At 68.3% G+C, this 48,221-nt stretch carries 42 protein-coding genes (1 of these 42 running past the window's edge); 18 read left to right on the forward strand and 24 right to left on the reverse strand.

Features of this window, described 5'->3' with window-relative positions; all coding sequences use genetic code 11:
* Both N5D30_RS16450 and N5D30_RS16455 read right to left on the reverse strand, forming a co-directional pair.
* Positions 1-1,683 carry the 5' portion of a sulfatase-like hydrolase/transferase gene (locus N5D30_RS16450; RefSeq protein WP_279909801.1) on the reverse strand. Its footprint begins 33 nt before the window's first position, so only the first 1,683 of its 1,716 coding nucleotides appear in the window; its start codon is at positions 1,681-1,683; the stop codon falls past the left edge of the window.
* A 61-nt stretch (positions 1,684-1,744) separates the two neighbouring features.
* On the reverse strand, positions 1,745-3,529 hold the full coding sequence (locus N5D30_RS16455; RefSeq protein WP_279909802.1) for an alkyl sulfatase dimerization domain-containing protein: 1,785 nt from the start codon (positions 3,527-3,529) through the stop codon (positions 1,745-1,747).
* A 98-nt stretch (positions 3,530-3,627) separates the two neighbouring features.
* Here N5D30_RS16455 and N5D30_RS16460 point away from each other — a divergent pair, with 98 nt between their 5' ends.
* The gene (locus tag N5D30_RS16460) at positions 3,628-4,569 is read left to right on the forward strand and encodes a LysR family transcriptional regulator (protein ID WP_279909803.1); all 942 of its coding nucleotides are present in this window, start codon (positions 3,628-3,630) and stop codon (positions 4,567-4,569) included.
* A 17-nt stretch (positions 4,570-4,586) separates the two neighbouring features.
* On the opposite strand, the gene N5D30_RS16465 is transcribed toward N5D30_RS16460, so the two are convergent.
* From N5D30_RS16465 to N5D30_RS16480, 4 genes are all read right to left on the reverse strand, one after another.
* A complete protein-coding gene (locus tag N5D30_RS16465) occupies positions 4,587-5,966 on the reverse strand; it encodes an ATP-binding protein (protein ID WP_279909804.1) in 1,380 nt (459 codons plus the stop codon).
* Positions 5,963-6,640, reverse strand: a complete 678-nt coding sequence (locus N5D30_RS16470; RefSeq protein WP_279904579.1) for a response regulator — start codon at positions 6,638-6,640, stop codon at positions 5,963-5,965. Before N5D30_RS16470 ends, N5D30_RS16465 begins: the two co-directional genes overlap by 4 nt.
* Positions 6,641-6,699: 59 nt before the next feature.
* On the reverse strand, positions 6,700-7,305 hold the full coding sequence (locus N5D30_RS16475; protein ID WP_279909805.1) for an outer membrane beta-barrel protein: 606 nt from the start codon (positions 7,303-7,305) through the stop codon (positions 6,700-6,702).
* A 244-nt stretch (positions 7,306-7,549) separates the two neighbouring features.
* On the reverse strand, positions 7,550-7,729 hold the full coding sequence (locus N5D30_RS16480) for a hypothetical protein (RefSeq protein WP_220813773.1): 180 nt from the start codon (positions 7,727-7,729) through the stop codon (positions 7,550-7,552).
* A gap of 311 nt (positions 7,730-8,040) precedes the next feature.
* Here N5D30_RS16480 and N5D30_RS16485 point away from each other — a divergent pair, with 311 nt between their 5' ends.
* The 3 genes from N5D30_RS16485 to egtD all read left to right on the forward strand — a co-directional run bounded on the left by N5D30_RS16485 (position 8,041) and on the right by egtD (position 10,984).
* Complete coding sequence (locus tag N5D30_RS16485) at positions 8,041-8,601, forward strand: NAD(P)H-dependent oxidoreductase (protein WP_279909807.1); 561 nt, start codon at positions 8,041-8,043, stop codon at positions 8,599-8,601.
* Positions 8,602-8,734: 133 nt separating this feature from the next.
* Entirely contained in the window at positions 8,735-10,018 is a 1,284-nt protein-coding gene (egtB, locus tag N5D30_RS16490) for an ergothioneine biosynthesis protein EgtB (RefSeq protein WP_279909808.1), read from the forward strand.
* A 3-nt stretch (positions 10,019-10,021) separates the two neighbouring features.
* Positions 10,022-10,984: an L-histidine N(alpha)-methyltransferase gene (gene egtD, locus N5D30_RS16495; protein ID WP_279909809.1), complete on the forward strand. Its 963-nt coding sequence runs from the start codon at positions 10,022-10,024 to the stop codon at positions 10,982-10,984.
* A gap of 108 nt (positions 10,985-11,092) precedes the next feature.
* On the opposite strand, the gene N5D30_RS16500 is transcribed toward egtD, so the two are convergent.
* From N5D30_RS16500 to thiI, 4 genes are all read right to left on the reverse strand, one after another.
* Entirely contained in the window at positions 11,093-11,395 is a 303-nt protein-coding gene (locus tag N5D30_RS16500; RefSeq protein ID WP_279909834.1) for a hypothetical protein, read from the reverse strand.
* 18 nt (positions 11,396-11,413) lie between these two features.
* Positions 11,414-12,754, reverse strand: a complete 1,341-nt coding sequence (gene creD, locus N5D30_RS16505) for a cell envelope integrity protein CreD (RefSeq protein ID WP_279909810.1) — start codon at positions 12,752-12,754, stop codon at positions 11,414-11,416.
* 168 nt (positions 12,755-12,922) lie between these two features.
* A complete protein-coding gene (gene typA, locus N5D30_RS16510; protein ID WP_220813768.1) occupies positions 12,923-14,740 on the reverse strand; it encodes a translational GTPase TypA in 1,818 nt (605 codons plus the stop codon).
* 123 nt (positions 14,741-14,863) lie between these two features.
* Positions 14,864-16,321, reverse strand: a complete 1,458-nt coding sequence (thiI, locus tag N5D30_RS16515; RefSeq protein WP_279909811.1) for a tRNA uracil 4-sulfurtransferase ThiI — start codon at positions 16,319-16,321, stop codon at positions 14,864-14,866.
* A 332-nt stretch (positions 16,322-16,653) separates the two neighbouring features.
* On the opposite strand from thiI, the gene glnA reads away from it, so the two are divergent.
* The 8 genes from glnA (at position 16,654) to N5D30_RS16555 (ending at position 26,764) form a co-directional block, all read left to right on the forward strand.
* Positions 16,654-18,057, forward strand: coding sequence for a glutamate--ammonia ligase (gene glnA / locus N5D30_RS16520; RefSeq protein ID WP_220813766.1), 1,404 nt, complete (start codon positions 16,654-16,656; stop codon positions 18,055-18,057).
* Positions 18,058-18,329: 272 nt separating this feature from the next.
* The gene (locus N5D30_RS16525; protein WP_220813765.1) at positions 18,330-18,737 is read left to right on the forward strand and encodes a hypothetical protein; all 408 of its coding nucleotides are present in this window, start codon (positions 18,330-18,332) and stop codon (positions 18,735-18,737) included.
* A gap of 299 nt (positions 18,738-19,036) precedes the next feature.
* On the forward strand, positions 19,037-19,570 hold the full coding sequence (locus tag N5D30_RS16530) for a DUF4124 domain-containing protein (RefSeq protein ID WP_279909812.1): 534 nt from the start codon (positions 19,037-19,039) through the stop codon (positions 19,568-19,570).
* A gap of 7 nt (positions 19,571-19,577) precedes the next feature.
* A complete protein-coding gene (locus tag N5D30_RS16535; protein WP_279909813.1) occupies positions 19,578-20,201 on the forward strand; it encodes a DUF4124 domain-containing protein in 624 nt (207 codons plus the stop codon).
* A 192-nt stretch (positions 20,202-20,393) separates the two neighbouring features.
* The gene (glnL, locus tag N5D30_RS16540) at positions 20,394-21,479 is read left to right on the forward strand and encodes a nitrogen regulation protein NR(II) (protein WP_220813762.1); all 1,086 of its coding nucleotides are present in this window, start codon (positions 20,394-20,396) and stop codon (positions 21,477-21,479) included.
* Positions 21,476-22,909, forward strand: coding sequence for a nitrogen regulation protein NR(I) (gene ntrC / locus N5D30_RS16545; protein WP_220813761.1), 1,434 nt, complete (start codon positions 21,476-21,478; stop codon positions 22,907-22,909). Before glnL ends, ntrC begins: the two co-directional genes overlap by 4 nt.
* Before the next feature lie 282 nt (positions 22,910-23,191).
* Positions 23,192-25,381 carry a YccS family putative transporter gene (yccS, locus tag N5D30_RS16550; protein ID WP_279909814.1) on the forward strand — a complete coding sequence of 730 codons (2,190 nt, stop codon included), beginning with the start codon at positions 23,192-23,194 and terminating at the stop codon, positions 25,379-25,381.
* A 198-nt stretch (positions 25,382-25,579) separates the two neighbouring features.
* Positions 25,580-26,764 (forward strand): NAD(P)/FAD-dependent oxidoreductase, encoded by a 1,185-nt coding sequence (locus N5D30_RS16555; protein ID WP_279909815.1) that lies wholly within the window; start codon positions 25,580-25,582, stop codon positions 26,762-26,764.
* Between the two features lie 341 nt (positions 26,765-27,105).
* On the opposite strand, the gene N5D30_RS16560 is transcribed toward N5D30_RS16555, so the two are convergent.
* Positions 27,106-27,978, reverse strand: coding sequence for a type 1 glutamine amidotransferase domain-containing protein (locus N5D30_RS16560; RefSeq protein WP_279909817.1), 873 nt, complete (start codon positions 27,976-27,978; stop codon positions 27,106-27,108).
* A 172-nt stretch (positions 27,979-28,150) separates the two neighbouring features.
* On the opposite strand from N5D30_RS16560, the gene N5D30_RS16565 reads away from it, so the two are divergent.
* From N5D30_RS16565 to N5D30_RS16580, 4 genes are all read left to right on the forward strand, one after another.
* Entirely contained in the window at positions 28,151-28,603 is a 453-nt protein-coding gene (locus N5D30_RS16565) for a GNAT family N-acetyltransferase (RefSeq protein WP_279909818.1), read from the forward strand.
* 38 nt (positions 28,604-28,641) lie between these two features.
* Positions 28,642-29,589: a DMT family transporter gene (locus N5D30_RS16570; protein WP_220813756.1), complete on the forward strand. Its 948-nt coding sequence runs from the start codon at positions 28,642-28,644 to the stop codon at positions 29,587-29,589.
* Between the two features lie 87 nt (positions 29,590-29,676).
* Entirely contained in the window at positions 29,677-30,495 is an 819-nt protein-coding gene (locus N5D30_RS16575; protein WP_279909819.1) for a hypothetical protein, read from the forward strand.
* Positions 30,496-30,549: 54 nt separating this feature from the next.
* Complete coding sequence (locus N5D30_RS16580) at positions 30,550-31,020, forward strand: transcription elongation factor GreAB (protein WP_279909820.1); 471 nt, start codon at positions 30,550-30,552, stop codon at positions 31,018-31,020.
* A gap of 6 nt (positions 31,021-31,026) precedes the next feature.
* Here N5D30_RS16580 and N5D30_RS16585 read toward each other — a convergent pair whose 3' ends face one another.
* The 3 genes from N5D30_RS16585 to N5D30_RS16595 form a co-directional block, all read right to left on the reverse strand.
* Complete coding sequence (locus N5D30_RS16585) at positions 31,027-32,076, reverse strand: cyclic nucleotide-binding domain-containing protein (protein WP_279909821.1); 1,050 nt, start codon at positions 32,074-32,076, stop codon at positions 31,027-31,029.
* Positions 32,077-32,282: 206 nt separating this feature from the next.
* Positions 32,283-32,780: a M48 family metallopeptidase gene (locus N5D30_RS16590; RefSeq protein WP_220813752.1), complete on the reverse strand. Its 498-nt coding sequence runs from the start codon at positions 32,778-32,780 to the stop codon at positions 32,283-32,285.
* A gap of 54 nt (positions 32,781-32,834) precedes the next feature.
* A complete protein-coding gene (locus tag N5D30_RS16595) occupies positions 32,835-34,832 on the reverse strand; it encodes a methyl-accepting chemotaxis protein (RefSeq protein ID WP_220813751.1) in 1,998 nt (665 codons plus the stop codon).
* Between the two features lie 343 nt (positions 34,833-35,175).
* Here N5D30_RS16595 and N5D30_RS16600 point away from each other — a divergent pair, with 343 nt between their 5' ends.
* Complete coding sequence (locus N5D30_RS16600) at positions 35,176-35,589, forward strand: hypothetical protein (RefSeq protein ID WP_279909822.1); 414 nt, start codon at positions 35,176-35,178, stop codon at positions 35,587-35,589.
* Here N5D30_RS16600 and N5D30_RS16605 read toward each other — a convergent pair.
* The 10 genes from N5D30_RS16605 to creC form a co-directional block, all read right to left on the reverse strand.
* Positions 35,586-36,026 carry a hypothetical protein gene (locus N5D30_RS16605; RefSeq protein WP_279909823.1) on the reverse strand — a complete coding sequence of 147 codons (441 nt, stop codon included), beginning with the start codon at positions 36,024-36,026 and terminating at the stop codon, positions 35,586-35,588. The genes N5D30_RS16600 and N5D30_RS16605 overlap by 4 nt on opposite strands.
* Before the next feature lie 62 nt (positions 36,027-36,088).
* A complete protein-coding gene (gene fba / locus N5D30_RS16610) occupies positions 36,089-37,153 on the reverse strand; it encodes a class II fructose-bisphosphate aldolase (RefSeq protein WP_279904603.1) in 1,065 nt (354 codons plus the stop codon).
* 186 nt (positions 37,154-37,339) lie between these two features.
* Positions 37,340-37,648 (reverse strand): MliC family protein, encoded by a 309-nt coding sequence (locus tag N5D30_RS16615; protein ID WP_279909824.1) that lies wholly within the window; start codon positions 37,646-37,648, stop codon positions 37,340-37,342.
* Positions 37,649-37,661: 13 nt separating this feature from the next.
* On the reverse strand, positions 37,662-37,856 hold the full coding sequence (locus N5D30_RS16620; RefSeq protein ID WP_220813746.1) for a hypothetical protein: 195 nt from the start codon (positions 37,854-37,856) through the stop codon (positions 37,662-37,664).
* A gap of 71 nt (positions 37,857-37,927) precedes the next feature.
* On the reverse strand, positions 37,928-39,088 hold the full coding sequence (locus tag N5D30_RS16625) for a phosphoglycerate kinase (RefSeq protein WP_279909825.1): 1,161 nt from the start codon (positions 39,086-39,088) through the stop codon (positions 37,928-37,930).
* Positions 39,085-40,155 (reverse strand): erythrose-4-phosphate dehydrogenase, encoded by a 1,071-nt coding sequence (epd, locus tag N5D30_RS16630; protein WP_279909826.1) that lies wholly within the window; start codon positions 40,153-40,155, stop codon positions 39,085-39,087. The genes N5D30_RS16625 and epd overlap by 4 nt, the downstream gene beginning before the upstream one ends.
* A gap of 106 nt (positions 40,156-40,261) precedes the next feature.
* Positions 40,262-42,262: a transketolase gene (gene tkt / locus N5D30_RS16635; RefSeq protein WP_279909827.1), complete on the reverse strand. Its 2,001-nt coding sequence runs from the start codon at positions 42,260-42,262 to the stop codon at positions 40,262-40,264.
* 103 nt (positions 42,263-42,365) lie between these two features.
* Entirely contained in the window at positions 42,366-42,800 is a 435-nt protein-coding gene (locus N5D30_RS16640) for a CBS domain-containing protein (RefSeq protein WP_220813742.1), read from the reverse strand.
* 125 nt (positions 42,801-42,925) lie between these two features.
* Positions 42,926-43,204, reverse strand: a complete 279-nt coding sequence (locus N5D30_RS16645) for a hypothetical protein (protein WP_279909828.1) — start codon at positions 43,202-43,204, stop codon at positions 42,926-42,928.
* Between the two features lie 64 nt (positions 43,205-43,268).
* On the reverse strand, positions 43,269-44,693 hold the full coding sequence (gene creC, locus N5D30_RS16650; protein WP_279909829.1) for a two-component system sensor histidine kinase CreC: 1,425 nt from the start codon (positions 44,691-44,693) through the stop codon (positions 43,269-43,271).
* Positions 44,694-44,943: 250 nt separating this feature from the next.
* Here creC and N5D30_RS16655 point away from each other — a divergent pair.
* Positions 44,944-48,221, forward strand: a 3,278-nt coding sequence (locus tag N5D30_RS16655) for an AAA family ATPase (protein WP_279909830.1), incomplete at its 3' end; no start/stop codon positions are given.

Raw genomic sequence — 48,221 nt, forward strand, 5'->3', positions numbered from 1 at the left:
GCGGCCGTCGTCGACGCCGATCTCCAGGGCGACCAGCGCGTCGACCCGGGCGCTCAGCCGCTCGATCAGTTCGCGGTGTGCCTGCGGCTCGGCGGCGAGGTTGTGCAGTTCGTTCGGGTCGGCCTGGGTGTCGTACAGCTCCAGGTCGTTGCGCGCCAGCAGGTCGTCGAAGCCAGCCGGCGTGTGGTGGTCGGACGGCGCGAAGTAGCGGGCGAACTTGTAGCGGCCGTCGTGGATGCCGCGGAACAGCGCGCGGTTGTCCAGCGACGGGCCGAGCTGCCCCTGGCGCAGGGATTCGCGCAGGATCGCCCAGGGCGTGACCTGGTCGGCATGGCGCATCACCGACTCGGTGAATTCCGGGTCGAGGTACATGACCACGCCGTAGTCGAACAGATGGCCGCGTTCGTCCCGGGTCGAGCGCCGGTCCGCACCGCCGAGGCTGTCCGCCAGGCTGACGCCGGCCAGCTGCGGGTAGCGCTCGGCGCGGGTCACGGAGTCCACCCCGGCGAGTTCCAGCACGGTCGGCGCGATGTCGACGGTCGAGCCCAGCGCCTCGCTGGTGAAGCCCTGGCGCACGTCCGGGTGGCGCACGATGAAGTTGACCCGGGTGTTCTCCCGGTACATGTGCGGTCCCTTCTGCCGCAACTGGTGGGCGCCGGCCATCTCGCCGTGGTCGGCGGTGAGGATGACGATGGTGTCGTCGGCCAGGCCGCTGTCCTCCAGCGCCAGCAGCACCTGCTCGATGGACTGGTCGACGTCGCGCACGCAGTTCAGGTAGTAGCTCTGCAGGCCCTTCCAGGCCTCTTCGTCCTTGGGGTCGAGGTGGCCGTACACGCGGTTGCACAGCTCCACATCGGCGCGCTGGGCCCAGGGTTTGCGGCTCAGGTCCTCGCTGTAGAAGCTGCGCGGCAGGGGCAGGTCCCAGCGCGTCTGGTACAGCCCTGTGGTCGGCCCCGGGTCGATCGGGCCGAGGAAGTTGCGGCGCAGGCGCGACTGCTCCTGCTTCGCGCCGGAGCTGTAGAACATGATGTCGTGCGGGTTGACGAAGTTGACCGCGAGGAACCAGGGCGCCTCGTCGTCGCGGTGCTGGTGCAGCCAGCCGACGGTATCGCTGGCGGTGACCTTGTCGAAGATGAAGCCGGTCATCAGCGAGCCGTGGGGGTCGCCGTTGAGGTTGTAGTCGGCGAAGCCGAACGGCAGCAGGGCGTCGCGGGTGCTCTCGACCACGCCGTAGGTGAGGTTGCCCGGCTGCTCGATGTGCGACAGGTGCCACTTGCCCTTGTAGGCGGTGTGGTAGCCCTGCTCGCGCAGCATGTGGCCTAGGGTGGGCAGCCCGGGCGACAGCTCGCGAAACGGCGGCAGGCCGATGTTGGCGGTGATCCCCGTGCGCTGGGTGTGCTGCCCGGTGAACAGCACCGAGCGCGACGGCGAGCAGGGCGTGGTGTTGACGTGGAAGTTGCCCAGGCTGGCCGCGCCGCGCAGCAGCCGCTCGTGGCCGGGCAGCGGCAGCGCGCTGGGCAGGTCGCGGTGGGCCTGCTGCTGGTCGGTGACGATCAGCAGGATGTTCGGCTTGCGGCCGGCCGGGCGCACCCTGGCCGGCGCCGCCTGCTGCCCGAGGACGGGGGAGGCAACGCCCGCGGCGGTCAGGGCGGCGGCCTTCTTCAACAGCTCGCGACGTTGCATGGCGCGATCCTCCGGTGGCCCACGGGTGGTGCGACGCGCCGCCCAGGCGCGCCGCGGGACATCAGCGCACGGTCAGGGCGATCGGCGCTTCGGCGAAGTCGAAGCAGCCGAGGAAGGTCTTGATGTCGAGCAGGTTGCCGTCGACCTTCACGTCCCCCAGCAGCGCGCCCTTGAGCAGGCCGTTCTCGCCGCTGATCACGGTGTCCAGGTAGGTTTTGTCGAGGGTCAGGCGCAGCGCTGTGTCGGCGTCGATGCCCCGGCGCAGCTGGGCCACTCCGCGACGTACGTCCAGGCTCCATTCCTCGCCGATGTCGGGGAAGGCGAAGCCCAGGGTCAGCTCCACGTCGGCACTCTTCTCCGGGTCGATGCGGGTCACCCAGTTCTGCAGGAAGATGCGCGCCGGCAGGTTCTTCAGCATGTCGCTGGAGAGGAAGGCGCTGCGCACGCGGCGACCCAGCTCCTCGGCGCCGCCATCGTCTAGCTTGCCTTCCAGCTCCATGGCGCTCATCAGGTACCAGTTGCGCCAGTTGATGTTCATGCTGGCGTAGCCGAGCTTGCGGAAGCTGCGCGCCTTGATGTCGCGCGCCAGCTTGTCGCCGTGGTCGACGCGGATGGCGTAGCCGGACAGTTCCGCGGCCCACTGGTAGTCGCCCTTGATGTAGGCCTCGCCGGCGGCCAGCAGGACCTTCTCGCGGCCGCCCATGAGCGCGATCAGGCGCTCGGCCTTGTCCTTCGGCGGAATCGGGTCGAGGTCCACCGGGTCGCCCTGGAACCAGCCCAGGTAGCCCTGGTAGATCTGCCGCACACTGTGCTTCACGGTGCCGTAGTACTCGCGCAGGTAGGGCGTGTAGCCGGCCAGGTGGGGCGGCAGCTGGACCTTCTCTACCAGCTCGTCGGGGGTCAGGCCCTTGTTCATCCAGCGCACGGTCTGGTCGTGGATGTAGGCGATGGCGTCGCGGGTCATGCGCAGCACTTCTTCGACCTTGTCCTTGCCGCTCACCGGCTGGCCGTGCAGCGGCACCATGTAGTCGGCCTGGAAGGCGCGCAGCTTGTCGAGGCTGTCCACCCACACCACCGGGTCGCGGAACTTGGTGCCGCGCAGGGTGTGGATGTTCGGCAGGGTCGGCCCCTGGGTGACCTCGGCGCTGATCAGCACGCGGTTGTCCGGCAGGTACAGGACGATCTCATCCGGCGCCTCGCTGGGCACGTGGAGGAACTGCACCGGCAGGCCGGCGATGGTGGTGTCGAGCTTGTCCTTGAAGGTGATGGTCGGCGCGATGAAGGTCGAGGCGCCCTCATGGGCCAGCGGGCCGAGGCCGGCGTTCATCTGTTGCTTGTCGCTGTCCGGCAGCGCGGCGCCGAAGCTGTAGCCCGAGCGCATGGAGAGGATCGGCCCGACCAGCGCGCCCTGGGCGACGACGTTGTCGAGCAGGCTTTCCTGGGCGTAGATCTGCACCTCGCCGCTCTTCACCTGCTCCTCGCTGACGAAGCCCTTCACGCCGTTGATGTGGTCCGGGTGGAAGTGGGTATAGACGATGGCCTTGATCGGCTTATCGCTGATCTTGCGGAACTCGGCGAGCACCTTGCGCGACTGCTCGGCCGACTCGCCGGTGTCGACGATGATCAGCCCTTCCGGCGCCTCGATCATCACGCTGTTGGCGAGGTTCCAGCCCACCGCCGACCAGACGTTGTCGGCGATCGGGTAGACCTTTTCGCTGAAGTGCCGGGTGTGCTCGGCCAGCTCGGCGTTGATCGAGGGCTCGATGTGCTCGGTGGGCAGCTCGGCGCTGGCGGTGAAAGGCAGGGTCGCGGCCAGCAGCAGGCCACTGAATCGGCTGAATGACATGGGGGTTGGCTCGTTGTTGTTTGTCCCGCTAGGCAGACTGGCGAAAGCGAGCCAATAATTCCAATGCATTTCATTCGCCAATTCGATGCGAGACACGCATGAACGACCTGCGCCAACTCCGTCACTTCGTCGCCCTCGCCGACCATGGCCACTTCGCCCGCGCCGCCGAGGCCGTGCATCTCAGCCAGCCGGCCCTGAGCCGCAGCATCCAGGCGCTGGAAAGCGGCCTCGGCTGCACCCTGGCGGACCGCCACAGCCGCGGCATCAGCCTGACGGCCCACGGTCGCCTGGTGCTCGAACACGCCCGCCGCCTGCTGGCCGGCAGCCACGCCCTGCACAACGCGGTGAGCCAGCTCGGCAACCTCGCCAGCGGCGAACTGCGCCTGGGCGCCGGCCCCTACCCCGCCGCGCGGCTCGTGCCCCAGGCCATCGGCCGCTTCGCCGAGCACTACCCGAAGGTGCGCGTGCAGTTGCAGATCGACAACTGGCAGCAGCTGCGCACGCGCCTGCTCGACGACGAACTGGAGCTGTTCGTCGCCGATATCCGTGAACTCCAAGGTGATCCCCAGCTGTGCATCGAGGCGCTGCGCAGCCATCCCGGCGTGCTGTTCTGCCGTCCGCAACACCCGCTGTGCGGGCACGGCGGGCCGCTGCGGCTGGACGACCTGCGCGGCTACGCCCTGGCCGGCACCCAGCTGCCGCAGGCGGTGGCGGAGAATCTCGAACCCCTGGGCGGCGAGCAGGCGATGAGCATCCAGTGCGACAACTTCATGGTGCTCAAGGAGCTGGTGTCGAGTAGCGACGTGCTGAGCATGGCGCCCTGGGACGTGGTCGCCAGCGATGTGCAGGCCGGGCGTCTGGCGATCCTCACCCTGAGCGGCGTGCCATACCTGGCCAGCTCGGCCTATGGCATCGTCAGCCGCAGCGGGCACAGCCTGTCGCCAGGCGCCGAGCAGCTGCAGCAGATCATCCGCGAGCAAGACAGCGAACACCTGATGCCTTCGCTACCTATTCCCGATGCCAGCGCCAACGAACCATAGAGCGCGAAGGAGCCAGCTCAACTGCGCGGCAGGCGCACGCGGAATGCCGCGCCACCCAGGTTGGAGTCCTCCAGCAGCAGCTCGCCGCCGAAGCTTTCGATGATGTCCTTGACCACCGCGGTACCGATGCCCTGCCCTTCATGCTGGGTATCCAGGCGCTCGCCACGCTGCAGGATGCGCGCACGCTGGTCGACCGGCACACCGGGGCCGTCGTCCTCGACGCTCAGCTCGCAGTAGCCGGCCTGCACGATGGCGCTGACGCGGACGGTGCCCAGGCACAGGCGGTAGGCGTTCTCCAGCAGGTTGCCGAGCAGTTCGAGCAATGCGCCCTGCTCGATGGGCACCTCGAACTGCACATCGAACACCCGCTCGACGCGCACGCGCTTGTCGCGATAGACCTTGTCCAGCGCCTCGCAGAGGATGTCGAGCAAGGGCGCCAGGCGGGCACGGTGGCGCACCAGGCCGCTCTTGCGCAGGCTGGCACGCTGCAACTGGTAGCCGATCTGCTGGCTCATGCGCTCGATCTGCCGTTGCAGGATCTGCGCCTGCTCCGGGTTGGCGCTGCGCCCCGCGAGGTTTTCGCTGACACCCTGCAATACCGAGAGCGGAGTCTTCAGGCTGTGCGCCAGGTCATCCAGCGAGTGCCGGTAGCGCTCACGCTGCCGCCGCTCGCTTTCCAGCAGGTGGTTCAGCGAGCCGGTCAGGCGCAACAGCTCGCGCGGGTGTTCTTCACTGAGCGCCTCACGCTCGCCCGCCTCGACCTGATCCAGCTCGGCGGTAAGCCGGCGCAAGCCGCGAAAGCCCCAGGTCAGGCCGAACCAGAGCAGGCCGAGCAGCACCAGCAGGGCTACCGTCAGCCACAGGTAGAGCTGCCGCATGAAGCCATCGTGCATAGCCTGGTAGTCACTCACCGGCTGCATGGTGATCACGCTGTAGGCGGCCGCCTGGCCCCGCAGCAGGTCGATCTCCACGTCGTAGACGAAGAACTCCCGGCCGCTTTGCGCCCGCGCCCGCGAGAAGTCATGGCGGCCACCCTCGTAGCGTGGTGTGTAATGCACGTTCTCGGCGCGGGATGAATGCGACTGCCAGACCAGCGTGCCTTCGCTGTCGTAGATGAAACCGAGCTGGCGCGTCTCGAGGTTGTCGAATTCCTCGTCCGGCAGTTTGTCCGGCATCGTCAGCCGGCCATCGACGATGCGCGCGGCGGAAATCAGCGTGCTGGCATCGGACGCCAGGCGCTTCTCGATGGATTGTTCTAGGGCGAAGACGAACGCTCGCTGCAGCACCGGCAGCAGCGCCAGCATGAACAGCACGGCCAGCGCCGCAGCGCCGAGCATCAGCCGCAGGCGCAGGGAAAACCCGGCGCGGCGCCGAACCCGCGTCACGCGCTCGCTCATCGGCAGCGCTCGACGAACAGGTAGCCCTGGCCGCGCACGGTCTCGATCGGCTTGAAGCCGTTGTCGCCCTCCAGCTTGCGCCGCAGGCGACCAACCAGCACTTCGATCACGTTGGGATCGCGCTCTTCGTCATCGGGGTAGAGCTGCTCCATCAGCCGTTCCTTGGCCACCACCTGCTGATGGTGGCGCATGAGGTATTCGAGGATGCGGTATTCGTAGGCGGTCAGCGCCATGGGCATGCCGTCCAGCTGAGCCTGCTTGCGGTTCAGATCCAGGTTGAGCGGGCCGGCCTCGATGGTCGACTGGACGAAGCCCGAGGAGCGGCGCAGCAGCGCGTTCAGGCGCGCTTCGAGTTCTTCGAACTGAAAGGGCTTGACCACGTAATCATCGGCGCCGGCGGCCAGGCCTTCGACCTTGTCCTGCCAGTTGCCGCGCGCCGTGAGAATGAGGATGGGAAAGGTCTTGTCCTGGCTGCGCAACTGGCGGATCAGGTCCAGGCCATTCATGCCCGGCAACCCGAGGTCGATCACCGCCAGGTCGTGGCTGTATTCCTGCGCCCGGTAGAGCGCCTCTTCGGCATTCGGCACCGCGTCCACCACATGGCCTTGCTCTCCCAGTCGCGTGTAGAGGTGATGACGCAACAGCGCCTCGTCTTCCACTACCAGCAATTTCATCAGGCGCTGTCTCCTGTGGGAGCTGGGCCGAAGCCCAGCGGGTGGGGAACGTGCAGGTTTTAGAACGCGTAGTTGGCGCCCAGGTATGCCTGCGAGGTGCTGTGCAGGTCCAGCGAACCCAGCTTGCCGGCGCCATGCGGGGACATCTCGGTGCTGGCGTTGGTACGCAGGTAACGATAACCCGCTTCAACCGATGCGTTCTTGTTCAGTTGCTGGAGAATACCGGCCTGCAGGCCCGCGGCATAACCGATGTCGCTGTCGCGGCTCAGGCCACGGCTGTCCTGCTCCAGCTTGACCAGACCGAGGGTGGCGCCGCCGAACAGCTTGGTGTTGTTGTCGCCCAGGGGCAGGAACAGGTCATAGCTGCCGAGCAGGTTCTGCTGGCGCAGCTTGTAGCCGCTATCGCTGTCCGAGACGTTCTCGTAGGTCGCGTAGTAGCGGCCGTTTTCCTGCACCTGGCCGGCGCGGATGCCCCAGGTGCCGGTCTTGTGAATGACTTTGTCGAGCGATGGATTGCCCAGGCTCTGGTTCAGAGCAGAAGACTTCTGGATGTTGTTGTTGGTCTGGCCCCAGGTCAGACCGACGAAGTTGTCGGCAGCCTGGGCGGTGACGGCAGCCAGGGTCAGGCCGCTGGCCAGGACGATACGGTTCAGGGTGGCTTTCATGGCGTGTTCCTCTTGGAGCGGTTTGGATGTGTGAAGCACGGGAGCCATCCTCCCGCAGCGCCACTGAACCGTTCCTGAACCCTTCCTGAACCTGCGCTGAACGAGCGGTGATGAGCACGACGCCAGGCGCCGCAGGGTTTGCATCACGCACGCGCGACAACACCAGCCACCGGCATTGCGCAGGCAGCCGACATCCGACTGCAGACGCTCGAGCAGGAGAGCCTGCAGTCGGTAGACGGGGGAATCAGTGGTGGGGGCGCTTCCCGTCGTGCGCGCGCTGGCGCAACTGAGCGGTCAGCGTGTCGATGGCCGCCAGGGCCTGCTGAATGTGCGCGTGGATCTGGCCTTCACTGGCTTTGCGGCGCGGGGCGCGCTCTTCGGCTTCCAGTTGGTAACGCGGATCGAACAGATTGAACGTATCCATTGCTGATTTCCTCACAAAGTACGGCCGCTGCGGTATGCAACGGCATGGTAGGCAGTGACGGGCATCGGGGATTGTTCTTGTTCGGCCAGCGTGCCGCCGGTTGATGACACTCGTGCAGAACACAGACAGCTGCACGGGGCCGGCGGTTTCAGCCGCCTGCGATCAATTTCCGCCGGTACGCGGCGCGGGTCAACACGACGCAATGTCGCAGCGGCGGAACGGGCGTGCCAGAGCGGCGCGATCGACGAAGCGCACTATAGTTTCCAGTCCGGGTCTTCTTTCCGTTCGTCCACTCACTTCACGGAGTCACCATGAGCAAGGTATTCAATGTCGCGGTTCTCGTCGGCAGCCTCCGCAAGGCCTCGATCAACCGCAAGCTGGCCCTGGCCCTGGCCGAGCTGGCGCCGCCGTCGCTGAAGCTGCAGATCGTCGAGATCGGCGACCTGCCGCTGTACAACGAGGACATCGACGTCAACCCGCCGCCCGCGTCCTATACCGCCTTCCGCGACCAGCTGCGGGGCGCCGACGCGGTGCTGTTCGTCACCCCCGAGTACAACCGCTCGGTGCCGGCGCCGATGAAGAACGCCATCGACGTGGGTTCGCGGCCCTATGGCCAGAGCGTGTTCAGCGGCAAGCCGGCAGCAGTGGTCAGCGCCTCGCCGGGCGCCATCGGCGGCTTCGGCGCCAACCATCACCTGCGCCAGTCGCTGGTGTTCCTCGACATGCCGGTGCTGCAGCAGCCGGAGTCCTACCTGGGCGGCGCCGGCAACTTCTTCGACGAGGCCGGCAAGCCCAACGACAGCATCAAGGGCTTCCTGCAGAAATTCATCGACACCTTCGCCCGCTGGATCGAGATCCAGAACCGCGCCTGAGCCCTGCCGGCCGGGTCGTCCGACCCGGCCCCCTCGCCCCACCGCGAAATCCGCTTGAACCTTTGCCGCCGGCGGCCGGTCGCTGTTCCTATGAACCGCCGCGCCAACGCGACGGCCGCACAGGAACAGCGACATGCCGAACCGGGCCCGCAGGACTGATACCTCACTGGCCGGACTGGAACACCTGCTGCATCGCTACCACCGGGTACGCAGCGCCACCGAGCGCCTGTGCGAGCCGCTGGAGCGCGAGGACTACGTGATCCAGAGCACGCCGGAGGTGAGCCCACCCAAGTGGCACCTGGCGCACGTCAGCTGGTTCTTCGAGGCCTTCGTGCTGCAGCCCTTCCTGAAGGACTACCGGCCGCTGGACGCGCGCTACGACCACCTCTTCAACTCCTACTACCAGACCCACGGCACACCGTTCGAGCGCACCCGCCGCGGCCTGCTGTCGCGGCCGACGGTGAGCGAGGTGTACGCCTACCGCAGCCATGTCGACCTGGCCATGGAGCGCCTGCTGGGGCACCTCGACGCGGAGATCGCCGAGGAGGTGCTGTCCCGCGTCGAGCTGGGCCTGGAACACGAGCAGCAGCACCAGGAGCTGCTGCTGATGGACATCAAGCACATCCTCGCGCAGAACCCGCTGCGCCCGGCCTACCGCCGGGATCTCACAGCCGCCCCCCGTGCCCCGGCGGCGCTGCGCTGGCTGAGCTATCCCGCCGGTGTGCGCCACATCGGCCACGACGGCAGCGGCTTCGCCTTCGACTGCGAGCGGCCGCGGCACCGCGCCTTCGTCGACGCCTTCCAGCTGGCCAGCCGGCCCGTGAGCAATGCCGAGTACCTCGACTTCATCCGCGACGGCGGCTACCGCAGCAGCGCCCTGTGGCTGGCCGACGGCTGGGACCACATCCAGCGCGCCGGCTGGCAGGCGCCGCTGTACTGGCAGCGCGACGGCGAACAGTGGATCGAGCTGACCCTGGGCGGCCCCCGCGAACTGGACCCGGACGCGCCGGTGTGCCACCTCAGCCACTACGAGGCGGACGCCTTCGCCACCTGGGCCCAGGCCCGCCTGCCCAGCGAGGAGGAATGGGAGATCGCCGCCCAGGACGAGCCGCTGTGGGGCAACTTCGTCGAAAACGACCACTTGCAACCGGTGACTTGCGCCGCCGGCGAGGGCCTGCAGCAGCTCTATGGCGATGTCTGGGAATGGACCTCCAGCGCCTTCCGTCCGTACCCGGGATTCCGCCCGCTGGCCGGCAGCCTGGGCGAATACAACGGCAAGTTCATGTCCGGCCAGATGGTCCTGCGCGGGGGCAGCTGCGTCACCCCCGAGAACCATGTGCGCCCCACCTACCGCAACTTCTTCCACCCCACCATGCGCTGGCAGTTCGCCGGCCTGCGCCTGGCCAAGGAGATCTGACATATGGCATTGGCAATCCGCGTTCACGAACAGCCCTGGACGGCCGAGCGAGCGGCCCTGCGCGACGAGGCCCTGCTGGGTTTCGCCGCCAGCCCCAAGTCGATCTCGCCGAAGTTCTTCTACGATAGCCGCGGTTCCCAGCTGTTCGAGCAGATCTGCCGGCAGCCCGAGTACTACCTGACCCGTACCGAGGAGACCATCCTGCGCCTGGCCGCCGGCGACATCGCCAAAATCGCCGGACCGGACGTCAGCCTGGTGGAATTCGGCAGCGGCGCCAGTCTCAAGGTGCGCCTGCTGCTGGAGGCCCTGCGCCCGGCCCGCTACCTGGGCGTGGACATCTCCCGCGAGTTCCTCGCCGCCAGTACCCACCGGCTGGCCGCCGACTACCGCTGGCTGGACGTGCACGCCCTGTGCGCCGACTTCAGCCAGCCGCTGGAGCTGCCGGCCGAGGCGCTGGGCAAGCGCCCTCTGGCGTTCTTCCCCGGCTCCAGCATCGGCAACTTCGACCCGGAACAGGCCCGCGCCTTCCTGCGCAACCTGCACGCCGCCCTGCCGCCCGGGAGCGGTCTGCTGATCGGCGTCGACCTGGTCAAGGACCGCCAGGTACTGGAGCGCGCCTACAACGACAAGGCCGGCGTCACCGCCCAGTTCAACCTCAACCTGCTCGAACGCATCCGCCACGAACTGGACAGCGACATCGACCCCGGCCGCTTCCAGCACCGGGCCTTCTACAACGAGGCCGAGTCGCGCATCGAGATGCACCTGGTCAGCCCCCATGCGCAACAGGTACGCATCGAGGACCGCCTGTTCGAGTTCGCCGCCGGCGAGACCCTGCACACCGAGAACTCCTACAAGTACACCCCCGCCGGCTTCCGCCAGCTGGCCGCCGAGGGTGGCTTCGCCGCGGTGGCCATGTGGCGCGATCCCTGGCAGTTCTTCAGCGTGCACTTCCTGCGCCGCGAGTGAGCGACGTCCGCCGCTCGCCGGAGCGCTCTGCCTGAGGGAACAGCCGCGCGATCCGCCGCGCCAGCAGGTGGCCCAGACGGGCCTCCTCACGCAAACCCACATGGCCGCTCATGTGCGGTACCACAGGCGGAAGAAGGCAGCGGCCAGCAGCAGCGCCACCTGCCCCAACGCCACACAGAGCTGCAGGAAGGACTGCACGCTGGGGTTGTCGGCGGCGTCCGGCACGCCGGTCAGGGCCTCCCAGAAACCGCCCGGCAGCAGCGCCAGGGCGACGCTGGCGAGCGGCTTGCCACTGAGGTTGAGGCCGTGGATCAGGTCGAACTGGCCGAAGAACATCAGGCCGATGAGGATCATCCCGGCCACCACTAGGCCGAGGGCGAAACAGGCGGAAAACTGCATCATCATGCGGATCATGGCGAACTCCCCGGATCAGGCGGCGGGCGCGGCTGGCCGGGACAGGCCGTACCAGTCGAGCTTGCGGGTCAGCACCATCACCGCGGCAAGCAGGCCGAACACCAGCAGCGAGCCCGTCAACAGCGCGTAGTCCTCGGCGCTGAGTAGGGCGTAGAGCATCCCGTAGAGCGCGGCCAGGGCGGCGGTGAAGCCGGCGCCGCGCAACCAGCTGCGCAGCACGTGGCTGACATAGAAGCCGATCAACGTCACGCAGGCCGATGCGGCCAGGGCGTAGGCGCTGGCGAACGCCATGTGCTCGGCCAGCGACAGCAGCAGCAGGTAGAACATCGCCAGCGACAGGCCCACCAGGCCGTACTGCACCGGGTGCACGGCCAGGCGCTTGAGCACCTCGAAGAGGAAGAAGCCGGCGAAGGTCAGGGCGATGAACAGCAGGGCGTATTTCAGCGCGCGGTCGCTCTTCAGGTACTGGTCCACCGGGTCGACGAAGCTGACGCCGAACTGGCGGCCGAGGAAGGCCTGGCAATCGCCGTCGCTCACGCAGTCGCCCAGGGCCTCCTCCATGTTGGTGGCGAAGAAGCTGGTCTGCCAGCGCGCGCTGAAGCCCTTGGCGGTGATCTCGCGCTCGCTCGGCAGGTACTCGCCGATGAAGCTCGGGTGCGGCCAGTCGGCGCTCAGGTCCACCTGGGTCTCGCGCCCGACCGGGGCGATGGCCAGGCTGCCGGTGCCCTGCAGCAGCAGGTCGAAGGCGAAGTCCAGACGCCCGCCCTGGGACGACTCGGGCAGCGGCGCATGCACACCGGCGCCGAGCAGCGGATCGGCGCTGCCCGGCTGGAACGGCAGCCGGCGCTCGCCCAGCTCCAGCACCAGGTTGTTCTTGATCCCGCGGATATCGCTGATGCCGACGCTGACGAAGGGCTGGCCGAAGCGGTAGTCCGCCAGGTCTTCCGCGATGCCGTAGTGCGCCGGCAGCTCGAAGTGGCCGCTCAGGCGGCCGTTGCTGTGGAACAGGCGCGCCTCGTAGATGCCACGGGCACGCAGCTCGGTACCGATGGTGCCGCCGACAGCCAGGCGCTCCGGCAGGAAATACAGGCGCCCGCTCAGCTCGCGCTCGTCGAGGTAGCGCTCGCCGGTCTTGTCGTGGGTCTTCCACTCGCGGACGGTCTTGCGATAGGGCACCACCAGCAGCGGGCCGGTGATCTTCTGGCTGTGGCTGGAACTGCGCGCGATGTCTTCCAGCACGCCGTCGCGCAGGCTCTGACGCTCCTCGATCATGCCGTCGATCATCAGGATCGGGACCATCAGCAGAACGATCAGCGCGGCGATGGCGCCCAGCTTGATCAGCAGGTTGCGATTCATGGGGAACTCTCCTTGGTTTGGACCGTGGGGAGAGTCTCGGCGGCGACCGTGGCGGTGCCGTGCGGGGAATGTGGAGAGCGTGTGGAGTTTGTGTGGAGGCCGCTCAGAGCCAATAGCCGGAAACAAGAAGGCCGGGCATTTGCCCGGCCTTCCTGCATCTCGTCGAGATCAGACCTTGCTGCGCTCGTAGCGCTTGCGGTCGTTCTCGTTGAGCATTTTCTTGCGCAGACGGATCGACTTCGGCGTCACTTCAACCAGCTCGTCGTCGGCGATGAATTCCAGCGCCTGTTCCAGGGTGAAGCGGATCGGCGGAACCAGGGCGATGACTTCGTCCTTGCCGGAAGCGCGCATGTTGTCGAGCTTCTTGCCCTTGGTGGGGTTGATCACCAGGTCGTTGTCGCGGCTGTTGATGCCGGCCAGCTGGCCTTCGTAGATCTCGTCGCCCGGGCCGAGGAACAGCTTGCCGCGGCTCTGCAGGGTTTCCAGCGAGTAGGTCAGCGCGGTGCCGGTGGCCATGGAGACCAGTACGCCGTTCTGGCGGTTGCTGACTTCGCCGGCCTTGATCGGACCGTAGTGGCTGAAGGTCGAGGTCAGGATGCCGGTACCCGAGGTCAGGGTCAGGAAGTTGTTACGGAAGCCGATCAGGCCGCGCGCCGGGATGGTGTATTCCAGGCGCACGCGGCCCTTGCCGTCGGGGATCATGTTGGTCAGATCGCCTTTGCGCAGGCCCATCTGCTCCATCACCGAGCCCTGGTGCTGCTCTTCGATGTCGATGGTGACGTTCTCGTACGGCTCCTGCTTCTCGCCGTCCTTCTCGATGATCACCACTTCCGGACGGCCCACGGCCATCTCGAAGCCTTCGCGGCGCATGGTCTCGATCAGTACCGAGAGGTGCAGCTCGCCACGGCCGGAGACCTTGAACTTCTCGGCGGACTCGCCGGCCTCGACGCGCAGAGCCACGTTGTGCAGCAGCTCCTTGTCCAGGCGGTCCTTGATGTTGCGGCTGGTGACGAACTTGCCTTCCTTGCCGGCGAACGGCGAGTCGTTGACCTGGAAGGTCATGCTCACGGTCGGCTGGTCGACGGTCAGCGGCGGGCGCGCCTCGACGTTGGCCGGGTCGCACAGGGTGTCGGAGATGAACAGCTCGTCCATGCCCGAGACGCAGACGATGTCGCCGGCTTCGGCGTCGGCCACTTCCACGCGCTGCAGGCCGGAGTGGCCCATGATCTTGAGGATGCGGCCGTTGCGCTTGCTGCCGTCGTCGCTGATGGCGACCACCGGGGTGTTGGCCTTGATCCGGCCACGGGCGATGCGGCCGATGCCGATCACGCCGAGGAAGCTGTTGTAGTCCAGCTGGGAGATCTGCATCTGGAACGGGCCGTCGACGTCGACCTGGGGCGCCGGGACGTGGTCGATGATGGCCTGGAACAGGGCGTCCATGTTGTCGTCCATCTTCTCGTGGTCCATGCCGGCGATGCCGTTCAGGGCACTGGCGTAGACGATCGGGAAGTCGAGCTGCTCGTCGCTGGCGCCGAGGTTGTCGAACAGGTCGAAGATCTGGTCGATGACCCAGTCGGGGCGAGCGCCCGGACGGTCGATCTTGTTGACCACGACGATCGGACGCAGGCCGGCCTTGAACGCCTTCTGGGTCACGAAGCGGGTCTGCGGCATGGGGCCGTCCTGGGCGTCGACCACCAGCAGCACGGAGTCGACCATCGACATCACGCGCTCCACCTCGCCACCGAAGTCGGCGTGGCCGGGGGTGTCGACGATGTTGATGTTGTAGCCGTTCCACTTGATGGCGGTGTTCTTCGCCAGGATGGTGATGCCGCGCTCTTTTTCCTGGTCGTTGGAGTCCATCACGCGCTCGGATTCCGCCTCTTTGCGGTCGAGGGTGCCGGACAGTTTCAGGAGTTTGTCCACCAGGGTGGTCTTGCCATGGTCGACGTGGGCGATGATGGCGATGTTGCGCAGTTTTTCGATCACGATGTCGTCTCGATTAGGGATTCGGTGTCGGCCGCGCACTCTACGCGGCCCGCATGAACGGGGAATTAAGGGCGCTGGTCGGGAGGACGCCGACGGCGCACCTCGGCGAGACGACGCGCCGCTCTAGCGCGGGCGGTAGACGCGCACATTGGCATGTCCCTCGCTGAGCAGGTGGTGGGCGTGCAGGCGGCTCATCACGCCCTTGTCGCAATACAGCAGGTACTGGCGGCTCTCATCCAGTTCCTTGAAGCGGTTGTTCAGCGCGTAGAACGGCAGGGCCTGCACTTCGATACCGGCAAGCACAAGCGGCTCGTCCTCGGCGGCGTCCGGGTGGCGGATGTCGATGACGATCTGCCCGGCCAGGGCCTCGGCCACTTCCTCGACCTGCAGGTCCTGGCCCAGTTCGTCGATCACCTTGTCCACGGTCACGCGCTTCGCGCGCTCCAGGGCGCGCTCGAGGATGGCCATGTCGAAATGGGTTTCTTCGTGCTCGATGCGGCCGGGCTTGGCACGGGTGGTCGGGTTGACCGAGATCACGCCGCAGTACTCGGGCATGTTCTTGGCGTACTCGGCGGTGCCGATGGCGGTGGCGGTGTCGATGATGTCCTGCTTGTGCGCGGCGATCAGCGGACGCAGCACCAGGGTGTCGGTGACCGAGTCGATCACCGAGAGGTTCGGCAGGGTCTGGCTGGAGACCTGGCTGATCGCCTCGCCGGTCACCAGCGCATCGATGTTCAGCTCGGCGGCGATGCAGCTGGCGGCGCGCAGCATCATGCGCTTGAGCACCACGCCCATCTGGCTGTTGTCGACCTTGCCGAGGATTTCGCCGACCACTTCCTCGAACGGCACGCTGATGAACAGCACGCGGTGCGAGCTGCCGAACTTCTGCCACAGGTGGTGGGCCACTTCCATCACACCCAGTTCATGGGCACGGCCACCGAGGTTGAAGAAGCAGAAGTGGGTGAGCAGGCCGCGACGCATCATCTGATAAGCAGCGACGGTGGAGTCGAAGCCACCGCTCATCAGCACCAGGGTCTGCTCGATGGAGCCCAGCGGGTAGCCGCCGAGGCCCTCGTGCTGGGCGTGGACGATCAGCAGGCGGTCGTAGCGCACCTCGAAGCGCGCCTCGACCTCAGGCTTCTTCAGGTCGATGCCGGCGGCTCCGCACTCGCGGCGCAGGCGGCTGCCGACATGAGTGGCGAGTTCCATCGAGGTGAAGTCATGGGTGTTGCCGGCGCGCTTGCAGCGCACGGCGAAGACCTTGCCGGCCAGCTGGGCACCAAAATGGGCCCGGCACTTCTCGAAGGTGTCGTCGAAGTCCACGTAGGGATATTCGTGCACTTCGAGGAAGTGGGCGATGCCCGGCATGCTGCGCAGGCGCTCGAACATCTCCAGCTGGGTCTTGCGCTCGCTCACCTGGCTGACCAGGTCCAGGTTGTCCCACTCCCCTCGCACGTCCAGCGCCGGGTCCAGGTCGCGCAGCACCGTGCGGATGTTCTTCGCCAGCTGGCGGATGAACTGCTTGCGCACCGGCCGGCTCTTGATGGTGATTTCCGCGAAGGGTTTGACGATGAGTTTCATGGGGAAAACGAGCGCAGGAAGGCGGGCCTAAAAACAGGGGCGCGGATTATAGCGGAAATTGCTCAAGCTTTGACCAAAAACAATATTCGCCGCCAAACAGCACCAAAAAGAGGCACAAAGCATTTTAGTGGCACCCATTCGGTGCATAAAACCGCTCAAAAAATCGCCACAGGCCGCGCATCCCCTGACTTTCAGGCCTCCAGCCCATTCCGGGGCACTGGCATGCAATTTGCTCCCTTGTGAGGCAGCCTGGCCTGGCGGACCATCCCGCCCGGCTTTGCCCCGATTCCGGGAGGCCGGCACAGCCGACCCCCATCCACCTGGAGGACACCATGTCGAAGTCGCTTCAACTGATTAAAGAACACGACGTGAAGTGGATTGATCTGCGCTTCACCGACACCAAAGGCAAGCAACAGCACGTGACCATGCCGGCACGCGACGCCGACGACGATTTCTTCGAATTCGGCAAGATGTTCGACGGCTCCTCCATCGCCGGCTGGAAAGGCATCGAAGCCTCCGACATGATCCTGCTGCCAGACGACAGCACCGCCGTGCTGGACCCGTTCACCGAAGAGCCGACCCTGATCCTGGTCTGCGACATCATCGAGCCGAGCACCATGCAGGGCTACGATCGCGACCCGCGCGCCATCGCCCGCCGCGCCGAGGAATACCTGAAGTCCACCGGCATCGGCGACACCGTGTTCGTCGGCCCGGAGCCGGAGTTCTTCATCTTCGACGAAGTGAAGTTCAAGTCCGACATCTCCGGCTCCATGTTCAAGATCTTCTCCGAGCAGGCTTCCTGGAACACCGACGCCGACATCGAGTCCGGTAACAAGGGCCACCGTCCGGGCGTGAAAGGCGGCTACTTCCCGGTTCCGCCGGTCGACCACGACCACGAAATCCGCACCGCCATGTGCAACGCCCTGGAAGAAATGGGCCTGGTCGTGGAAGTCCACCACCACGAAGTGGCTACCGCCGGCCAGAACGAGATCGGTGTGAAGTTCAACACCCTGGTCGCCAAGGCCGACGAAGTGCAGACCCTGAAGTACTGCGTGCACAACGTCGCCGACGCCTACGGCAAGACCGTGACCTTCATGCCGAAGCCGCTGTACGGCGACAACGGCTCGGGCATGCACGTGCACATGTCCATCTCCAAGGATGGCAAGAACACCTTCGCCGGCGAAGGCTATGCCGGCCTGTCCGATACCGCCCTGTACTTCATCGGCGGCATCATCAAGCACGGCAAGGCGCTGAACGGCTTCACCAACCCGTCGACCAACTCCTACAAGCGTCTGGTCCCGGGCTTCGAAGCCCCGGTCATGCTGGCCTACTCGGCCCGCAACCGTTCCGCCTCGATCCGCATCCCGTACGTCAACAGCCCGAAAGCCCGCCGCATCGAGGCGCGCTTCCCGGACCCGGCCGCCAACCCCTACCTGGCCTTCGCCGCCCTGCTGATGGCCGGCCTGGACGGCATCCAGAACAAGATCCACCCAGGCGATGCCGCCGACAAGAACCTGTACGACCTGCCGCCGGAAGAGGCGAAAGAGATCCCGCAGGTCTGCGGCAGCCTGAAAGAGGCCCTGGAAGAGCTGGACAAGGGCCGCGCGTTCCTGACCAAGGGCGGCGTGTTCTCCGACGACTTCATCGATGCCTACATCGAGCTGAAATCGGAAGAGGAAATCAAGGTGCGCACCTTCGTGCATCCGCTGGAATACGACCTGTACTACAGCGTCTGATCCAGCGCCGGCCGCCTCCGCGGTCCGCTTGAAAGAGGCCTCCTTCGGGAGGCCTTTTTTATGGCTGTGTCATCGTTGATCGTCGGTTGTTGCACCCCTTGTGGGAGCGGATTTATCCGCGAATGTCGCGGCCAATTGGAATGCCGCCCAGGCGCCCCACGAAAGCAGGAGTGCGCCACCAACCCGTCACGGGAAGAGGCGCCGCTCGAGAGCGCCCGCTATCGCGCCGATCGGCTAGACTCACCGGCAACACCAGCCACCAAGGACAGCCCATGCGCCATCTCCTCTGGCTCCTGCTCGCCGCCCTCCCGGTGCTGCCCGCCCAGGCCGGCAACACCAATTGCAACGACGTTCACGACCGCGACCTGCGGCGCATCTGCGAGGCCGTGAAGAGCGGCAACAGCCGGGATTGCCGCGATATCGACGACCGCGATACCCGGCGCTATTGCCGCGCACTGCTGGAGGAAACACCGCGGACCACCTGCGACGATATCCACGACCGCGACGCCCGCCGTCACTGCAACGCCGTCAGCAGCGGCAATGCCTACGAATGCGAAGACATCGACAACCGCGACATGCGCCGCCAGTGTCGTGCGCTGGTCAACCATTCGTCTTCGGAGTGCGAGGGCATCGACGACCGCGACATGCGGCGCCTCTGTCGAGCGGCCCTGTCCGACTAGCCGCACGGGCCACGCACGACCGGACCGGACACGGACGCGCCAGGCGCAGATAGTTGCCACGCCGTGCGACGCAGCTCCCGTTAAGCGCCGCTGCGCTTGCCAGCACGAGGCGGCAATGCAACGCTTAGGGCCTGTTCGCGAGCTTTCGAGCCAGAGCCGCTATCGATCTGGGATGGACGGATTCGCGAAGCACATGAATGAGCGGCCCGAGCCCGAGCGACAATGCGTTGCACGCGGCACAGCCGACAATCGAGAAATCGTAGAAAGCTCCTGGAGCCTCTTCCACAGGGATATCGCACATGCGCCTGCTCACCGCCTGCCTGCTCTGCACCCTGGCCCTGCCCGCCGCGGCGCAGATCTACAAGTACACCGACTCCAACGGCAACACCGTCTTCACCAACCAGCCGCCGGAAGGCCAGAGCGCGGAATCCGTCGACCTGCCGCCGACCAACACCGTGGAATCGCAGAAGCCGGTGGCCAGCGAGCCGCCGATGAAGCCCGAGGAATCCCAGCAGAACCAGCAGGCCTACAGCCGCCTCGAAGTGACCGGCGTGCCCACCGAGGAAGCCCTGCGGGCCAACAACGGCAGCTTCATCGTCGGCGTGGCGATAGAGCCCAGGCTGCAACCCGGCCACAGCCTGCGCCTGCTGATGGACGGCCAGCCCTACGGGCAGCCGACCAACGTGCCGCGCCTGCAGGTGACCAACGCGGACCGGGGCGAACATACCCTGGCCGTGGAGGTTCTGGCCGGCAACCAGCCGATCCAGCAGAGCGGCAGCATCACCTTCACCGTGCAGCGCGTGAGCGTGAACAGCCCTGCCCGTGCGAAATAGTCCGCGCATGCGCCAGCTGTTCATCTGCCTGCTGCTCGGCCTGGCCCTGCCCGCCAGCGCCGGGGTCTACACCTACATCGACGCCGACGGCAACCGGGTCTTCACCGACCAGCCGCCCTCCGAGAAGGCCGAGCGCATCGAGCTGGCGCCCAGCAACGGCATGACGGCCCCGCAGACGCCGGTGCAACGCCCGCAGGTCTACGCCGCGCCACGCACCGAGCCGGCCTACGACGTGCTGCGCATCCTGTTTCCCGAGCCCGACGCGACCGTGCGCGATGGCGCCGGCAGCCTGATCGTCACCGCCAGCAGCGAACCCGGGCTGCACGACGGCCATAGCTACCGCCTGCTGCTGGACGGCAAGCCTATGGGCGAGCCTGGGCGCAGCCCTGTGTTCCCCCTGGAGAACATCGACCGGGGCACCCACCAGCTGTCCGTGGAAATCCTCGACGCCAAGGGACGCATCGTCGAGCGCACCCCGGCGCAGCCGTTCCACATGAAGCGCATCACCCTGGCGGACAAGCGCCGGACCAACCCCTGCAAGAAGGACGACTGGGGCGTGCGCCCCGAATGCCCGCTGAAGGACAAGCCCGCCGATCCACCGAAGGACATCCCCTTCGTCCCCTTCATCTGAGCGGCGCGCATACGCACCAAAAAGGTGCGAATGCGCGCACTCATTTCTACACTCTCCCCGTTTTGGTTCATTCCTGATCCGGGCGACTGCGCCGAAACGCACCCTCCATGGCCCTGAGCGGGGGCTCCACGCGCCTTTTCGGAGCCTTGGTTTGCTTTTTGCATTTTCAGGGTTCAACTGCGGAAGCCGCCTATGACCATCAACGACGCCCTGCACCGCCTACTGCTGGACAACCTGACCACCGCGACCATCCTGCTCAATGCCGAGCTGCGCCTGGAGTACATGAATCCGGCCGCCGAGATGCTGCTGGCGGTCAGTGGCCAGCGCAGCCACGGGCAGTTCATCAGCGAACTGTTCACCGAGTCGCCGGAAGCGCTCAGCTCGCTGCGCCAGGCGGTCGACCACGCACATCCCTTCACCAAGCGCGAGGCCATGCTGACCTCGCTGGCCGGCCAGACCATCACCGTCGACTACGCGGTGACGCCCATCCTCAACCGCGGCCAGACCCTGCTGCTGCTGGAAGTGCACCCGCGCGACCGCCTGCTGCGCATCACCAAGGAAGAGGCCCAGCTGTCCAAGCAGGAAACCACCAAGCTGCTGGTGCGCGGCCTGGCGCACGAGATCAAGAATCCGCTCGGCGGCATCCGCGGCGCGGCCCAGCTGCTGTCGCGCGAGCTGCCGGAGGAGAGCCTCAAGGATTACACCAACGTGATCATCGAGGAGGCCGACCGGCTGCGTAACCTGGTCGACCGCATGCTCGGCTCGAACAAGCTGCCGTCGCTGGCCGTCACCAACATCCACGAGGTGTTGGAGCGGGTCGCCAGCCTGATCGAGGCCGAGGCCCAGGGCAGCATCACCCTGGTGCGCGACTACGACCCGAGCATCCCGGACGTGCTGATCGACCGCGAGCAGATGATCCAGGCCGTGCTCAACATCGTGCGCAACGCGCTGCAGGCGCTGTCCAGCCAGAGCGACCTGCGCCTGGGCCGGATCAGCCTGCGCACCCGCACCCTGCGCCAGTTCACCATCGGTCACACCCGCCACCGCCTGGTGGTGAAGGTGGAGATCATCGACAACGGCCCGGGCATCCCACCCGAACTGCAGGAAACCATCTTCTACCCCATGGTCAGCGGCCGCCCCGACGGCACCGGGCTGGGCCTGGCCATCACCCAGAACATCATCAGCCAGCATCAGGGCCTGATCGAATGCGAGAGCCACCCGGGCCATACCGCGTTCGCGATCTTCCTGCCCCTGGACCAAGGAGCCGCACAGTCATGAGCCGCAGTGAAACCGTCTGGATCGTCGACGACGACCGCTCCATCCGCTGGGTCCTGGAAAAGGCCCTGCAACAGGAGGGCATGACCACCCAGAGCTTCGACAGCGCCGATGGCGTGCTCACCCGCCTGTCCCGCCAGCAGCCGGACGTGATCATCTCCGACATCCGCATGCCGGGCGCCAGCGGCCTCGACCTGCTGGCGCGCATCCGCGACATGCACCCGCGCCTGCCGGTGATCATCATGACCGCCCATTCCGACCTGGACAGCGCGGTGGCCTCCTACCAGGGCGGCGCCTTCGAGTACCTGCCCAAGCCGTTCGACGTGGACGAGGCGGTGTCCCTGGTCAAGCGCGCCAACCAGCACGCCCAGGAACAGCAGGGCCTGGAGGCACCGGCCTCGCTGGGCCGCACCCCGGAGATCATCGGCGAGGCGCCGGCGATGCAGGAGGTGTTCCGCGCCATCGGCCGCCTCAGCCATTCCAACATCACCGTGCTGATCAACGGCGAGTCCGGCACCGGCAAGGAGCTGGTCGCCCACGCGCTGCACCGCCACAGCCCGCGCGCGGCGTCGCCCTTCATCGCCCTGAACATGGCGGCGATTCCCAAGGACCTGATGGAGTCCGAGCTGTTCGGCCATGAGAAGGGCGCCTTCACCGGCGCGGCCAACCAGCGCCGCGGTCGCTTCGAGCAGGCCGACGGCGGCACCCTGTTCCTCGACGAGATCGGCGACATGCCGGCCGACACCCAGACCCGCCTGCTGCGCGTGCTGGCCGACGGAGAGTTCTACCGGGTCGGCGGCCACACCCCGGTCAAGGTGGACGTGCGCATCATCGCCGCCACCCACCAGAACCTGGAATCCCTGGTGCAGGCCGGCAAGTTCCGCGAGGACCTGTTCCACCGGCTGAACGTGATCCGCATCCATATCCCGCGCCTGGCCGACCGCCGCGAGGACATCCCGACCCTGGCCCGCCACTTCCTCGCCCGCGCCGCCCAGGAACTGGCCGTCGAGCCCAAGCTGCTCAAGGGCGAGACCGAGGACTACCTCAAGCACCTGCCCTGGGCCGGCAACGTGCGCCAGCTGGAGAACACCTGCCGCTGGATCACCGTGATGGCCTCGGGGCGCGAGGTGCACATCGACGACCTGCCGCCGGAGCTGCTGACCCAGCCCCAGGAAAGCGCGCCGGCCGCCAACTGGGAACAGGCCCTGCGCCAGTGGGCCGACCAGGCCCTGGGCCGCGGCCAGTCCAGCCTGCTGGACAGCGCCGTGCCGGCCTTCGAGCGGATCATGATCGAGACCGCCCTCAAGCACACCGCCGGCCGCCGCCGCGACGCCGCCGTGCTGCTGGGCTGGGGCCGCAACACCCTGACCCGCAAGATCAAGGAACTGGGCATGAAGGTCGACGGCGGCGACGATGACGACGGCGAGGACTGAAGCCCCCCTCTCCCCCTGGGAGAGGGGGTGGGGGTGAGGGTGCCATAGGCAGCTCGGAGCGGCCTGGAAAACCCTCACCCCGCCCCTCTCCCAAAAGGAAGTAGTAGGGTGCGCCGCGCGCACCGCCGCAAAGGCGACGCACCCTGCGTGACCGCGACGCGGGTTTCTCCCGCCCTACCGGCTATCCTCTGAACGAAAGGTCAACAAAATGGTGCCTCGGTGGCGCCATGCGCCGTCTTCTCCGGCAGACCAACCCACTTTCCGGCGGGTAGCCGTTCGCCCATGTCATCGCTGAGCCACACCCTGCGCCATCTCTGGGCGCGCGAGAAATTCACCTACGGCGTGCGGGTGTTCATCGCCCTGGCCGGGGCCATGGCGCTGTGCTGGTACCTGGAGCGCGTCTCCCTCGTCATCCCGCTGTTCCTCGGCTGCATCGCCAGCGCCCTGGCCGAGAGCGACGACCACTGGCGCGGCCGCACCCAGGCGCTGCTGGTGACCCTGGCCTGCTTCGGCGTCACCGCGATCTCGGTGCAGCTGCTGTTCCCCTACCCCTGGCTGTTCGGCGGCGGCCTGGCCCTGGCGGCCTTCGCCATGACCCTGCTCGGCGGCATCGGCGAGCGCTACGCGGCGGTGGCCCAGGCCACCCTGATCCTGGCGATCTACACCGCCATCGGCCTGGAACACAGGGGCGGCGTGGAAGGCAGCTTCTGGCAGGAGCCGCTGCTGCTGATCACCGGCGCCGCCTGGTACGGCGTGCTGGGCATCATCTGGAGCGCGCTGTTCAGCCAGCAGCCGGTGCAGCAGTCGCTGTCGCGGGTGTTCGACGAACTGGGCGCCTACCTGCGCCTGAAGGCCTCGCTGTTCGAGCCGGTCAAGCAGCTGGACGTGGAAGCCCGCCGCCTGGAACTGGCGCGGCAGAACGGCCGGGTGGTGACCGCGCTGAACCTGGCCAAGGAAATCATCCTCAACCGCATGAGCCGCAAGCGCAGCGGGCAGAAGACCAACCGCTACCTCAAGCTGTACTTCATCGCCCAGGACATCCATGAGCGCGCCAGCTCCTCGCACTACCCCTACAACGCCCTGGCCGAGGCGTTCTTCCACAGCGACGTGATGTTCCGCTGCGGCCGCCTGCTGAGCCAGCAGGGCAAGGCCTGCCAGGCCCTGGGCCGGGCCATCCGCCTGCGCCAGCCGTTCGACTACAACGACAACAGCCAGGCCATGGCCGACCTCGACGCCTCCATGACCTACCTGCGCGAGCAGCACAACCCGGCCTGGCGCCGCCTGCTGCGCTCCCTCGGCGCGCTGGCCAGCAACCTCGCCACCCTCGAACGCAAGCTGTCCAGCGCCAGCAACCCGGACGCCCTGGCCGACGAGCAGGACAGCAGCCTGCTCGACCGCTCGCCGCAGACCTTGCGCGACGCCTTCGAGCGCCTGCGCCAGCATGTCACCCCGACCAGCCTGGTGTTCCGCCACGCCCTGCGCCTGTCCATCGCCCTGCTCGCCGGCTACGGCCTGCTGCACTGGATCCACCCACAGCAGGGCTACTGGATCCTGCTGACCACCCTGTTCGTCTGCCGGCCCAGCTACGGTGCCACCCGCCTGCGCCTGGTGCAGCGGGTCAGCGGCACGCTGGTCGGCCTGGTGCTGGGCTGGGCGCTGATCCGCCTGTTCCCCGACCCCATGCTGCAGTCGCTGTTCGCGGTGGCGGCCGGGGTGCTGTTCTTCACCCACCGGGTCGACCGCTACACCCTGGCGACCATCGCCATGACCCTGGTAGTGGTGCTCTGCTTCAACCAGATCAGCGACGCCTACACCCTGCTCTGGCCGCGCCTGGTGGATACCGTGCTGGGCACAGTGATCGCCGGCCTGGCGGTGTTCCTGATCCTGCCGGACTGGCAGGGACGCAAGCTCAACCAGGTGCTGGCCAGCACCCTGAGCAGCAACAGCCGCTACCTGCTGCAGATCATGCAGCAGTACGAGTCCGGCGCCCGCGACGACCTCAGCTATCGCCTGGCCCGGCGCAACGCGCACAACGCCGACGCGGCGCTGTCCACCACCCTGGCCAACATGCTGCTGGAGCCCGGCCACTTCCGGAAGGACGCCGAGACCGGCTTCCGCTTCCTGGTCCTGTCGCACACCCTGCTCAGCTACCTGTCGGCCCTCGGCGCGCACCGCGCCTCCCTGGCCGACGACGCCAGCGACGCCCTGCACGACCGCGCCGTGGCCCACATCAGCCAGAGCCTGGACACCATCGCAGCCGGCCTGCAGACGGGCCAGCCGATCGCCGTCTACGACGAGACCGACCAGACCCTGGCCGAAGAACTGGAACAGCTACCCGAGGAGATGGACGAGGGGCACCGCCTGGTGCAGGTGCAGCTCGGCCTGATCTGCCGCCAGCTGGCGCCGCTGCGCACCCTCGCCGCGCACCTGCAGAAAGGCCGGACGCAGCAGGCCGAAGCCAAGGTGGCCTGAGCGCACCGAATCGCGGGTTTCACCCGCCCTACCCGGCTGACTCCCTCTCCCCTTGGGAGAGGGTTGGGGTGAGGGTGCTATGGGCGACTCGGAGTAGCCTGGGAATCCCTCACCCCCAGCCCCTCTCCCAGAGGGAGAGGGGAGCGCCGCGCACTTTCCGCTAGAATGCGCGGCTCCACGACTCACCGAGGCTCCACCGTGTCCTTCTTCCCGGTCATCATCATCGGCGCCGGCGCCGCCGGCCTGATGTGCGCGGCCCAAGCCGCCGCGCGCGGACGCCAGGTCCTGCTGCTGGACCACGCCAACAAGCCGGGCAAGAAGATCCTCATGTCCGGTGGCGGGCGCTGCAACTTCACCAACATGTACTGCGAGCCGGCCAACTTCCTGTCGCAGAACCCGCACTTCTGCAAGTCGGCGCTGGCCCGCTACACCCAGTGGGACTTCGTCGAGCTGGTGGTGCGCCACGACGTGCCCTACCACGAGAAGAAGCTCGGCCAGCTGTTCTGCGACCGCAAGGCCAGCGACATCCTCAACCTGCTGCTGACCGAGTGCGACGAGCATGGGGTCGATCTGCGCCTGGAGACCTCGGTCGAGACCGTCACCAGGACCGAAGCCGGCTACGCCCTGCGCACCAGCGCCGGCGAGTTCGCCTGCCAGTCGCTGGTGATCGCCACCGGCGGCCTGTCCATTCCCACCCTCGGCGCCACCGGCTTCGGCTACCAGGTGGCCAGGCAGTTCGGCCACAACCTGCTGCCCACCCGTGCCGGCCTGGTGCCCTTCACCATCACCGAGCCACAGCTCAAGACGCTGTGCGGCGAGCTGTCCGGCACTTCGGTGGAGGACTGCGTGGTGAGCTGCAACGGGCAGAGCTTCAAGGAGAACATCCTGTTCACCCACCGCGGCCTGAGCGGGCCGGCGATCCTGCAGATTTCCTCCTACTGGCAGCCGGGCGACGCCATCGAGATCGACCTGCTGCCGCACATCGACCTGCCCGAGTGGCTGGCAGAGCAGCAGCGCGAGCGCCCCAACAGCGAGCTGAAGACCCTGCTCGCCGAGCTGTTCACCAAGAAGATGGCCGGCCTGCTGGCCGAGCAGTGGTTCGTCAGCAAGCCGCTCAGGCAGTACACCCCGGCGGAGCTGGAAGCGGTGGCGCACAAGCTGTCCGCCTGGACCTTGGTGCCTGCCGGCACCGAGGGCTACCGCACCGCCGAGGTGACCCTGGGCGGCATCGATACCCGCGAGGTGTCGTCGAAGACCATGGAGTCGCAGAAGTCGCCGGGCCTGTACTTCATCGGCGAGGTGCTGGACGTGACCGGCCACCTGGGCGGCTTCAACTTCCAGTGGGCCTGGGCCTCAGCCCATGCGGCCGCGCAGTACGTCTGATCGGCCACGACGCGGGTTTCACCCGCCCCACGGCCGTAGGGTGCGCCGTGCGCACCTGGGTGTGTGAGGAGTCCATCGGTGCGCACAGCGCACCCTACCTGCATCGCTGGGCACCAACTCCGCGTAGGGCGGGTGAAACCCGCGAAGGTGGTGACGCGGGTTTCACCCGCCCTACGATCTCCGTACACGGCGCCGTAGGAGCGAGCTCTGCTCGCGAACGGACGGCGGCAAAAGCTTCGCGAGCAAAGCTCGCTCCTACGTATTGCGATGCGGCAACAGGGGCGAGGAATCCGTCGGTGCGCACGGCGCACCCTACCCGCCACGCACGTCATCCGTGGGCGTCACCCGACCTGCCGGGGCAACAGTTCGATGAAGCGCCGCATCAGTTCGTGCATGTCGCCGGGCCAGCGGCCGGATACGTAGTTGCCGTCGCGCACCACCCAGGCCGGGCGGCTGTCCGTGGGCGTGTCGCGGTGCAGGCCGCTGGTCTTGCGCCAGAAGTCGGGGGCGCCCTGCGGTACGTCGAGGAAGTCGTCCGGGCTGGCCAGCGCCCGCCCCACCTCGCCCTGCACGCTCATGTAGCCGGCGGGCTCGCCCGGCGCCTCGGCATAGGTGCGATAGTAGTCGCCGTCCCACCAGCGGCCGTAGAAGCGGGTCAGGTCCCAGGCGGTCTTCTCCATCTTCCAGGTCAGCCCGGTGGTCTTGCGCCCGTGCAGCACCGAGCGCCCGTCTGCACTCCGGCTGCGCGCGGCCAGCAGCACGCCGTGGCAGACCGCCGCCACCGGCTTGTCGGCGGCGAAAAACGCGGCGACGAATCGTTGCAGCGCCTCGCTCTCCAGGTATTCGCGCATGCCCCGCGCCCAGTGCCCGCCGGGCAGTACCAGGCCGGCGAAGTCCTCCACCCGCAGGCGCTCGTGGCGCAGCGGCTGCCGGTAGTCGGGGTCGCCCAGCATCTCGGCGCAGGCCTCGCGGGCGCCGCGCCGGGCGCGCAGCAGCAGGCCGAGCAGCTTGAGCCGGCACAGGCCCGGCAGCCGGCCCCAGGGGTCCAGGCCCTCGCCGCTGACCATCTGCGGGTCCGGCTCGGCCGGCTGGCCGTCCGGGGTGGCGAAGCACACCCGGTAGCCCGCCCGGCGCAACTGGCGCCAGGCCAGGGCGGCCTCGCTGGGATCGTAGTCGCAGCGCGGCAAGGGAATCAGGACGCAGGGTGCGGGCATGGCGTGGCTCTCGAAGGGGCGGTGGCCACAGACCATAGCAGCCCGGCACCGCCGACGGCAGGCCGCAGGCGCCAGGTGTAGCGACGAAATAACCACCATCTGTATCGAGCCGGCGGCCCGCCGCCATGCCACCATGGCGATCCCCTCGCCCGCCCACCCGATACCGATCCCCATGGCGCTCACCTGGCACACCAAGCATCACTCCGAACTGGACAAGCACGAGCTGTACGCCCTGCTCGAACTGCGCACCCACGTCTTCGTCGTCGAGCAGAACTGCCCCTACCAGGAAGTGGATGGCCAGGACCTGCTCGGCGACACCTGCCACCTCCTGGCCTGGCAGGGCGACCGCCTGGTGGCCTACCTGCGCCTGCTCGACCCGGCGCGCCACGACGGCGAGGTGGTGATCGGCCGCGTGGTGATCGCACCCGAGGCGCGGGGCACCGGCCTCGGCCACGAACTGATGGAGCGCGCCCTGCAGGCCTGCACCGAACGCTGGCCGGCGCTGCCGGTGTACCTCTCGGCCCAGGCCCACCTGCAGGGCTACTACGGCCGCTACGGCTTCGTTCCGGTAACCGAGGAATACCTGGAAGACGACATTCCCCACATCGGCATGCGCCGCGCCTGAGCGGACGCGCCGCGCGGTAACGATTCGAGGTTGCGCTCATGTGGATGGGGACGCTGTTCGCCCTGATCGCCGGGATGATGTGGGGGCTGGTGTTCGTCGGGCCGCTGCTGCTGCCGGAATACTCTGCCGCCCTGCTGTCCGCCGGGCGCTACCTGGCCTTCGGCCTGATCGCCCTGCCCCTGGCCTGGTTCGACCGGGCGCGCCTGCGCCAGCTCGGCCGCGCCGACTGGCTGGAGGCGCTGAAGCTCTCGGCGGTGGGCAACCTGCTCTACTACCTGTGCCTGGCCAGCGCCATCCAGCGCGCCGGCGGGCCGCTACCGACCATGATCATCGGCACCCTGCCGGTGGTCATCGCCATCGCCGCCAACCTGCGCAACGCCCGGCGCGACGGCCGCCTGCCCTGGGCCAGGCTGCTGCCCTCGCTGGGGCTGATCGCGGCCGGCATCGGCTGCGTCAACCAGGCCGAGCTGCACGCACTGGAGGCCGCCGGCGAGCCGGACTGGGGGCGCTACGCCAGCGGCGCGCTGCTGGCGATGGTCGCCGTGGCCTGCTGGACCTGGTACCCGCTGCGCAACGCCGACTGGCTGCGCGACCACCCCGGCCGCAGCCCGCGCACCTGGGCCACCGCCCAGGGCCTGGTGACCCTGCCCATGGCGCTGCTCGGCTACGCCCTGCTGTGGCTGGGCATGGCGCTCACCGGCAGCGACTTCGCCATGCCCCTGGGGCCGCGCCCGGAACACTTCGTCGCCCTGATGGTGACCATCGCCCTGCTCTCCTCCTGGGTCGGCACCCTGTGCTGGAACGAGGCCAGCCAGCGCCTGCCCACCTCGATCGCCGGCCAGCTGATCGTGTTCGAGACCCTGGCGGCGCTCGGCTACGCCTTCCTCCTGCGCGGCCAGTGGCCGGCGCCGCTGACCCTGGCCGGCATCGCCCTGCTCATCGTCGGTGTGCTCTGGGCGGTGCGGGTCAGGCCGGTGCGCGACTGAGGCGCGCCGCGCAATCTCCACACGGCCTCCGCACGGGCTCCATACAGGCGCGCCAGACTGCCCCCATCCGAACGAGGGAGGTGGGTCATGCTGTTCATGCTGGGTGTGCTGCTGGTGATGCTGTTCGGGCTGACCGTGCTGGTGCGCGCTCTGCTGCTGTTCCCCCTGCGCGGCGTGCGCCAGGGCTGGGCGCCGGCGCTGCGCCGCTACGCCCTGAGCCTGCTGCTGTGCGCCACCGTGGGGCTGTGGCAGCTGGGCGAGCTGTACGGCTTCCGCTGGCAGCACATGGGCCGGGCCGACCGCGCCCGGATGGTCGACGCCGCCGTAGCCTTCGCCTATCCCGGGGTCTACGCCGACCTGGGCGAGCTGCGCCGCGACTACTCCCGCTTCACCCCGGAAGTCGAGTACGTGCGCTACCAGGGCGACATGGTCGACCTGCTGTTCGGTGGCACCGACTACCGGGTCCGTCTGCCCGACCTGTTCGTCGAGCTGGACATCCACGGCCAGCCCCTGGGCCAGTTCGCCCTGGACGAGGAACAGGGCGCGGTGGCGCCGGACCGCCCCGAGCTGGGACTGATCGGCGAGGTGTTCGACGAACGGCCGATCAGCATGGGCGAAGGCTTCCAGCTGCGCTGGGCGCAGCCGGAGCGGGGCGAGACGGAAATCCACGGCCACTGCTTCAGCGCCTACAGCGAGAAAGCACGCCGGCAGACACTGGAGCTGACCGGAAGCGGGGCGGCACCGCTGCTGCTGGAGCGCCTGCCGGGCTTCTACCACGTCCAGGTGCAACTGGTGCCGGAGAGCCAATACCACTACAGCCAGGCCCAGTGGCAACGCATCACCCGGGCGGAGTTCATCCGCCTGCGCAAGGACTGCCGCGCCTCGACCCAGGCGATCCGACCGTGAGGTCCGCCCGCCCTCCTGCTAACCTGCGCTTCCCACCCCAACCGATCAGCCAGCATGGACAAGCCACTCCTGCAACAACAGGTCTGCCAGCGCCTCGAAGCCGACCTGGCGCTGCTGCTCGCCGCCGCCGAGGTGGCGCGCCAGGCCGCTACCCACGAAGAGAGCAAGGCGGAGAACAAGTACGACACCCGCGGCCTGGAGGCCTCCTACCTGGCGGCCGGCCAGGCGCGCCGGGCGGAGGAGATCCGCCGTGCCCTGGGCGCCTGGCGCACGCTGCAGATGCGCCCCTACGACGACGAACAGGGCATCCAGCTCGGCGCGCTGATCTGCCTGGCCGACGCCGATGGCCGCCAGCAGTGGCTGCTGCTCGGCCCGGACGGCGCCGGCCTGAAGCTGGAGCACGAAAGGCTGGAGATCATGCTGATCACCGTGCAGGCGCCGCTCGGCCAGCAGTTGCTGGGCAAGGGGCCGGGCGACGAGGTACAGGCCGGCCCCGCGCCGCGCCAGGTGGTGCAGGTGCTCTGATCCGGCTCAGGCCGCCGCGGGCGGCGCCTCGTCCAGCAGGTAGGCGTCGAAGCCCAGCTGGTTGAGCAGGTGCACCGCCAGCTCGCTGCGGATGCCGCCCTCCGGGGTGACCACGTAGCAGGTCGCGCGATCCAGAGCGTCGGCGTGGGTGCGCAGGTTGGCGACCGGCAGGTTGAGGCTGTCCGGCAGGTGCCCGGCCCGGTACTCCAGCGCCAGACGCACGTCGAGCAGCAGGTACTGGCGGCCGCCCCGCGCCAGTCGCTCCAGCTCGCCGCCGCCGATGTGCGGGATCAGGGTCGGACGCACCAGCTCGACGAACGCCTCGCGGTGCAGGCGGGCCAACTCGCCGTCCTCCAGCATGATCACGCTGGCCGAGCGCACCGCGCCGCTGACCAGCGCCTCCTCGCCGAAGAAATCGCCGCTCTCCAGCACCTGGGCCGGCTGTTCGCGATAGGCGGCCGGCAGGCTGACCCGCGCCCGGCCGCGCTTGATCACGTAGAAGTGCTCCCCAGGCTCGCCGTAGGTCACCACGCAGTCGCCGGCGCGCGCCGGCAGATGCTCGAAGCGCGCCAGCAGCGCATGCAGGTGCGAGGGCGGCAGGCGGCCGAACAGCGGCGTGCCGAGCAGCCGCGCCAGCCAGTCGTCTTCCTCGGCCGTCTCCTCGACCATGCCGTCGCCCAGGCTGCTGACCTGGTAGGCCGCATCCTGGCTCCAGGCCAGCAGCCGCTCCAGCAACTGGTGCTCCACCGCGAACAGGCTCACGTCGGTGATCGCCCTGACGCTGTTCGGGTTGTTCTGGCCGGGGTTGAGCGGCATGTGCGCCTGGGGCGAGCCGCCCTCGATGGTCTGTCGGGCGGGGCCGGAATCCACCGCCACCTTGCCTTCCAGCAGGTAGTACTGGGCCAGGGAATGCGCGCCCTTCTGCAGCAGCGGCGTGCCGGCCGGCCGCTGCAGGTAGGTGAGGCTGGCGTGCAGCTGCTGGCGATAATGCGGACTGAGGAAGTCCATCGGGCTGAAACTGGCCAGTTGCTCGGGTGTAAGCGGAACGCTGCTCATGGCAAGGCCCTCCTGCATACCGTGCGAATCACTATGCGCCGCCTTTGCCGAACCGGCCACGCCGTTGGTCGCGTGGCGGAAAGCGCTTCCGAATCAGTGCCTTATGCACAAATCCTGGGGACTTCCCTGTGGATAACCCCTGCTGGCGCCACGCCAGCCCCCGAGGCACGCGGGCCGCGCCGGGCTGTTCGATTCCTGCGCAGCGCTCAGGCGGACAGTTCCCGCCAGGTCAGGTACAGGCGCAGGTCGAATTCCAGTTGGTGGTAGTCGGGCAGCATGTACTGGCAGAGTTTGTAGAAGGCCTTGTTGTGCTCGGCCTCCTTCAGGTGCGCCAGTTCGTGGACGACGATCATGTTGAGGAACTCCGGCGCCGCGTCGCGGAACAGCGCGGCCACGCGGATTTCCTTCTTCGCCTTGAGCTTGCCGCCCTGCACCCGGGAGATGGCGGTGTGCAGGCCGAGCGCGCGGTGGGTCAGGTCGAGCCGGCTGTCGTACAGCACCTTGTCGATGGCCGGCGCGTTGCGCAGGTATTCCTGCTTGAGTTCGAGGGTGTAGCCGTACAGCGCCTTGTCGCTCTGCACCTGGTGGCGGCCGGGGTAGCGCTTGGCCAGGTAGTCGCCGAGGCGGTCCTCGGCGACCATCTGCGTCACCTGCTGCTGCAGGTGGGGCGGGTAGCCCTGGAGATATTTGAAGGGAGTGCTCATGGCGCCAGTCTAACCGCCGACGGGGGCGCGATGGCACCCGTCGGCGGCTGGCGGTCAGCGCACCCTGAAGCGGTTGACCAGTTCCACCAGGCGGCGATTGGAGGCCAGCAGCGCGTCGGTGCTCTTGTCCGCCTGCTGGCCGCTGGTGACCAGGTCGTCGACCATGTGGCGGATGGCGACCATGTTCTGGTTGATCTCCTCGGTCACCGCGCTCTGTTCCTCGGCGGCGGTGGCGATCTGCGCACTGAGGTCGTGGATGCGGCTGACCGACGAGGCCATGTCGTCGAGGCCGACGTTGACCCGCGAGGTGCGGTCCGCCGTGGCCTGGCAGCTGGCCTTGGTCTGCTCCATCGCCTGTACGGCGGAACTCACGCCCTGCTGCAGCTTGGCGAGCATCTCGTTGATCTCCGAAGTGCTCTGCTGGGTACGCCCGGCCAGCGCGCGCACCTCGTCGGCCACCACGGCGAAGCCGCGACCCTGCTCGCCGGCCCGCGCCGCCTCGATGGCCGCGTTGAGCGCCAGCAGGTTGGTCTGCCCGGCGATCTCGCCGATCACGCCGAGCACGTCGTTGATGCGCTGGGCGTCCTGCTGCATGGCTAGCACCCGCGCGGTGGCGCTCTCCACCTCGTCGACCAGCGCCAGCACGCTGGTCGAGGCCTCGGCCACCACCTGCTTGGACTGCTCGGCGTTGTCGTTGGCGTCGCGGGTGAAGCTGGCCGTCTCGGTGGCGCTCTGCGCCACGGTGTCGGCGGTCGAGCTCATCTCGGTGATGGCGGTCACCGCCTGGTCGGTCTCGTTGGCATGGCGGGCCAGCACCTCGTTGGTGTGGCGCGACTGCTGCTGCAGCTGGGCCAGCTCCTCGGCGATCTGCGCCGAAGCCTGGGTGACGTCGGCGATCATGTTCTGCAGATAGGCGATGAAGCGGTTGACCGACTCGCCCACCGCATCCATCTCGTCCGCGCCCTTGAGCGCGATGCGCCGGGTCAGGTCGGCGTCGCCGGCCGACAGCGAGTCGATGTTGCCGCGCAGCACATTCAGGCGCTGCATCAGTTGGTGGATCGAGAACAGCATGATGGCCAGCAGCAGGATGACCAGCGGCACCTGGATGTACGCCAGCGTGCTCAGCACGTCGGAGCTGTTCTCGGTCAGCAGGCGGGTCGGCAGCGCCGCCGCCAGCAGCCAGGGCGTACCCTCGATGGGCTGCAGGTAGAAGGTCCAGTCCTCGCCATCGGCGTTGTCGAACTCCTGCTTGTACAGGGCGTCGCGGCCGATCTTGCCGAGGCCGTCGCGGACCTGGCCGACAAAGTCGGACTGGCGGGCCAGCTCGGAGACGTTCTTCAGCACGATTTCGCCACCGATCCGCGCCTGGTTGCTGAGGATCTTGCCGTCCGGCTCGACGATCATCACCTCGCCCTGGATTTCCTTCTCCTTCTCGGCCACCAGGCCATTGAAGAAGCCCAGGGTCACGTCGATGGTGGACACGCCGAACGGCGCGCCGTCCTTGACGATGGCCATGGCGCAGTTGGTGCGCGGCTGGGCGCTGGCGTCATCCTTGTAGGCGGCTGCCCAGGCGCACTTGCCGGGCGGCGCCTGCATCCCGGCACGGTGCCAGGGCTGCTCGTAGTAGCGCAGCGACTCGTCGGAGTTCCAGTAGGTGTTGACGATCATCCGGCCGCTGGCGTCGCGGTGGAAGAAGGTGCTGTGCTTGTCGCGCTCGGAGCGCTTTTGCGGCAGGGGCCAGATGCCGCCGCCGAAGACCTTCGGGTCGCCGTACTGGTCGACCAGGCCGGGTACCACGACGTCGATGGTGTCGCTGTCGAGCAGCGGCACCGTCTGGGTGATGCTGCGCGACTGCGCCTCGACCTTGGCCAGCTCGAACAGGATGGTCTCGGAGATTCCGTTGAGCTGGTTCAGGACCAGCTGCTCCTCGGAGGCCTTGAGCTTGGGCGTGACGAAATGGCGGATGCCTTCCTCGGTGAGTAGGAACACCACCGCGATGAAGACGACGAAGATGAGGGTGTAGCGGGCCTGGATTGTTTTTATTGAGCCCATGGTCGCTCCTGCTTTGCTGCCGCTGCTCCCGCCCACACAGGTGCGGGAAAGGCCCGGGATGAGCCTTTTGCCAGCATATCCGGGATATCGGCTGGCGGGCACCGGACTTGATCACGAAACGCCAGGCGTTTGCCGAACCCCGACGAACGCCTGTTGACGACGGGCTCACAGAATGACGGCGTCACGCTGGCGCTCCGGCCTGGCACGACGCATCGTCTGCCCCTCCACACCGATAAGGACATTGGCCCGTGAGGCTGCCCGCCGCCACGCCCCTGCCCTGCTACCACGCCGCCGCCCGCCTCTTGGCAGCGGGCGCGCACGCCTGCCAGGAGAACGATAGAAGATGAAACCCGCCTCCCTGCTGGCCCTGGGCCTCTGCACGCTGCTGAGCGGATGCGAGGCATTCATGGTCATTCCGATGGCCGCCGGATGCATCCTGCGCCCCGGCCTCGACCTGTATCCGTCCCGGCTGCCGCCCGCGGTCGTTGGGCAGCCCTACCAGATCCAGGTCGGGGTCGAAAAGCTGTCTCTGCTCAGTGGCCTGCGGGCTGGCACCGAGGACCAACCGCTTCCTGAAGGGCTGGAGTTCGTCTACGTCGACAGGGAGGCCCATGGCGTCATCCAGGGCGAGCCCACCCGGTCCGGCACCTACGAGATACACGTAGAGGCAAGCGGCATGGGCACCCAGTGCTCCGGCCAGCAGGTGGAGCAGACCTATACCCTGCAGGTGTTGGAAAGGGCCGAGGCCAGCCGCTAGTCCGCCGCGCAGGCCGTCGCGCCGTCCAGCGAACAGGGCTCGCCCGCCAGGTAGCTGCGGTAGACCCGCAGCAGTTCCTCGGCGCCGTAGCGGCAGCGGGCTACCCAGCACTCGGCGCTGAAGTCGAAGCGGCTGTCGGCGGGCTCCGCCAGGCGAATGCGGATCGCCGGCCAGTCGTTCGGCACGGCGTCAGGCGGGGTGAACAGCAGGCGTTCCCGGCGCTGCACCAGGTGGCCGCCGGCGGCGGCGTAGTCGAAGACGAACAGCAGGGTGCGCGAGACCTTGGTGGTGCAGTCGGCGCGCTCGCCGCAGCGTTGCACATCCGCCACTACCAGCGCGGGTGCGACAGGCGCTGCAGGGTCTTCCCTGGTCTGCCCGGCACAGCCGGCGAGCACCAGCGTGACGGCGCAGAGCGCGCCACGAACGATTGGCGGCATTTTCACCTCCCCCAAACAGGCGAAAGCCCCGCAGAGCGGGGCTTTCGGTACGACGCGACGGCCTAGTTGACCTTGGCGGTCAGCTCGCCGCTGGCGTAGCGCTGGAACATGCCTTCCAGGGAGATCGGCTTGATCTTCGAGGCATTGCCGGCGGTGCCGAAGGCTTCGTAGCGGGCGATGCAGATGTCACGCATGGCGACGATGGTCTTGGCGAAGAACTTGCGCGGGTCGAACTCGCTCGGCTGCTCGGCCATCATGCGGCGGATCGCGCCGGTGGAGGCCAGGCGCAGGTCGGTGTCGATATTGACCTTGCGCACGCCGTGCTTGATGCCCTCGACGATCTCTTCGACCGGCACGCCGTAGGTTTCCTTGATGTCGCCACCGAACTCGTTGATCACCTTCAGCCACTCCTGCGGTACCGAGGAGGAGCCGTGCATCACCAGGTGGGTGTTGGGGATGCGCTTGTGGATTTCCTTGATCCGCTCGATCGACAGCACGTCGCCGGTCGGCGGCTTGGTGAACTTGTAGGCGCCGTGGCTGGTGCCGATGGCGATGGCCAGGGCATCGACCTGGGTGCGCTTGACGAAGTCGGCGGCCTCTTCCGGGTCGGTCAGCAGCTGGCTGTGGTCCAGCACGCCCTCGGCGCCGACGCCGTCTTCCTCGCCGGCCATGCCGGTTTCCAGGCTGCCCAGGCAGCCCAGCTCGCCTTCCACGGACACGCCGCAGGCATGGGCGAAGGCCACGGTCTGCTGGGTCACGCGGACATTGTAGTCGTAGTCGGCCGGGGTCTTGCCGTCTTCCTTCAGCGAGCCGTCCATCATCACCGAGCTGAAGCCCAGCTGGATCGAGCGCTGGCACACGTCCGGGCTGGTGCCGTGGTCCTGGTGCATGCACACCGGGATGTGCGGGAATTCTTCGATGGCGGCCAGGATCAGGTGGCGCAGGAAGGGCGCGCCGGCGTATTTGCGGGCACCGGCGGAAGCCTGGACGATCACCGGGGAGTCGGTCTTGTCGGCCGCTTCCATGATCGCGCGCATCTGCTCGAGGTTGTTGACGTTGAAGGCCGGCACGCCGTAGCCGAATTCGGCGGCGTGGTCGAGCATCTGGCGCATGCTGATAAGTGCCATCTGTGAAGCTCCCAAATGAGGGTCGTTAGGTGTGCAAGCCTGCCGCAGGGGCAGGCCTTGTTCAAGTTTCCGGGGAGGAAACCTCCCCGCCCCGCGCGCCGTCGCGCGCGGGATTCGCATCCGGCGGGGCCTGGCGCCCGCCGCACTGCCGGCCCGGACAACCTGCCGGACCTCCGTTTACCGCAATTACCGTACCTTGCAGCCGCGACCGATCAGGTCATCGTCCGCCACCCGGTACACCAGGCCTTCCTCGCCCTTGCTGTGGAAGGCCAGGACGCCGTCGCTGTAGAGCGCGCCGGAGCCCGAGGGTTCGCGCTGCAGGCGGTGGACGATATCGTCGCCGCCCAGGCGCAGGTCGACCGCATCCTCGCCCACCGCTCGCCACAGCACCTCGGCCTGGCTGTCGCAGACCCAGCGGGTCCAGTGCTCGGCAGGCGCCGGCTGGCCGGCACAGGCCGACAGCAGCACGACGGCCGGCAGGATAGAAGCTCTCATCGCTCACTCCATGTCAGGGGCAGTCCTGCTGGGCACTGCCGTCCCGGGTGGGGTCGCCGGTGCTCTGCGCCTCGACCCGCTGATCGTCCTTGGTGGACGGCAGGATGATTTCCGGCGGGCTGAACACCTCGCAGGTGCTGGGCGCCTTGCCGCTGCAACCGGCGGCGAGGCCGGCCAGACAGATTAACAGGATGCTGAACGTGCGCATGACCGTATTCCTTTCTCCGGGGTTCCTCTGCAAGGGACCGCGGAGCAAGGCGCTTGGTTTAGCTCCCGTGCCTACCTGGCGCGCTCTTCGAGCACGGCCACGGCCGGCAGCACCTTGCCCTCGACGAACTCGAGGAACGCGCCACCACCGGTGGAGATATAGCTGATGCGCTCGCCCACGCCGTATTTGTCGATGGCCGCCAGGGTGTCACCGCCACCGGCGATGGAGAAGGCCGGGCTCTCGGCGATGGCCTGGGCCAGCACCTGGGTGCCGTTGCCGAACTGGTCGAACTCGAACACGCCGACCGGGCCGTTCCACAGGATGGTCTTCGACGACTTCAGCAGCTCGGCGAACTGGGCGGCGGTCTGCGGGCCGATGTCGAGGATCATATCGTCGTCGGCCACGTCGGCGATGGCTTTCACGGTCGCCTCGGCGTCTTCGGCGAAGACCTTGGCCACCACCACGTCCACCGGCAGCGGCACGCTGACCTTGGCCGCGATGGCCTTGGCGGTGTCGACCAGGTCGGCCTCGTACAGCGACTTGCCGACCTTGTGCCCGGCGGCGGCGAGGAAGGTGTTGGCGATGCCGCCGCCGACGATCAGCTGGTCGCAGATCTGCGCCAGGCTGTTCAGCACGTCCAGCTTGGTGGACACCTTGGAGCCGGCGACGATGGCGGCCAGCGGGCGCTCGGGACTCTTCAGGGCCTTGCCCAGGGCGTCCAGCTCGGCGGCCAGCAGCGGGCCGGCGGCGGCCACCTTGGCGAACTTGGCCACGCCGTGGGTCGAGCCCTCGGCGCGGTGGGCGGTGCCGAAGGCGTCCATCACGAACACGTCGCACAGCGCGGCGTACTGCTGGGCCAGCTCGTCGGCGTTCTTCTTCTCGCCCTTGTTGAAGCGCACGTTCTCGAACAGCACGACGTCGCCGGCCTTGACCTCGACGCCCCCCAGGTAGTCCTTGACCAGCGGCACGTCGCGGCCCAGGGCCTTGGACAGGTAGGCGGCGACCGGCGCCAGGCTGTTCTCCTCGGAGAACTCGCCCTCGGTCGGGCGGCCCAGATGCGAGCAGACCATCACCGCCGCGCCCTTCTCCAGCGCCAGCCTGATGGTGGGCAGGGAGGCGAGGATGCGCGCATCGCTCTTCACCACACCGTCCTTCACCGGCACGTTGAGGTCTTCGCGGATCAGCACGCGCTTACCGGCGAGGTCGAGGTCGGTCATCGTCAGAACGGTCATGGTCGGTCCTTCAGGGCTGTTTGATTGGATTGGGTGGAGACGGCGAGGAAATGTTCCGCGACGTCGAGCATGCGGTTGGCGAAGCCCCATTCGTTGTCGAACCAGGCCAGCAGGTTGACCAGGCGCGGGCCGGAGACCCGGGTCTGGCTGCCGTCGACGATGGCCGAATGAGCGTCGTGGTTGAAGTCGCAGCTGGCGTGGGGCAGCTCGGTATACGCCAGCAGGCCCTTGAGCGGGCCGGCCTCGGCGGCCTGGCGCAGCACCGCGTTGATCTCGGCGGCCGAGGTGTCGCGGGCGGTCTGCAAGGTGATGTCCAGGCACGAGACGTTGACCGTCGGCACGCGGATGGCCTTGGCCTGAATGCGCCCGGCCAGCTCCGGCAGCAGGCGCTCGATGCCACGGGCCAGGCCCGTCGAAACAGGAATCACCGACTGGAAGGCCGAGCGCGTGCGGCGCAGGTCCTCGTGGTGATAGGCGTCGATCACCGGCTGGTCGTTCATCGCCGAGTGGATGGTGGTGATGGAAACGTATTCCAGGCCCACCGCCTCGTTCAGCAGCTTGAGCAGCGGCACGCCGCAGTTGGTGGTGCAGGAGGCGTTGGACACCAGCTTCTCGGCGCCGGTCAGGCACTGCTGGTTGACGCCGAACACCACGGTGGCGTCCACGTCCGCCTCGCTGGCCATCGGCTGGGAGAACAGCACCCGCGGTGCGCCGGCGGCCAGGAAGCGCTCGGCGTCGGCGCGGCTGTGGTAGACGCCGGAGCACTCCAGCACCAGGTCGATGTCCAGCGCGGCCCAGTCGATGGCCTCGGGCGTGCTCTGGCGCAGCACCTTCACGCAGTCGCCGTTGATGTGCAGGCAGTCGCCGTCGACGCTCACCTCGCCGGGGAAGCGGCCGTGGGTGGAGTCGAAGCGGGTCAGGTACTCGATGCTGGCCTGGTCGGCCAGATCGTTCAGCGCGACGATCTCGAAGCCGGCCGCGGCGCCGCGTTCATGCAGGGCACGCAGCACGCAGCGGCCGATGCGGCCGTATCCATTGAGGGCGACTGTGTACGGGCGGTTAGCCATGGCGGTCTCTATTCGGTCTCCCCTCTCCCACCGGGAGAGGGGCTGGGGCTGAGGGGCTTTCCCTCATCCGGCCTTGCGGGCCACCTTCTCCCAAAGGGCGAAGGACTCAGGCGTCGAGCAGCTCTTCGGCGGTTTCCAGGATGTTGGCGACAGTGAAGCCGAACTCCTCGAACAGCTGCGCGGCCGGTGCAGACTCACCGAAGGTAGTCATGCCGATGATGCGGCCTTCCAGGCCGACGTACTTGTACCAGTAGTCCGCGTGCGAGGCCTCGATGGCGATGCGCGCGCCGACCTGCAGCGGCAGCACGGCCTGCTTGTAGCCGGCGTCCTGCTGGTCGAACACACTGGTGGACGGCATGGAGACCACGCGCACCTTGCGGCCCTGCTCGGTCAGCTTGTCGTAGGCCTGCACGGCCAGGCCGACTTCCGAGCCAGTGGCGATCAGGATCAGCTCCGGCTCGCCGGCGCAGTCCTTGAGCACGTAGGCGCCACGGGCGATGTCGGCCAGCTGCTGGGCGTCGCGCGCCTGGTGCGGCAGGTTCTGCCGGCTGAACACCAGTGCGGACGGGCCGTCGGCGCGCTCGATGGCGTGCTTCCAGGCCACCGCGGATTCCACCGCGTCGGCCGGGCGCCAGGTGTCCAGGTTCGGCGTGCCGCGCAGGCTGGCCAGCTGTTCGATCGGCTGGTGGGTCGGGCCGTCCTCGCCGAGACCGATGGAGTCGTGGGTGAACACATAGAGCACGCGCTGCTTCATCAGTGCGGACATGCGCACGGCGTTGCGCGCGTACTCCATGAAGATCAGGAAGGTGGCGCCGTAGGGGATGAAGCCGCCGTGCAGGGCGATGCCGTTCATGATCGCGCTCATGCCGAACTCGCGCACGCCGTAGAACATATAGTTGCCGGCGGCGTCATCGGCGGCCACGCCCTTGCAGCCCTTCCACAGGGTCAGGTTGGAGCCGGCCAGGTCGGCGGAGCCGCCGAGCAGCTCCGGCAGCAGCGGGCCGAAGGCGTTCAGCGCATTCTGGCTGGCCTTGCGGCTGGCGATGGTCTCGCCCTTCTCGGCCACGTCACGCACGTAGGCGGCCGCCTTCTCGGCGAAGTCGGCGGGCAGCTCGCCGGCGATGCGGCGCTTGAACTCGGCGGCCAGCTCCGGGTGGGCGGCGGCGTAGGCAGCGAACTTGTCGTTCCAGGCGGCCTCGCGGGCGGCGCCGGCTTCCGTGGCGTCCCATTCGGCGCGGATCTCGGCCGGAATCTCGAAGGAGCCATGGTTCCAGTTCAGCGCGGCGCGGGTGGCGGCGATCTCGTCGTTGCCCAGCGGGGCGCCGTGGCACTCTTCCTTGCCCTGCTTGTTCGGCGAACCGAAGCCGATCACGGTCTTGCAGCAGATCAGGGTCGGCCGGTCGGCGGTCTTGCGTGCGGTTTCGATGGCGGTCCGAATCTCGTCGGCGTCGTGGCCGTCGACGTTGCGGATCACCTGCCAGCCGTAGGCCTCGAAGCGCGCCGGGGTGTCGTCGGTGAACCAGCCGTGGACCTCGCCGTCGATGGAGATGCCGTTGTCGTCGTAGAAGGCGACCAGCTTGCCCAGGCCCAGGGTGCCGGCCAGGGAGCAGACTTCATGGCTGATGCCTTCCATCATGCAGCCGTCGCCGAGGAAGGCGTAGGTGTAGTGGTCGACCACCTCATGGCCCGGGCGGTTGAACTGGGCGCCCAGCACCTTCTCGGCGATGGCGAAGCCGACGGCGTTGGCGATACCCTGGCCGAGCGGGCCGGTGGTGGTCTCGACGCCCGGGGTGTAGCCGTATTCCGGGTGACCCGGGGTACGGCTGTGCAGCTGGCGGAAGTTCTTCAGGTCATCGATGGACAGGTCGTAGCCGGTCAGGTGCAGCAGCGAGTAGATCAGCATCGAGCCGTGGCCGTTGGACAGCACGAAGCGGTCGCGGTCGGCCCAGTTCGGGTTGCTCGGGTTGTGCTGCAGATAGTCGCGCCACAGGACCTCGGCGATGTCCGCCATGCCCATGGGGGCACCGGGGTGGCCGCTGTTGGCTTTCTGCACAGCATCCATGCTGAGGGCACGAATGGCATTGGCACGCTCACGACGGCTGGGCATCGCTAATCTCCTGCGGGGGCTGGTCACGGTAAAAAGGCGCGTATTTTCGCCCAGCAGGCGCCGCGGGGGCAATGACAGATGATCGCCCCCGACGACCCGCCCCCTATTCACCGCGTATATATTGCTCCAGCTGCTGGATCAGGCTGGCCTGGTCGGCCATGGCCTGCTTGACCAGGTCGCCGATCGACAGCATGCCGATCAGCTCGCCCTCGGCCACCACCGGCAGGTGGCGCAGGCGGCGGTCGGTCATCAGCTGCAGGCAGTGCTGCACGCTGTCCTTCGGGCCGATGGTGATCACCTCGGCGGTCATGATGTCGCCGACCTTGGCCTCGAAGGCCCCGCGCTCCATTTCCGCCAGCTTGCGCACGTAGTCGCGCTCGCTGACGATGCCCACCAGGCGCCCGCCGGCCAGCACCACCAGGGCGCCGATCTTCTTCTCGGCCAGCAGCTTGACCGCATCGAGCACCGAGGCCTCCGGCGCGATGTGGTGCACGTAGGCGCTGGGCTTGGTTCTGAGCAGTTCCGCAACGGTCTTCATCTTGTTGTCGCCTCCCCGGGCTATCGATTCTCCCCGCCGGGCACGGCCCCGGCAGAGCAAGGATAGCCCAGGGTCCGGCGCGGGTTCACACGCCGCGTTGCCGCAGTGGATCGGCCCTGGCGGCGTCAGTCCTGGCGCTGCAGCTCGGCCAGCATGGCCTGCCAGTCGTCGATGTGGCGCTGCAGGCCGGCGCGCAGCTGCGCGTCGTCGGTGTCGGCCAGGATGTGGCGCAGCAGCGCCAGGTAGTCGCGGGCGTCGGCCAGCCGCTGCTCGCGGCCCGCCGGCTGGCTACCGGCCGGGGTCTCGCTGGCCGCCGGCGGCGCGGGCGGGCGGCTATCCCGGTCGCTGGCGCAGCCGCCGAGCAGGCAGGCACAGAGCAGGATGGAGAGACAAGGGCGAGCCATGGCGAAGCTCCTCGCAAGGGTATCGGGTGCTTCACTATCGGAGGGCAGCGTTCGCGGATCGTTCTCAGGCCGGCGGCAAACGCAGGCTGGCCCTCACCCCTCCAGGCACATTGGCCAGGGTCAGTCCGCCGCCGTGCAGCAGCGCCACCTCCTGCACGAAGTTGAGGCCGAGTCCGGTGCTCTTGCGCCCGCTGGCCGGGCGCGGCAGGGAATAGAAGCGCTCGGTCAGGCGCGGCAGGGCGTAGTCGGGAATCGCCTCGCCCTGGTTGAACAGGCTCAGCTCGACGCCCGCCGCACCCGTCTCGGCGGCGAAACGCAGCTCGCCGCCCGGCGGGGTGAAATCGAGGGCGTTGTCCAGCAGGTTGGCCAGCGCCTGGCGCAGCAAGAAGCGCTCGCCCGCCACCGCCAGGCCGACGGGCACGCCGTTGACCACCCGCAGCCCGGCGGCCTGGATGCGCGCGGCCTGGCCCTGCAGCAACTCCTCGACCAGCGCGTGCACATCCACCGGCACCCGCTCCTCCAGCCCCTGGCGCTGCTCCACCAGGGCCAGGTTGAGCAGGCGCTCGATCAACTGCTGCAGGCGCGCGCCCTCGCCGGCGATGTTGGCGACGAAGCGCTGGCGCTGCTCGGCCGGCATCTCGCCCTCGAGCAGCTCGGCGGCGCCGCGGATCGCCGCCAGCGGGCTCTTCAGTTCGTGGGTCAGGGTGTGCACGTACTGCTCGACGTAGGCCTTGCCCTCCAGCTCGGTGCGCATCTTCTGCACCGCCTGGGCCAGCTGGGTCAGCTCGCCGCCGCGCAGGGCCGGCAGCTCGGCGCGGCGCCCTTGGCTGACCGCCTGGGCGTAGCGGGTCAGCTTGCGCAGCGAGCCGCTGAGCCACCAGGACAGCACCCCGCCGATCAGCAAGCCGAGGACGATCAGCCCGGCGCCGAGCCAGCCCAGCCGGCGCTGGGAGCGCTCGATGTAGGGCTGCAGCGACTTGTTCGGCTTGGCCACCGAGACCACGCCGATGATGTTCTCGCCGTCGCGGATCGGCGCCGCCACGTACATCACCGAGCTGTCCTCGTCGGCCGGGTCCTCGCGAGTCGAGCGGGCGCCGTACTCGCCGCGCAGGGTCAGGATCACGTCGTTCCAGCGCGAATAGTCCTGGCCGACCGCGCTGCCGCTGGAGTCGAGCAGGACGACGCCGCGGGCGTCGGTGACGTAGATGCGGTGGTTGACCGCGCTCTTCTCCACGCCCCAGATCTGCGCCTGGGGCTGGCGCTGGCCGTAGGCCTTGAGCAGCTCGGGCCAGTGGCTCTGCTGCAGGCGGTTGTGCTTCACGTCCTCGCGCAGGACCTCGGCCAGCAGGTTGGCGGTGTCCACCAGGGTTTCCTCGGTGGACTGGCGCACCCCGGGGCGGATCTCATCCATCACCGTGCTGAGCACGAACCAACCGGCCAGGCCGACGAACAGGAAGTACACCAGGAAGATGCGGACGCCTAGCGGCATGGGCGCGCTCCCGGCTGGAGCGAGAAGGGACTGGGCAACGAGAGGTCTTCCCTGCGAACGGTGATGGCGGCCCGCCGAACGGTCGGGGCGGGTGTCGCGGGCGCTCCACGGCGCTGGCAGAATAGCCCCGCGGTCATGGCCGACGCGCCCCCGGGCGCCTGGATGCGAACGACAAGGCCAGCATACCGCACAACACGACCGGATCTGCCCAACTCGCGAAGAGCCCGCGCCCTAGTGGCCGGGAAACCACATGGATGCCGCCACTCCCGCCGCGCCGCTGCAGCTGAACCTGCTCGGCGGCTTCGCCGTCGCCTGGCGCGACCAGCCGCTGGACGGCTTCAACTACGACAAGATGCGCGCCCTGCTCGCCTACCTGGCCCTGGAGCACACGCGCGAACACAGCCGCGAGACCCTCGCCGCCCTGCTCTGGGAATCCAGCCCCAGCGACACCTGGCGCGGCAACCTGCGGCGCACCCTGTCCGACCTGCGCCGGGTGCTGGAAGCGCCCACCGGCCTCGACCTGTTCGCCGCCACCAAGAACAGCCTGCGCCTGCGCCCCGCCGGCCTGATCGACGCGCTGCGCTTCCGTCAGGCACCACAGCGCTGCACCAGCCACCCGGCCTGCCAGCAGTGCCCGAGCTGCATCGAGGAGCTGGAGAGCGCCGTCGCCCTGTACCGCGGCGACTTCCTCGCCGGCCTCGACCTGCCCGACTGCCCCGACTTCGAGGACTGGCTGCTGCTGCAACGCGAGTCCCTGCGCTGCCACGCCCTGGCGCTGCTGGAACACCTGAGCAACCTGTTCGAGCAGCGCGGCGAACTGCAGCGCGCGCTGCCCCACGCCCGCCGCCTGGTCGAACTGGACCCCTGGCAGGAAAGCGGCCAGCTGCGCCTGATGCGGCTGCTGGCGCAGAACGGGCAGCACGCGGCGGCACTGTCCCAGTACGAGAGCTTCCGCAACCAGCTGTGGAAGGAACTGGGCGTGCACCCGAGCAAGGACTGCCAGGCCCTGCACCAGCGCATCCGCGAGGGCGGACTGCGTGCCGAGATGCCGCTGGCCGAGGCCTGCGCCGTGGCCGTGCCGCCGCCACCGGCCGAGCGGCGCCAGGTCACCGTGCTCTACTGCGAGATATCCATCCCCGGCTGCGCCGACCCGGAAGAAGCGCTGGAACGCCTGGAAGCGCCCCAGGCCCAGTGCCTGCAGGTGATCCGCGCCCACGGCGGGCACGTGGCCCAGGCCCTCGGCGGCGGCCTGCTGGCCTACTTCGGCTACCCGCGCGCCCGCGAGAACGCCGCGCGCCTGGCCGTGCAGGCCGCCCTCGCCCTGCCCCAGGCCTGCGCCCCGGCCCAGGTGCGCTGCGGCGTGCACACCGGGCTGATCGTCACCGCGCCGGGCCAGCACCTGCCGGACGCCACCGGCGTCACCTCCGACATCGCCGTGCAGGTGCGCCAGCACGCCGGCTACCAGCAGGTGGCGCTGAGCGCCGCCACCCACCGCCTGATCGAAGGCTACTTCCGCTGCCTGCCGATGCCCGGCAACCTGCCCGGCGCCGGCGCGCTGTATCAGGCCGAGGAAGCCAGCGGCGTGCGCCACCGGCTCGCCGCACAACCGCAGCTCACCCCGCTGGTCGGCCGCGACGCCGAACTCGACCACCTGCTCGACGCCTGGCGCCGGGTACGCGAGGCGCGCACGAGCGCCTGCGTGCTGCTGCGCGCCGACCCCGGCGTGGGCAAGTCGCGCCTGTTCCATGAACTGAGCAGGCGCCTCAGCGCCAGCCACCCCGCCCAGCAGGTCGCCCTGCGCTGCCTGGAGCCACACGCCAGCGACCCGTTCTTCCCGGTAGCAGAGCTGATCGCCCACCTCTGCGCCTTCGTGCCGCGCAGCAGCCCCGAACAGCGCTACCACAAGCTGGACGGCGTGCTGCAGCGTCTGTTCGCGCTGGACGCCGAGGGTCGCGACCTGATCGCCGATCTGCTCGGCCTGCCGCTGCCGGCAGGCTCGACGGTGACCGGCATGCAGCGGGAGACCTGGCGCGCGCGCATGCTCGAGACCCTGCTGACCATCGTCCGCGCCGGCCGCAGCCAGCCGCTGCTGCTGGTGATCGAGGACGTGCACTGGGCCGACGCCTCCACCCTGCAACTGATCGAACGCCTGCTCCGCGAGCCGGAACGGCGGCCGATGCTGTTGTTGCTCAGCGCGCGCCCCGAATTCCCCGCCCGGGCGCTGGAGGAACTCAGCGCCCACGGCCTGGAGCTGCCGCACCTGAGCCCGGACATGGCCCGGGCGCTGGTCGAGAGCCTGCCCCAGCGGCTCGGCGAAGCGCAGCTGCGCCAGGTGCTGGCGCTGGCCGACGGGGTGCCGCTGTTCATCGAGGAACTGGTGCGCTGGGTGGCCGAGAGCGGCGACCAGGGCGCCATCCCTCTGACCCTCAACGACCTGCTGATGGCGCGCATCGACCAGCTCGGCGAGGCCCGCACCACCGCCCAGCTCGCCGCCTGCATCGGCCGCGAATTCCACCTGGAACTGATCCAGGCCCTGCACCCGCAGAGCCCGGAGCGGCTGGAGCACGACCTCGACGCCCTGCTCCGCGCCGGCCTGATCGAGCCGGGCAGCCAGGCCAGCCTGCGCCAGTTCAAGCACGCCCTGGTCCACCAGGCCGCCTACCAGGCGCAACCTCGGGCGCAGCGCCGGCAGACCCACGCGCGCATCGCCGAGGCCCTGCAGACGCTGTTCCCGGCGCGCTGCCAGCACGCCCCGGCGCAGCTGGCCCACCACCTGAGCGAGGCCGGGCAGCACGAACAGGCCCTGCCGCTGTGGCGCCAGGCGGGCGAGAACGCCCAGCGCTTCTCCGCCAACCGCGAGGCCGCCGACCACCTGCAACGTGCCCTGGGCTGCCTCGCACAACTGCCGGCCTCGGCCTGGCGCGACGGCGAGGAACTGGGCCTGCAACTGGCGCTGGGCGCGGCCCTCAACTCGTCGGCCGGCTACGGCGCGGCGAGCACCCGCGCGGCCTTCTACCGCGCCCTGGAACTGGGCCAGTTGCTGCAGCAGCCGGAGGCGTCGTTCCGCGCCCTGGTGGGCGTCTGGGGCTGCTGCGACTCGTTCGACAAAGCCACCGTGCTCGGCCAGCAGGTGCTGGCCGCCGCCGAACAGAGCGGGCAGCTGCCGCTGCGCCTGCTCGGCCACATGTGCCACCTCGGCGGCGCCTTCTGGAGCCGGCCGCTGGCCGAGTCGCGGGCCATCGCCGAGACCATCGTCACCCTGTGCGACCCGGCCACGCGCCAGGCCTGCGTGGTCGGTTTCGGCGAGGACCCGCTGGTCCATAGCCGCGCCTACCTGTGCCTGGGCCTCTGGGTGGAGGGCTTCCCGGCCCGCGCCCGGCGGCTGTGCGCCGAACTGCTGGACGACGTGCGCGCCCACGGCTCGGCCAACGCCATCTGCCACGCCCTGGTGTTCGCCTGCATGCTGCACTGCCTGCTGGACGACGCGGCGGCGGTGGCCGCCATGGCCGAGGAAACCCTGCTGCACAG

This window comes from Pseudomonas sp. GD03875 (genome assembly GCF_029840585.1).
Lineage (GTDB): Bacteria > Pseudomonadota > Gammaproteobacteria > Pseudomonadales > Pseudomonadaceae > Aquipseudomonas > Aquipseudomonas paralcaligenes.

Coding starts and splice junctions, on each gene's coding strand:
- N5D30_RS16455 (WP_279909802.1), bottom strand. CDS start 3,529: ATGTCATTCAGCCGATTCAGTGGCCTGCTGCTGGCCGCGACCCTGCCT.
- N5D30_RS16460 (WP_279909803.1), top strand. CDS start 3,628: ATGAACGACCTGCGCCAACTCCGTCACTTCGTCGCCCTCGCCGACCAT.
- N5D30_RS16465 (WP_279909804.1), bottom strand. CDS start 5,966: ATGAGCGAGCGCGTGACGCGGGTTCGGCGCCGCGCCGGGTTTTCCCTG.
- N5D30_RS16470 (WP_279904579.1), bottom strand. CDS start 6,640: ATGAAATTGCTGGTAGTGGAAGACGAGGCGCTGTTGCGTCATCACCTC.
- N5D30_RS16475 (WP_279909805.1), bottom strand. CDS start 7,305: ATGAAAGCCACCCTGAACCGTATCGTCCTGGCCAGCGGCCTGACCCTG.
- N5D30_RS16480 (WP_220813773.1), bottom strand. CDS start 7,729: ATGGATACGTTCAATCTGTTCGATCCGCGTTACCAACTGGAAGCCGAA.
- N5D30_RS16485 (WP_279909807.1), top strand. CDS start 8,041: ATGAGCAAGGTATTCAATGTCGCGGTTCTCGTCGGCAGCCTCCGCAAG.
- egtB (WP_279909808.1), top strand. CDS start 8,735: ATGCCGAACCGGGCCCGCAGGACTGATACCTCACTGGCCGGACTGGAA.
- egtD (WP_279909809.1), top strand. CDS start 10,022: ATGGCATTGGCAATCCGCGTTCACGAACAGCCCTGGACGGCCGAGCGA.
- creD (WP_279909810.1), bottom strand. CDS start 12,754: ATGAATCGCAACCTGCTGATCAAGCTGGGCGCCATCGCCGCGCTGATC.
- thiI (WP_279909811.1), bottom strand. CDS start 16,321: ATGAAACTCATCGTCAAACCCTTCGCGGAAATCACCATCAAGAGCCGG.
- glnA (WP_220813766.1), top strand. CDS start 16,654: ATGTCGAAGTCGCTTCAACTGATTAAAGAACACGACGTGAAGTGGATT.
- N5D30_RS16525 (WP_220813765.1), top strand. CDS start 18,330: ATGCGCCATCTCCTCTGGCTCCTGCTCGCCGCCCTCCCGGTGCTGCCC.
- N5D30_RS16530 (WP_279909812.1), top strand. CDS start 19,037: ATGCGCCTGCTCACCGCCTGCCTGCTCTGCACCCTGGCCCTGCCCGCC.
- N5D30_RS16535 (WP_279909813.1), top strand. CDS start 19,578: ATGCGCCAGCTGTTCATCTGCCTGCTGCTCGGCCTGGCCCTGCCCGCC.
- glnL (WP_220813762.1), top strand. CDS start 20,394: ATGACCATCAACGACGCCCTGCACCGCCTACTGCTGGACAACCTGACC.
- ntrC (WP_220813761.1), top strand. CDS start 21,476: ATGAGCCGCAGTGAAACCGTCTGGATCGTCGACGACGACCGCTCCATC.
- yccS (WP_279909814.1), top strand. CDS start 23,192: ATGTCATCGCTGAGCCACACCCTGCGCCATCTCTGGGCGCGCGAGAAA.
- N5D30_RS16560 (WP_279909817.1), bottom strand. CDS start 27,978: ATGCCCGCACCCTGCGTCCTGATTCCCTTGCCGCGCTGCGACTACGAT.
- N5D30_RS16565 (WP_279909818.1), top strand. CDS start 28,151: ATGGCGCTCACCTGGCACACCAAGCATCACTCCGAACTGGACAAGCAC.
- N5D30_RS16570 (WP_220813756.1), top strand. CDS start 28,642: ATGTGGATGGGGACGCTGTTCGCCCTGATCGCCGGGATGATGTGGGGG.
- N5D30_RS16575 (WP_279909819.1), top strand. CDS start 29,677: ATGCTGTTCATGCTGGGTGTGCTGCTGGTGATGCTGTTCGGGCTGACC.
- N5D30_RS16580 (WP_279909820.1), top strand. CDS start 30,550: ATGGACAAGCCACTCCTGCAACAACAGGTCTGCCAGCGCCTCGAAGCC.
- N5D30_RS16585 (WP_279909821.1), bottom strand. CDS start 32,076: ATGAGCAGCGTTCCGCTTACACCCGAGCAACTGGCCAGTTTCAGCCCG.
- N5D30_RS16590 (WP_220813752.1), bottom strand. CDS start 32,780: ATGAGCACTCCCTTCAAATATCTCCAGGGCTACCCGCCCCACCTGCAG.
- N5D30_RS16595 (WP_220813751.1), bottom strand. CDS start 34,832: ATGGGCTCAATAAAAACAATCCAGGCCCGCTACACCCTCATCTTCGTC.
- N5D30_RS16600 (WP_279909822.1), top strand. CDS start 35,176: ATGAAACCCGCCTCCCTGCTGGCCCTGGGCCTCTGCACGCTGCTGAGC.
- N5D30_RS16605 (WP_279909823.1), bottom strand. CDS start 36,026: ATGCCGCCAATCGTTCGTGGCGCGCTCTGCGCCGTCACGCTGGTGCTC.
- fba (WP_279904603.1), bottom strand. CDS start 37,153: ATGGCACTTATCAGCATGCGCCAGATGCTCGACCACGCCGCCGAATTC.
- N5D30_RS16615 (WP_279909824.1), bottom strand. CDS start 37,648: ATGAGAGCTTCTATCCTGCCGGCCGTCGTGCTGCTGTCGGCCTGTGCC.
- N5D30_RS16620 (WP_220813746.1), bottom strand. CDS start 37,856: ATGCGCACGTTCAGCATCCTGTTAATCTGTCTGGCCGGCCTCGCCGCC.
- N5D30_RS16625 (WP_279909825.1), bottom strand. CDS start 39,088: ATGACCGTTCTGACGATGACCGACCTCGACCTCGCCGGTAAGCGCGTG.
- epd (WP_279909826.1), bottom strand. CDS start 40,155: ATGGCTAACCGCCCGTACACAGTCGCCCTCAATGGATACGGCCGCATC.
- tkt (WP_279909827.1), bottom strand. CDS start 42,262: ATGCCCAGCCGTCGTGAGCGTGCCAATGCCATTCGTGCCCTCAGCATG.
- N5D30_RS16640 (WP_220813742.1), bottom strand. CDS start 42,800: ATGAAGACCGTTGCGGAACTGCTCAGAACCAAGCCCAGCGCCTACGTG.
- N5D30_RS16645 (WP_279909828.1), bottom strand. CDS start 43,204: ATGGCTCGCCCTTGTCTCTCCATCCTGCTCTGTGCCTGCCTGCTCGGC.
- creC (WP_279909829.1), bottom strand. CDS start 44,693: ATGCCGCTAGGCGTCCGCATCTTCCTGGTGTACTTCCTGTTCGTCGGC.